Raw genomic sequence first — 55181 nt, forward strand, 5'->3', positions numbered from 1 at the left:
GGGGGGGGGGGGGGGGGGGGGGGGGGGGGGTCTTTCCCTTTTTCTTGGGGGGGGGGGGGGGGGGGGGGGGGCGGGGGGGGGGCGCCCCCCGCCACCGCTTCAAGGGGTCAGGACGCCTTCTGCAGCGTCCAGTTCTGGTAACCGGAGCCGTCGGGGCTCTGCAGTTCCAGCAGCCATGCCCCGTAGTACGGGCGCTTGCCGACGCCCAGGACGTAGGAGCTGTCACCGGCGGTCAGCCGCAGGCCGTCGCCGGCCTTCGTCAGGCGCCACTGCTGCGCGGCGCTACCGGAGCAGGGCCGCTGCGCGACCCACTGGCCCGGGCCCGGGGCCCCGCCGAGCTGCACGCACTTGCCGGTGGCGGCCGAGCGCAGCCGCACCTTGCCGCCGCCGGTGTCGTCGGCGTACCACTGCTGGGAGGCGAAGCCGGTGGCCTGCGAGCCGACCATGACGGTGCCGTCCGCGGACTTCCCGCCCCAGATCTCGGCCGCGAGGCCGGTGTGACCGTTGGTCAGGGTGTACCGCGCGCCCGGCTTGGTGGCCGTGGCCCCGACCGCCGGCGTGTGGAAGGACACCGCGCGGCCCGCTCCGGAGTCGTGCCCGGCACCGTCGCGGACGGAGACGGCCACCGTGTAGTCGGTGTCCGGCCGCAGGTTGTAGATGCGGGCCGAGTTCTGCCCGATCCAGGCCAGGTGGCTGCCGTTGAGCAGCAGCTGGTACCAGGAGGCGGAGGGCACGGCCGGCCAGCTGACCACCGCCGAGTCGTTCGTCAGCTGTCCGACGACGGGCACGGGGCCCTTCGACGGGCCGGTGCTGCCGGTCGGCCTCGGGGTCGGGGTGGGGCTGGGGTCCGGGTTCGGGCGGGTGGTGCCGCCCGAGGTCATCAGGAACTGGTTGTTCGCGACGTTCCAGTGCGTGGCCAGGTAACTACCCGGTTGTGGACTGGTGTTGTAGTAGTCGTCGTGGTTGCAGTCCAGGCGCTCGTCGTGACCGCGTTCGGGGCAGACGGTGCGCATGGCCGGGTAGTACGGCGCGTCCGAGTAGCACATGACGTCCCACTCGTCGGTGCAGTGCGCGGCCCGGCTGGTGTTGGGGGCGCTGTTGTTGACCGCTCCCAGGTTGTGCCCGAGCTCGTGGGCGGCGGTGGAGCCGCTCCAGCACCCGGCGTCCGTCCGGCCGTAGGAGGGGCCGAAGTTGCTCAGGTTGCTCGCGCCCGGGCGCTCGTCACCGTTGAAGGTGCCGATGCCGCAGTAGACCTTGGCGTCCGCGAAGATCATGTACTTGCGGTCGCGCCGGTCGAAGCCCTGCGCGGCGAGCGCGGAGTTCAGCGCGCCGAACTCGGCGAGCGCGGAGGAGGACACCTCGACGTTGAGCACGCTCGGCACGCAGTCGGCGCCGGTGACGAAGCGGATGTGCCGCACGCCTCCGGTCTCCTGCGCGCTGGCGAAGTAGATGGCGTCCGCGTCGGCGGCCCACTTGCGGAACGACCCCAGGTACTCGGCGTACCGGTCGTTGCCGGGGGCGTGGGCGTAGACGACCTGCACGCGGTTGCCGGTGCTGCCGTCGCCGTCGCACTGCACCTGCTGGCCCGACGGCGCCGCGGGAGTGCTCGCCGTGCCGCCCCGGTCGGGGCGGGCGGGCGGCGTCTTCGCGGCGGCGGTGCCGGCCTGGCGGGCGTCGACGGAGGCGGGGGTGCCCGCCGAGGGCTTGGTCGTGCTCTTGGCGTCGCCCTTGGCGCCGTCGCCGCTGTCGCCGTCGTTCGTACCGGGCTTGTCCGGCGTCTCGGCGACGTCTCGTGTCGTGACGGCGGGCGGGGTGTCCTTGCCGATGTCGACACCCTTGGGGGGCTTGTCGGGGCCGTGCGTGCACCGGCCGTCGGCCGTGCGCAGGACGCCCGCGCAGCGGTCGCCCTTCGGGGCGGGCGACAGTCCCTTGTAGACCATGCCGTGGGCGTGGTCGTCGGAGGGTATTCGCACGACCGGGTCCGGCGTGCGGTCGTGTGCGGGCGCCGACGCCGGGGCGGGGCCGCCGTCCGCGGCCTGCGCGGCGGTGACGCCGGGCCGGTCCGGGCCCTGCTGGAAGACGCCGCCGAACACCGCGGCGCCCGCGAGCGCTCCTGCCGTGACGGCGACGGCCGCGACCACCATGCCGCGTTTTCGTCGCCGTTGCTGCTGCACCTGTCTTCTGCGACCAGGCAAAGCCACACCTCATTTCCGTGGGGGAGTTGTGGGTGGCCGGAAGCATGCCAGAGCGAACGGAGTGTCAGAAGTGATGTTTGGTGCGGAAGTTTTCGGTGCAGGATTCAGGGGAATGGCGCGCGGCATCCGCGGTGATCCTCAACTTGAGGAAGAAAACCGGAAGTTACCGATCGGTTTTGATTAGGTCTATTCCAATGCCGAGGTCGTCGCCGAGCCTCCGCTTAATAAGATCGTTACCATGGAATAGATCGTTCCGCTTGTGTGCAATTGCACAACGTGGCAACGCTGTCACCCTTGATCACCTGTCGGGGAATTCTCTTCCTGCCCGCAGTAACGTGCATGTGACGTTTCCCACTTCGTGATCTCCGGATCCGCGCCCGGCCGCCTCGCGCCGCCGTCCGCCCAGGTCGCGTCGTTCCCGCGGCGTGCCGGACGCCGAATGCCGCGATCACTCCCCGTCTCCCCGCATGATCGCTTCGTAATATTTTCGGGTCGGCGATGAGTGTCCCGTCCGGAAAATCGGCAGGGTGGGTTCCAAGAGGCCAATCGTGCCTCTGCGCAGGCATGTTGCCTGCTGCCCGGAATCGCGGGCCTGCGACGACGAGGCCCTGTGACGACGAGAAGCCGGAGGCCCGTGTGAACGATGGCGACGTCAGTGCCGACGCATCGCCCGAAGGCGAGGCGAGCGGCCGGCCGGCGGGAGACGTGCAGGCCCTGCCCCTGGACTACGAGGCGTTCTACCTCGGCCACCAGGAGTTCTTCCACGCATTCGCCGAAATCCACCTCGGCAGCCGGCACGCGGCCGAGGAGGTGGTCCACCGGGCCTTCCTGGAGATCCTCGGCGGCTGGAGCCAGTTGCTGCAGGAGGGGGACGTCGAGCAGCGCACGCTCGCCGTACTGCACCGCTGCGTGCGCAGCCAACTCGACGCCGAGGACCGTACACCGGCGTTCGTCATCAACGGGCCGATCGCCCGCGCCCTGCGGGAGGCCAAGGACAAGCTGGCGCTGATGGAGAGCAGCACCGGTCTGTACGAGGCGATCATCGAGCTGCCGACCCGGCAGTTCACCGTCATCGTCCTGCGCCACCTGCTCGGCTACGAGACCTCCCGCATCGCACGGTTCATGGGGCTGCACGAGAGGACCGTCGACTACCACGGCCGCAAGGCCAAGGAGCGGCTGCGCGCCCAGCTCGGGCTGCCCGCTGCCGGGGGCCGGACCAAGAAGAAAGGGGGAGGGCAGTGACCCACACCATCGACGAGCTCCTGGCGGGCGCGGCCGTGCCGGTCACGCCGCCGGGCGCGTTCGACGTCTCCGCCGCACTGCGCCGGCTGGCCGCCGACGCCGCCCAGGCGGCGCCGCCGCCGGACCTGGCGCGCACCGCCCAGGCGGCCCGGCACCTGGCCGTGGTCTCGCGCTGGGTCCTCAACAAGCCCGACGCGGCCGTCCACGTGGACCGGCTCGCCGAGGACACCGACGGCGCCGGGCGCGGGGAGGAGCACCTCGACGTCGACGGCGCCCTGGTCTTCGCGTGCCTGCTGTACCTGACCGGGCACCCGGAGAGCGCCCAGTTCTGGTGGCAGCTGGCGGCCGGAGCGGGCCACTGGGCCGCCGCGTACTGCCTGCATCTGCACCACCTCGCCCTCGGCGAGAACCGCGAGGCCAAGCACTGGCTGCACCAGGTGATGACCGGCGTCGTCGGCTCCGAGGCGCCCGACGAGGCCTTCCTCGACCGCCTGGAGGCGGTGGCGCGCTACGTCGGCAAGAACGGCTCCTTCGCCAGCGCGCCCACCGGTGGCCTGGAGATGGAGGTCGACCGCCTGGCGACGCAGCACCAGGGCTCCTGCATCATCGTCCGCGGCCCCGACCGCCGCCTGGCCGACCGCCTCCACGACTTCGCCGGACGCTGACCTCTCCGCCCCGTCCGACACCGCACGCACGAAGGCGAGGAGCCCCGCCCCCGCCCTCGGCCCTCGGCCACCGGACCACCGGGCCGGACGAGGACTCCCCGCCCCGCGAAACGCCCCCCTGGAGAAGAGGACATCCGCCATGCACGACGACCCCGCCCCCCTCCCGGTGCCCGGCGACGGCCGCCTCGCCCGTACGCTCCGCTGGGTGCGCCGGCGCCGGCGCACCGCCCTCGGCCTGCTCCTGCGCGGCGTGTGCTACGGCACCGGTACCGGCCTGGTGAGCATGCTCGTCTTCTGGCTCCAGCACCGCAACTGATGCCGCACCCGGCCGCGGGGCCCGCGCCCCGCGGCCGCTTCGGGACGTTCCCGCGCGGGCATCCCGAACACGAGCCGCACCTCGCGCGGCCGTCGCCGGCGGCACCCCGCTTGGCGGCGTGTCCCCCCACCCGCCCGCGGGTACCTGTGCCAGACCCGCACGAGGCGCCGAGGCACCGAAGCACGAGGGCCGAAGCGCCGGTGCACCAGGCGCCGAAGCACGACGCACCGAAGAGAGAGGACACCCCGCCGATGTCACCGATGTCGGGCCACCACGACGGACACCACGCCGAGCGCGTCAGCCGGGACATCGAGGTGAACCCCGTCTACAGCCGGGAGCCGCTCACCGTCCCCCGCTACCGGATGCCCGAGGGGGAGATGGCACCCGACACCGCCTACCAGATCGTCCACGACGAGCTGCTCCTGGACGGCAACGCCCGCCTGAACCTGGCGACGTTCGTCTCGACCTGGGCCGAGCCCCAGGCCCTGCGCCTGCTGCACGAGTGCGCCGAGAAGAACATGATCGACAAGGACGAGTACCCGCAGACCGCCGAACTGGAGACGCGCTGCGTGCACATGCTCGCCCGGCTCTGGCACGCCCCCGACCCCCGCCACGCCGTCGGCTGCTCGACCACCGGCTCCAGCGAGGCGTGCATGCTCGGCGGCCTCGCCCTCAAGCGCCGCTGGCAGCACCGCCGGCGCGCCGAGGGCAGGCCCACCGACCGCCCCAACCTGGTGATGGGCATCAACGTCCAGATCTGCTGGGAGAAGTTCGCCGACTACTTCGAGGTCGAGCCCCGCTACGTCCCCATGGAGGGCGACCGCTACCACCTCGACGCCCGGCACGCCGCCGAACTGTGCGACGAGAACACCATCGGCGTCGTCGCCGTCCTCGGCTCCACCTTCGACGGCTCCTACGAACCCGTCGCCGAGATCTGCGCGGCCCTCGACGAGCTGCAGCAGCGCACCGGCCTCGACGTCCCCGTCCACGTCGACGGCGCCTCCGGGGCCATGGTCGCCCCCTTCCTCGACCCCGACCTCACCTGGGACTTCCGCCTCCCCAGGGTCGCCTCCATCAACACCTCCGGGCACAAGTACGGCCTGGTGATGCCCGGAGTCGGCTGGGCCCTGTGGCGCGACGCCGACGCCCTCCCGCAGGACCTCGTCTTCCACGTGAACTACCTCGGCGGCGACATGCCCACCTTCGCGCTGAACTTCTCCCGCCCCGGCGCCCAGATCGTCGCCCAGTACTACAACTTCCTGCGCCTGGGCTTCGACGGCTACCGCCGCGTCCAGCAGACCTGCCGCGACGTCGCCACCCGCCTGGCCCGCCGGATCGCCGCCCTCGGCCCGTTCGAGCTCCTCACCGACGGCGGCGACATCCCCGTCTTCGCCTTCACGCTGCGCGAGGACATCCGCAACTACACCGTCTTCGACGTCTCGGCCGCCCTGCGCGAACGCGGCTGGCTCGTCCCCGCCTACACCTTCCCCCGCAACCGCACCGACCTCGCCGCCCTGCGCGTCGTCGTGCGCAACGGATTCAGCCACGACCTCGCCGACATGCTCCTGGCCGACCTGCGCCGCGTCCTGCCCCGCCTGGAGAAGCAGGGCGAGCCGCACCGCAGCGAGGACGACGCCGGCGGCTTCGCCCACGGCGCCGAGACCAAGAACCCCCGCCGCCCCGGCCGCCACTGACCCCGAACGACCCACCACCCCGTCAGGAGACCCCGATGTGCCGTCTGTTCGGCCTCACCAGCGCCCCCGAGCGCACCCGCGCCACCTTCTGGCTCCTCGACGCCCCCGACAGCCTCAGCACCCAGAGCCACCACGACCCCGACGGCACCGGCCTGGGCTCCTTCGCCCCCGACGGCACCCCCCACGTGAGCAAGGCCCCGCTCGCCGCGTACGCGGACCGCGCCTTCGCCGAGGAGGCCAAGCAGACCGAGTCGGCCACCTTCGTCGCCCACATCCGCTACGCCTCCACCGGCAGCCTGGAGATCCGCAACACCCACCCCTTCGAGCAGGACGGCCGCCTCTTCGCCCACAACGGCGTCATCGAAGGGCTCGACGCCCTCGACGCCCACCTCGGCCCCGACCGCGCGGCCGTCGCCGGCGAGACCGACTCCGAGCGCTTCTTCGCCCTGATCACCCGCGAGACCCGGGCCCACGGCGGCGACGTCGCCGCCGGCATCGCCGCGGCCGCCGGATGGATCGCCGCCCACCTGCCCGTCTACGCCCTCAACTTCGTCCTCGTCACCCCCGCCGACCTGTGGGCGCTGAGATACCCCGACACCCACGACCTGTACGTCCTGCACCGCCCGGCCGGCGGCCACCACGGCGACCGCCACCTCGACCACAGCGGCACCGCCGGCCGCATGCGCGTCCACTCCCGCGACCTGACCGGCACCGACGCCGTCGTCGTCGCCAGCGAGCGCATGGACGACAACCCCCACTGGCGCCTGATGGAGCCCGGCGTCCTCCTGCACGCCGGCCCCGACGGCGTCACCACGACCACCGTCGTGCTGCCCGACCCGCCCGCGCACCGCCTGACCCTCGACGACCTGCACCCGGTGGCCGCCGCCTCCCAGAAGGCCGCCTGAAAACCCCTACGCTCGGTCGGGTGACCCCCGCCCACCCCCGGCGCAGCCGCCGCAACCGACCGGCCGCGGCCCTCCTCTTCACCGTCGAACGCCTCTCGCCGCTGCCGGCGCAGGAGGCGTGGCGTCGGCTGACGGACTGGGAGCGGCACACGGCGTACGTCCCCCTGACCACGGTCACGGTGACGACACCGCCTCCCACTGGGGCCGGCACCCGGATCCTGGCCCGCACCGGCCGCGGCCCGGTCGCCTTCACCGACCCCATGGAGGTCGTGCACTGGGAGCCCCCGGCACCGGCCGCCCCGGGCCGCTGCCGGCTCGTCAAGCACGGCCGTGTCGTGGGCGGCCGGACGGACCTCGAGGTGCACCCCGGTGCGGCGGGCTCGCGCGTCGTGTGGACCGCCGCCCTCCACGTGCGCGCCCTGCCCGCCGCCCTCACCCCCGCGGCCGCGTTCGCGGCCCGGCGCCTGTACGGCCGCCTGGTCGACGGACTCCTCGGCGGGTGACCCACGGACCGTGCGGCGCTCAGCGCCCCGCGCCCCCGCGGGACGCCGTGACCCAGGGCCTGTCCGGCGGATCTTCGTCACGCGCCACCACGGTGCCCCGTAGGGGCGCGGGGCGTTGTCGATCTGCGGCTGCCGCCGCGCGGGCGCGACAAGCCACGACGCGCCCGCAGTTCGCCCGGGCCCCGGGGTGGTGTGTCAGCTGCGGGCCGTCGCCGGCCGGTCGCGCCCACGCGACGGCAGCCGAAGCCGCGGCCGGCCCGGCCATGTGGCCCAGCGCAGCCCGGCCGCCTCCTGCGGCGGCAGCAGGCCCGCGGCGATCAGCGCGGCCCGGCCCGCCTGCCGGCCGGCGAGGAGGTAGCCGAGCTCGCTGGAGTCGACCTCGTGGAAGGTGCCATCCGTGATGAGCACCGCTGCCGCGACCCCGTCGAGCCCCTCCTCGATCCCCTCGCGCAGGGCGGGCAGGTACGCGTGGGGCAGCCGTTGCGGAGGCACCACGGACAGCAGTTCCAGCCCCTCGCCACCGGCGGCGGGCGGTTCGAAGTCCGCCACGATGTGCGCGTACGGACCGCAGGCTCCCACGTTCTTCTTCACGCGGACGCACACATCGGGGACCGCCACGGGCAGCCGGCGCCTGCCGGCGGGCCGGGTCACCGGGTGCCGGCCCGGTGCGCGCGCCACTGCGGAGCCAGGACGGACCAGACCTCCATGTCGTGGCGCACGCCCCGGTGGGGATAGGACTCCCGCAGCACGCCGTCGAGGGTCATGCCCAGGCGCCGCGCGACGTTGATGCTCGCGGTGTTGGCCGAGGAGACGTGCCACTCCATGCGGTGCATGCCGCGCACCTCGACCGCCCAGTCGATGAGCAGCGTGCACGCCCGGGTGACGAGCCCGCGGCCGACGGCGGACTCCTCCAGCCAGCTGCCCAGTTCGCAGGTCTGCCGTTCGGTGTCGAAGGTGCGGAAGAGGACGCCGCCGACGAGGGTGCCCTGCAGCCAGATGCCGTACATGCGGCCGCTGTCGGCGAGCGCCTTGTCCGCGTACTGCTGCAGGAAGGCGCGGGCGGAGGCGAGGTCGGTGGCGTGGTCCGTCAGGGCGATGTAGCGGCCTATGGACTCCCGCGACCGGTCGATGTGGGCGAGGTACTCCTCGGCGTTCCAGGGTTCGAGCGTGCGCAGTTCGGCACCGTCGCCCAGCGGCATCGCCAGCATGTCATCCCCTCCAAAAGATCTTTCCTGCCGGGCACCCTACTGCCGCACGGGTTCCGGCAGGCCCGCCGGGCGCCGCAACCGCTGCCGCACCAGGCGGTGCTGCACCAGGCAGGTGCCGGCGATCGCCGTGCCGAAGACGGTCCAGCCGAGCGGGCCGGCGGCGATGGCGGCCGTGACGGCCAGCGGGCCCACCGTGCGCTGCGTGGCCTGGGCCAGCCCGTGCACGCCCAGGTAGGCGCCCTGGGCGGCCTCCGGCGCGAGGGCGACGGACAGCTCCCAGGAGACGACGGCGTGGAGCATCTCGGCCACGGTGAAGGCGGTGGCGGCCAGCAGCAGCGACACCGACGCGAGCCCGGGACCGCCCGTGGCGGAGGCGGCCATCGCCAGACCGGCGACGGCGAAGGCGCCGCACAGCGGCAGCAGCAGGCGGCGGGCCGCGGCGGTGGTGGCCCCGAAGCGGGCGAGGGGCACCTGCAGGGCGACGACCAGCACGCTGTTGAGCACCAGCAGGACGGGAACGAGGCCGTGCGGCGCCTTCGTGGCGTGGACCGCCCACAGGGACAGGCCCACCTTGAAGACGGCGTCGTCGAGGAAGAGCACGCAGTCGGTGACCATGTACGCGAGGTAGGTGCGGTCGCGCCACGGGCTCGGCGCCTGCGCCGGTGCCGGCGCGGGGCCGGACGTGGGCGGCACGGGCCCGGCGGCCACGACGCGCGACGGCGCGGCGGCGTCGGCGCACCGCAGGGTGATCAGGGCGGCGGCCACGAAGGAGACGGCGTCGCCCAGGAGCAGGCAGCGATAGACGGTGGCGGACCCGGCGCCGAGCGCCACGGCCGCGCCGAGGCCGCCGAGGGCCCAGCCGGCGTTGGCGACGGTCCGGTTGACGGCCTGGTAGCGGACCCGTTGGTCGCCGGCGATCCGGGTGCCGTACAGCTTGGTCAGGACGTTGGCCGCGCGGTCGCCGAACCCGCCGGCCGCCGAGCAGACCAGCAGCAGGGCGTAGTCGCCGGAGACGAGGAGGCCGGCGGCGGCGAGGGCGCGCAGGACCTGGAAGGCGGCCAGCACGCGGGTCAGCGGCAGGCGGTCGGCGAGCCGGCCGCCGAGAGGCGCCCCCGCGATGCCGGTGACGCCGGCGGTCGCCACGAGGGTGCCCACCTCGCCCAGTCCGAGGTGGGCGACGTAGGTGAAGTACAGCACGGAGGCGGCGGCCCACAGGCCGCTGCCGACCCGGTCCACCAGGGCCACCGCCAGCATCAGGCGCCCGTCGCGCCCTCCCGGTATGCGTGCGAGGACGCGTCCCACGTTGTCGTTCCCCCGTTCACCGGCGGCCGGGTGCCCTTGCCAACCGGTTATGTATCAATACATAATTGACTGTGTGGCAGCACAATATGGGATCACCGGTACGACGGCCAAGGCCCTTTCCGCATCCATCGAACGCGCCGTGACCGACGGCACCCTCGCCCCCGGGGCCGCCCTGCCCCCGGTGCGCCGGCTCGCCGAGGACCTCGGCATCAGCCCCGGCACCGTGGCGACCGCCTACAAGGAGCTGCGCCGCCGCGGCATCGTGCTCACCCGCGGCCGCGGCGGTACGGTCGTCGCCCCCGCGCCCGCCGTCGCCACCCGGCGCCCGCCCCGCGTGCCCGAGGGCCTGTGCGACCTGGCCGGCGGCCACCCCGACCCGGCCTTCCTGCCCGACCTCGTCCCGCCCGCACCGCCCACGCCCGGCGCCCGCTCCCACCGCGCGGCACCGCGGCTGCCGCTCCTGGAGGAGGAGGTCCGCGCATGGCTGGGGCACCAGGGCGTGCCGACCGAACACGTCACCTTCGCCCACGGCGCGCTGGACCTGATCGGCCGGCTCCTCTCCGTCGAACTGCGGCCCGGCGACGCCGTCGCCATGGAGGACCCCGGCTACCACCACCTCCTCGACCTCGTCACCGCCCTCGGCCTGCGCACGGTCGCCGTCGAGGTCGACGCCGAGGGCATGCGCCCCGAGTCCCTGCGCGCCGCCCTGCGGGCGGGAGTGCGGGCGGTGGTGTGCAGCCCGCGCGCCCAGAACCCCTACGGCGGCTGCCTGTCCGCCGCCCGCCGCGACGCCCTCGTCGGCGTGCTCGGCGAGGCCCCCGACGTCCTGGTCATCGAGAACGACCACGCCGGCGCCATCGCCGCCGCCCCCCTGCACACCCTCACCGCGGGCGGCGCCCTGACCCGCTGGGCCCACGTGGCCACGGTGACCAAATACCTGGGCACCGACCTGCGCTGGGCGGCGGCCGCCTGCGACCCGGCGACCCTGGCCCGCCACGACGGCCGGCTGCTGCTGACCTCGGGATGGGTCAGCCACCTGCTGCAGCGGACCGTGCTCGCCCTGATGACCGACGACGCGACACGCGCCCTGGTCGGGCGCGCACGGCAGACCTACGCCGAGCGCCGCCGCGCCCTCACCGCGGAGCTCGGCCGGCACGGCATCCCCGCCCACGGTGCGAGCGGCATGAACGTCTGGGTGCCCGTACGGGACGAATCCGCCGTGGTCAACGGACTGCGCACCTACGGATGGTGGGTGGCCGCCGGCACCCGCTTCCGCATCCACAGCGCACCCGGCGTCCGCATCACCACCGCGGCCCTGCCGCCGGCCGACGCCGCCCGCCTGGCCCGGGACTTCGCGGCCGTCCTGGGAGAGTCCCAACCCACATACGGCGGCTAGCGGCTGCCACCACGTGGGCGCGACACGGCACCCCGTCTGCGGGTGCGTCGTGGCTTGTCGCGCAGTTCCCCGCGCCCCTACGGGGCGCCCCGTAGGGGCGCGGGGAACTGCGCGATCGGCCACCGACGGCCCGCAGTCGACGCACCGCCCCGCGCCCCTTCGGGGCGCCTCTAGTCGGACACTCCTTCGAGCGCAGCGAGCACCGTGGTGCAGGATGTCTGACGCACCGTGACCTCCGGGTCCGGCGCATCGGTGATCCCTGGCTACAGGCAGGTACATGTGACGAACAACTCCTCCGGGACCGCGCCGCACGGCGCCCCCGCCCCCCTCCGCCCGGAACGGGGGCGACGCCGGTGACCCGGGACCTGACCCTGCACGACGCCGTCGTCGCAGGCATCGCCGTGGCCGCCGGCCTGCTGGCGGCCCTCGTCCTGAAGGTGGTGCTGCGCTGGCTCGCCGAGCGGGCCCTGCGCACCAAGTGGATCGGCGACGACATCATCGTCGACGTGCTGCGCACGGTGGCGCCCTTCTCCGCGGTGGCCGCCGGCGTGGCGTCGGGAGCCGCGGCCCTGCCGCTGAACCACTCCGTCGGGCACACGCTCAACGAGGTGCTGGAGACCCTGGTCATCCTGGTCGCCTCGATCGCCGTCGCCCGCGTGACGGGCGACCTGGTGCAGACCGTGGCGCAGTCCCGGTCAGGCGTCGCCGGATCGGCCACCATATTCGTCAACATCACGCGCATCGTGGTGTTCGCGATGGGTTTCCTCATCGTCCTGCAGACCCTGGGCATATCCATCGCCCCTCTGCTCACCGCCCTCGGCGTCGGTGGTCTGGCCATCGCCCTGGCCCTGAAGGACACCCTCGCCAACCTCTTCGCCGGCGTCCACATCCTGGTCTCCAAGACGGTTCAGCCTGGCGACTACATCCGCCTGACCACCGGTGAGGAGGGCTACGTCGTCGACATCAACTGGCGCAACACCGTCGTCAAGCAGATCTCGAACAACCTCGTCATCATCCCCAACGGCAAACTCGCCGGCACGAACATGACCAACTTCAGCCGCCCCGAGCAGAAGCTGTCGGTCAGTGTGCAGGTCGGCGTCGCCTACGACAGCGACCTGGACGAGGTCGAGCGCATCACCATCGAGGTCGCCGACGGCGTGATGAAGGACATCGCCGGCGCGGTGCCCGACCACGAACCGGCCGTCCGCTTCCACACCTTCGGCGACAACCGGATCGGCTTCTCGGTGATCCTGGGCGTCGGCGAGTTCAGCGACAAGTGGCGCATCAAGCACGAGTTCATCAAGCGCCTGCACCAGCGCTACCGCGCCGAGGGCATCCGCATCCCCGTCCCCGAGCGCACCGTCTCCCTGCACCGGGGCGACCTGCACCAGGGCGACCTGCGCCAGGGCGACCGCGCCGGCCTCGTCCCGCACCCCCGCGCGTGTCCCGACCCGGCCGCGGACGTCCCCTTCGACGACCGTCGAAGCCCCTCGAATCCCTCACGCAGCGTGTGAAGAATCTCGCTGTGCGTGGCCACGGCATCGCCTTCCGGCCACGCACGGCGACTTCCTCCACCGCGAGAAGGGACATCCCATGACCAGCAACCGCCCCGCCCGTACCCGCTCCTGGGCCCTGATGGCCGCGCTCTCCCTGGCCGCCCTGGTGCTGCCGGCGTCCAACGCCTCGGCCGCGCCCGACCTGGCGCCCTCCTGTCCGGGCGGCTCCGTGTGCTTCTTCTCCGGCACCGACTACCACGGCACCAGCTGGGAGTGGACGGCCGCGAGCGGCTACCGCGACATGCCGCCGGCGCTGCACGACAACGTCGGCTCCTTCGTGGCGAGCACCGAGGCGTGCTTCATCAACTGGGACCCCAAGGAGACCCGCCAGGTCAACAACGGCGACTGGCGCCGCGCCTACGGCGGCGACTTCGGCGGCCGGATCGACGGCGTCAACGCGGGCCGCTGCTGAGCGGCACATGACGGCGCGGGCCGTCCGCGGGGTCAGGGCCGGATGAGCACCTTCAGCGCCTCGCGGGCGGCCATCGCACGGTAGCCGTCGGGCACCTCCTCCAGGCCGATCGTCCGGTCGAAGACCCGGCCCGGCTCCAGCCGGCCCTCCAGCACCTCCGGCAGCAGCTCCTCGATGTACGCCCGGGCCGGGGCCACCCCGCCGGTCAGCGTGACGTTCCGCAGGAAGACCGAGGGGCCCACCGGCGCCTGTTCGTACTGCGGCACGCCGACCCGGCTGACCGTACCGCCGTCCCGGACCACGCCGAAGGCGGTCTCCAGGGACTGCGCCGTGCCGACGCATTCGAGCACCGCGTGGGTGCCGTCGCCGCCGGTCAGCTCCCGCACCCGCGCGATGCCCTCCTCGCCGCGCTCGGGGACCACGTCCGTGGCCCCGAAGTCCCGGCCCAGGTCCGTACGGGTGCGGTGCCGGCCCATCAGGACGATCCGCGGGGCGCCCAGCCGCCGGGAGGCCAGTACCGCCGACAGCCCGACCGCGCCGTCCCCGATCACGGTCACCGTCGTGTGCGGCCCGACACCGGCCCGCACGGCGCAGTGATGACCCGTGGGAAAGACGTCCGAGAGCGTCAGCAGCGACGGCAGCAGCGCGGAGTCCTCCCCGACGGGCACCTTCACCAGCGTGCCCTCGGCCTGCGGTACCCGCACCGCCTCGCCCTGGCAGCCGTCCACGCCGTCCGCCCCCCAGAATCCGCCATGGCGGCAGGAGGTGTGCAGGCCCTCGGCGCAGAAGTCGCAGGTGTTGTCCGACCACACGAACGGCGCCACCACCACGTCGCCCCGCTTCAGCCCGGTCACCCGCCGCCCGGTCTCCTCCACCACGCCGAGGAACTCGTGCCCGATCCGGTCGCCCTTCTCGGTGCGCGGCCGGGATCCGTACGGCCACAGATCACTGCCGCAGATGCACGAGCGCAGCACGCGCACCAGCGCGTCCGTGTCGTCCCTGAGCACCGGATCGGGCACGTCCTCCACCCGTACGTCCCCCGCACCGTAGATGACAGTCGCTCGCATGACGGGGCCTTTCGTGGACCGATGTGCTCCCGCCATCGTCACCCGCCCGCCCGCGCCCGGCCTGCCGCCGTTCCCCCGGTCGGCCCAACGCCGCCTCGCGCACCCGGGCCCGTCCGGGCACCCTCGAAAGCGGGTACGCCGAAGGAGGACCGGCCGGGATGAAGCTCGTCGTCGACCTGAACCGCTGCCAGGCCTTCGCCCAGTGCGTCTTCCTGGCCCCCCAGGTCTTCACGCTGCAGGGCGAGGAGACGCTGCTGTACGAGCCGCGCTTCGACGCCGCTCACCGCGACGACGTCCTGCGGGCCGCCGCCGCCTGCCCCGTCCAGGCGATCCTCGTCGACCGCCTCGACGACCCCGGGCCCGACGACCCCGGGGCGGGAGGCACCGATGGCCGCTGAGGACGCCGCAGGGAAACCGGTGAAGAACGGCCGCATCGTGATCGTCGGCGCCTCGCTCGCCGGCCTGCGCGCCGCCGAACACCTGCGCGAGGAGGGCTTCACCGGCTCCCTCACCCTCATCGGCGACGAACCCCACGAGCCCTACGACCGGCCGCCGCTGTCCAAACAGGTGCTCCTCGGCCGGGCGGCACCCGAGGACACCGGCCTGCCCCGGCGTCGCGCCGTCGACGCCGTATGGCGCCTGGGCACCGCCGCCACCGGCCTCGACCGCGACGGCCGGCGGGTCCTGCTGGCGGACGGCAACGCCGTCCCCTACGACCGCCTGCTCATCGCCACCGGCGTCCGCGCCCGGCCCTGGCCGCAGGAGAACGAGGCCGCCCTGGACGGGGTGTGCCTGCTGCGCACCCGCGACGACACCGCCCGGCTCGCCCGGCGACTGGCCGCCCGCCCGCGCCGCGTCCTGGTCGTCGGCGCCGGCTTCACCGGCTCGGAGATCGCCTCCGCCTGCCGGCACCGCGGCATCGAGGTCACCGTCGCCGAACGCGGACCCGCCCCCCTGGTCGGCGCCCTCGGCGGAGTCGTCGGAGCCGTCGCGGCGGACCTGCAGCGCGCCCACGGCGTCGACCTGCGCTGCTCGGTCACCGTCACCGCCCTGGAGGGCGACCCCGCCGGCCGGCTGCGCCGCGCCCACCTCTCCGACGGCACGGTCCTCGACGTCGACGTCGCCGTGATCGCCCTGGGCTCGATCCGCAACACCGCCTGGCTGGAGGGCTCCGGCCTGGCCGCCGGCCCCCGCGGCATCGCCTGCGACGCGGGATGCCGGGCCTTCGACGTCCACGGCATCGTCACCGACGACGTCTTCGCCGCGGGCGACGTGGCCCGCACCCCGCACCCGTTGTTCGGCTACCAGTTCCTGTCGCTGGAGCACTGGGGCAACGCGGTGGCACAGGCGGAGACCGCCGCACACAACATGATCAGCACCGGCCCGGCCCGCCGCCCGCACCTGTGGATGCCCGCCTTCTGGTCGGCCCAGTTCGGAGTGAACATCAAGTCGGTGGGCGTCCCCTCCATGGCCGACGAGGTGATCGTCACCCAGGGCTCCCTGGCCGAACGCCGCTTCGTGGCCGCCTACGGCCACCAGGGGCGCATCATCGCCGCGGCCGCCTTCGACCAGGCGAAGTGGATGGGCTTCTACGCGGACCTCATCGAGCGGGCCGCGCCCTTCCCGCCGGCATTCCCCACCGTCGACCGCCGCCCCGAGGGACTGCACCCCGTGCCCGCCGCCTTCCCCGACCCCGCCCTGCCCAGCCACGGCCCCACGGTCACCCTCACCGGCCACTCGCCCAGCGAACGCCGCGTGCACTTCACCCCCGCCCGGGCCTGACCGGCCGGCCCTGCCCGCCCCGAGGAGATACGACCCGTGCCGTCCAGCAGCCCGGTCCAGCGGATCACCGATCCCGCCCACCGCGCCGACCCCTACCCCCTCTACGCCGAACTGCGCCGCACCCCCGTCGTCCGCGACGACAGCGGCATCCACCTGGTCACCACCTACTGGGAGATCCGGCAACTGCTCGGCGACCCGCGCATCAGCTCCGACGCCCGCAACCTCGCGCCCGGAGCGAAGAGTCTGCTCGCCTCCGACGAGGACAACCCCGCCCTGCCACCGTCCTTCATCCGCCTCGACCCGCCCGAGCACGACCGGCTGCGCCGCCTGGCCACCCGCCCCTTCGGCCCGCCCCACAGCCCCCGCCGCATCCACGACATGCGCGGCGAACTGGCCCGCACCGTCACCGGCCTGATCGACAGCCTCGACGGGCGCGACGACTTCGACGTCGTCGACGACGTCGCCTACCCCTTCCCGGTCGCCGTGATCTGCCGGCTGCTCGGCGTCCCCAGACAGGACGAGCCGCACTTCCGGCGCATGGTCGACGTCGTCGTCGCCGGCATCGACCCCGGCGAGGACGACCCCGAGCGGCGCCGCACGATCCAGCAGGGCCGTCTCGAACTGGGCCAGTACATGGCCGAGCTGATCGACAAACACCGCCGGGCCCCCGGCGACGACATGCTCTCCGCCCTCGCCACCGACGAGGGACCCGAGGGCAGCCTGTCCACGATCGAACAGATCAGCACCTCCGTACTCCTGCTCATCGCCGGCCACGAGACCACCGTCAACCTCATCACCAACGGAATGCTCACCCTCCTGCGCCACCCCGAGGCACTGGCCCGCCTGCGCGAGGCCCCGCAGACGGCGCCCGCCGTCGTCGAGGAACTCCTGCGCTACGAGCCTCCCGTGCAGCTCCTGCCCCAACGCACCACCCTCGACGACATCGACATCGCCGGCACCGTCATCCCCAAGGGCGCCCCCGTCTGGCTGCTGCTCGCCTCCGGCAACCGCGACCCGCACCGCTTCACGGATCCCGACCGCTTCGACCCCGCCCGCCCCGACCTCCAGCACCTGGGCTTCGGCTTCGGTGTGCACCACTGCTTCGGGGCACCGCTGGCCCGGCTGGAGGCCCAGCTGGCCCTGACCGAATTCGCCCGCCGCCTGCGCGCTCCGCGCCTGATCGCCGACCCGCCCCCGTACCGCCCCAGCCCCGTCCTGCGCGGCCCCCGCCACCTGCGGGTGGCCTTCGACGGCCTGAACCACGGCGCCCCGTAGGGGGCGCGGGGCGGTGTCGCGTGACGACGGTCCGCAGACGGGGTATCGCGGTGCCGCGCATGGAGTGCCCCGTCAGGGGCGCGGGGCGGCGTCGATCTGCGGCTGCCGCCGCGTGGGCGCGATCAGCCACCGACGGCCCGCAGTCGAACGCGCTGCCCCGAGACCCGGGCGAAGGACGGCACCCTGTCTGCGGGCACGTCGTGGCTTGTCGCGCCCACGCGGCGCAGCCGCAAACCGGGGGGCGCCGGGCACGGCCTACGCCCCGCGGACCCCTTGGGCGGCGCGGACGACCAGGGCGTAGTCGCCCAGCCCGGTCACGCGCTCCCCGGGCACCGCACCGAGCGTCGTGTAGAGCGTGTGGATCCGCCCGGTGGCGGGGTCGAAGGCGATGTCCTCGACCGTGCCGTGCTCGTTGCCCAGGTCCGTCAGGACCCGGGCGCCCAGGGCCTCGTGCTGCTGCGGGGCCCCGTCCTCGCCGTCGTCCGCCACCTCGGCGGCCCGTACGAGGACGGCGTCCGGCCCCGCGGCGTGCACCGCGCTCCACGGCACCAGGCGCGGATGCCGGCCGGTACCGCTCACCCGGAGGTGGGCGACGGCCGCCCCGGCCGGTGCCAGGCCGACGGCCTCGACCCGGCCGAGGTCCTCGGCCTCCTCGATGCCGACCACGGGACAGTGCCGCAGCGCGGAGAACAGCATCACCACGAGCTCGCCTCCCGGGTGAGGAACACCTCGGCCTGCGAGGTGAAACTGGGCAGTTCCTCGGCCACCAGGCGCCGGGCGTCGGCCGGGACGACCAGGGCGTGGCCGGAGAGCGAGAGCACCTGGTCGTGCGGGACGAAGACGTCCCGGCGCCGGCCGTCGGCGGAGTCGGCCGCGGTGATCCGCAGCCCGGCCACCCGGCCGCTGGTGCCGCCCTCGACCACCACGTCCTTCACCGACCCGACCTCCATGCCGGCGTCGGTCAGCACCTTCACGCCCAGCACGGCCCCGCGGGCCGCGTCGCCGGGCGTCACCACGGCCTTCGGCCCGGCCAGGGCTTCCTTGCCGGTGACCATCACCGCGTGCCGGCCCAGCGCGTGGACGCCCGGCCACGGCAGGCTCTCCTTGAGCGGGCCGGCCAGCACCCCGCGGCCGCTGAGGGTGAAGCCGACGATCCGCCCCGCGGGCACGTCGAAGACGGTGTCCTTGACCTGCGCCAGGACGTCCCCGCCCAGGGTCACCACCGGGCGCCCGGACAGCTCGGACGCCAGCATCAACGGGGCCCTCATCGCGCCCCCCTCCGACCCGTCGCGTGCCGCCGGCGCACGGCCAGCACCGTCCCCGACCGCCTGCGGGCCTGCACGCCCGCCACCGCAACGGCCGCCACCAGCACGCATGCGACGGCCACGACCAGCCACGACCACCACACCATCGCGTCACCTCCCGTCCCCCACAGGGCAGTTGTCGCCTGACCGCACCGGGCGCCCGCCGCCGGCCGGCGCCCGCACTGCGCGTATGCCCTGCGTGGCCCCTCCGATGCACTGCGTTGCCTACGAGGGCGCCCGTAAGGGGCGCGGGGCGTTGTCGATGCGCGGCTGCCGCCGCGTGGGGCACAGGCGCTGGCGCGTCGACTGCGGGCCGCCGGTGCCCGATCGCGCAGTTCCCCGCGCCCTACGGGGCGCCCCCGTCAGGGGCGCGGGGCGGTGCCGATCTGCGGCTGCCGCCGCGTGGGCGCGACAAGCCACGACGCACCCGCAGACGGGGCGCCGGGCCGCACCCACGCGGCGGGCGGTCAGCGCTCCTCGTGGTGGCTCTCCGGCTCGCAGATCCACTCGGACCAGTCCACGCCGAGCGCGTCGGCGAGCCGCAGCAGCGCCTGTTCGCTGCGGCCGTAGGCGACGAACCCGAAGTCGCCGAATCCGGTGTTGTGGGCCACGATCACGTCCCGGCCGCCGAAGTACTCGGTACGGGCGCCCAGTTCGCGCCAGGGCGGCAGGCCGAGGGGGCACAGGTGCTGCGTCAGCCGCGCCAGGACCTCCTCGTCCACGTCGCCCTCCTCGACGGTCCAGCCGAAGTGGGCGGGCAGTCGGGTCAGGGCCAGCTGCAGGAAGAACTCGGACACCGAGTGGCTCTGCAGGTGCCACCCCGCCTCCCCGTCGTCGCCGAGCCCGGAGACCAGTACCGGCGGATCGGCGAGGGCACTGCGGGCGGCGGGATAGCCCCACTCGTTGCAGTACTGGTTCTCGGCCATGAAGACGCACACCCGCTGGTCCTCGTCCGGCCCGGCGAAGGGATTGCCGGGCGGCAGACCGTCGGCGACGCCGTAGCCGGTGGGGTCCGGGCGGACGGTGGGCGGCCACACGGGGTTGGTCTCGTACAGCTCGCAGCGGTCCGCGAAGGAGTTGAAGGGCAGCTCCCACCACTCCGTGAGGGCCTCGGGTATCGCGAGTGCGGGATCGACGTCCTGCGGCCCGTCCTGCGCCGCACCGTCGCCGGCGGCTTCCCGCAGCCCGGCCACGTACTCCCGGTGCGCGTCCGGCTCCTCCTGCCCCCGGCGCGGCCCGCCGGCGGGCTCGTACCCCCACTCCTGCTGGAAGCGGCGCAGCAGCTCCCAGCGGGCGGCGCCGCCGCCGGCCGCGGTGCGCGCCCGGCGCAGGTCCTCGTGCAAACGTCCGTAGTCGATCTCGGTCACCCGCCGGATCCTACGGCGGTGGGTCCGTACCCCACACGGCGCAAGCCCCTTGTGTGGCCCGGCACCATAGGAGCCGGGCCCGCAGCCCCCTAAGGTCTGCCGCCATGACGAGCGAACTCCCCACCCCGCCGCCGCACCCGGCGAGCCCCGACCTGCGCGGCCGGACGGCACTGGTGACCGGGGCGGGCAGCGGCATCGGCCGGGCCTGCGCCCTCCACCTGGCCCGGGCCGGCGCCACCGTGCACGTCGTCGACGTGGACGCCGGCTCCGCAACGGCGGTCGCGGAGTCGATCGGCGGCCTGCCCCACGTCGCCGACCTCGCCGACCCGGCCGCCCCCGACGCCCTGCCCTCGGCCGTCGACATCCTGGTGAACAACGCCGGCCTGCAGCACGTGGCACCCCTCACCGAGTTCCCCCCGGAGCGCTTCGCCCTGATCCAGCAGGTCATGGTCACCGCGCCGTTCCTGCTGCTGCGCCGGGTGCTGCCGCACATGTACGCCGCAGGCTGGGGCCGCGTCGTGAACGTCTCCAGCGTCCACGGACACCGCGCGAGCGCCTTCAAGTCCGCCTACGTCGCGGCCAAGCACGCCCTGGAGGGCCTGAGCAAGGTGGCCGCCGTCGAAGGCGCCCCCCACGGTGTCACCAGCAACTGCGTCAGCCCCGGCTATGTCCGTACCCCGCTGGTCGAGGCGCAGATCCGCACCCAGGCGGCCGCCCACGGCATCACGGAGGACGCCGTGCTCGGCGACGTCCTGCTGGCCCGCTCGCCCCTGGGGCGCCTGCTCGAACCCGACGAGGTCGCGGCGGCCGTCGTCTGGCTGTGCGGCCCGTCCGCCGGTGGCATCAACGGCGCCTCGATCGCCCTCGACGGCGGCTGGACCGCGACCTGACCCCCTTCCCCGAAGGCTGGTGACCCACCCCATGACCCGTCCCCCGACCGGCGGCATCGCCCGCGTCGTCGCCGCGAGCCTGATCGGCACCACCGTCGAGTGGTACGACTTCTTCCTCTACGGCTCGGCCGCCGCGCTGGTGTTCAACACCCTTTTCTTCCCCGCCGACGACCCCCTCGTGGGCACGCTGATCGCCTTCGTCACGTACGCGATCGGCTTCGCCGCCAGGCCGCTCGGCGGCATCGTCTTCGGGCACTTCGGCGACCGGACGGGCCGCAAGAAGCTCCTCGTCCTGAGCCTGCTGATGATGGGCGGCGCGACCTTCGCCATGGGTCTGCTGCCCACGTACGACACCATCGGCGTCGCCGCGCCGGTCCTGCTGACGGTGCTGCGGCTCGTCCAGGGCTTCGCGCTCGGCGGCGAGTGGGGCGGGGCGGTGCTGCTGGTCTCGGAGCACGGCGGCGCCGACCGGCGAGGTTTCTGGGCGTCGTGGCCGCAGTGCGGTGCCCCCGGCGGCAACCTGCTGGCCACCGGCGTCCTGGCCCTGCTGGCGGCCGTCCAGTCCGAGGCGGAGTTCCGGGCCTGGGGCTGGCGCGTGCCCTTCCTGCTGTCCGGCGTGCTGGTCCTGATCGGCCTGTGGGTACGCGTCCGCGTCACCGAGTCCCCCCTCTTCCTGCAGGCCCGGGCCGCGGCCGAGGCCGCGCCGGGCGGCGCGCCGCGCGCCCCCGTCGCCGAAGTGCTGCGCAGGAACCGGCGCGAGGTGCTCACCGCCATGGGCACGCGCTTCGGCGAGAACGTCTCCTACTACGTCCTCACGTCCTTCCTCCTGGTCTACGTCACCACCCAGCTGCACCTTCCCAAGGGCACCGCCCTCAACGCCGTCCTCATCGGCTCCGCCGTGCACTTCGTCACCATCCCGCTGTGGGGCGCGCTGTCCGATCGGGCCGGCCGCAGACCGGTCACCCTCGTCGGCTCGGTCGGCATGGCCCTGTGGGCCTTCGCCTTCTTCGCGCTGCTGGACACCCGCTCCTTCGCCGCGATCACCGCGTCCGTGACCGTGGGACTGGTGCTGCACGGCGCCATGTACGGGCCCCAGGCCGCCTTCGTCTCCGAGATGTTCGACACCCGCGTCCGTTACTCCGGCGCCTCCCTGGGCTCCCAGCTCGCCTCCATCGCCGCCGGCGCCCTGGCCCCCGTCATCGCCGTCGAACTCCTCACGACCTACCGCTCGTCCACGCCGATCGCCCTGTACCTGTGCCTGGCCGCCGTGATCACCTCCGTCACGGTCGCCGTCGCCCGCGAGACCCGCGGACGCGACCTCGCCCGCCCCGCACCCCGGGCGGCCACCGGCGCCGACCAGGCCCCGCTCACCGGCGCCGAACCCACGTGACACAAGGGACCGGACCCTCGCACCGGCACGAAGGACACCATGGTGACCATGAACGAGGACCGCGCCGTGCACCCCACCCGGCCCGCCACGGCCGCACTGCTGAACCTGCTCCGCCACCTCGCCGCCGGAGCCCCCGCCGAGATGCTCGCCCCCGCGGCCGCCGCCGACCGCGCCGCACTCGACGACCCGGCCGAACGGGCCGCCCTCGACGCGGCCCTGGACGCCGCCCTCGACATCCGGCACGCCCTCGACCAGCACCGGCGCCGCGAAGCCGAACTCGCCGCGCTCTTCGACACCGCGAGCGACCTGGCCGCCCTGCGCGACACGGACGCCGTCCTGCGCGCCATCGTCCACCGCGCCCGTACCCTCCTCGGCACCGACGTCGCCTACCTGACCCTGCACGATGCGGCCGCCGGCGACACCTTCATGCGCGTCACCGACGGCTCGGCGTCCGCCGGCTTCCAGCAACTGCGCCTGGGCATGGGCGAGGGCCTCGGCGGCCTGGTGGCCCAGACCGCCCGCCCGTACACCAGCACCGACTACCGCACCGACGGCCGCTTCCAGCACACCGACGCCATCGACACCGCGGTCGCCGACGAGGGACTGCGCGGCATCCTCGGCGTCCCGCTGCGCGTGGGCGCCCGCGTCATCGGCGTCCTGTTCGCCGCCGACCGCCGCCCGCGCACCTTCGCCCCCGACGCCGTCGCCCTGCTCGCCTCCCTCGCCGACCACGCCGCCGTCGCCCTCGACAACGCCCGGCTGCTGGAGGAGACGCGCACCGCCCTGGTCGGCCTCGATGCCGCCAACCGGACCGCCCGCGCCCACGGCGAGGCCCTGCGCCGCGCCGCGGACGCGCACGACCGCCTCACCGCCCTCGTCCTGCGCGGCGCCACCGTCGGCGAGGTCGCCGCCCAGATCGCCGCCCTGCTCGGCGGCGGCCTGAGCGTCCACGACGCCGACGGCACCGCGCTGGCCCGCGTCGGCACTGGCCCCGCCGCCCCACCGGCCGACGCCGTCGTCGCCTCCGGCGGCCGGGCGGTGCCCGCGGACGGCACCTGGGTGTGCGCGGTCCCGGCCGGCTCCGAACTCCTCGGCAGCCTCGTGCTCACCGGCCGCACCGACCTGACCGACGCCGACCGGCGCCTGTTCGAGCGCGCCGCCCTCGTCACCGCCCTGCTGCTGCTCCTGCGCCGCTCCGTCGCCGAAGCGGAGGACCGCATACGCGGCGAACTCCTCGACGACCTGCTGACCCCCCGGACCCCCGGCACGCACCACGACACGGGCCGGCTCGCCCGGCGGGCCGGCCGCCTCGGCATCGACCTCGCCCGCCCGCACGCCGTCCTCGCCCTCGACTGCGACGCCGAGACGCGCCCGCGCCTGGTGGCCGAGGCCGCCCGGCACGCCCGCCGGCACGGCGGCCTCGCCGGCACCCGCGACGGCCACGTGCTCCTCCTGCTCCCCGCTGGCGACTGCGCCCGGCTCGCCCGCGAGCTGGCCGAGGCCCTCGGCCGGCGCCTCGGCACCCCCGTCACCGCGGGCGCCGCCGGGCCGGCCGGCGGCCCCGAGCACCTGCCCGCCGCCCACGCCGAGGCGCTGCGCTGCCTGGCCGCCCTGCACGCCCTCGGCCGCACCGGCGACGGCGCCGACCTCGCCGGGCTCGGCTTCCTCGGCGTCCTGCTCGCCGACCGCGGCGACGTACCGGGCTTCGTCCGCCGTGTGCTGGGCCCCGTCCTGGACTACGACGAGCGGCGCGGCACCGACCTCATCCGCACCCTGGACGCGTACTTCGCCTGCGGCGCGAGCCTCGCCCGGGCCAAGGACGACCTCCACGTCCACGTCAACACCGTCGTCCAGCGCCTGGACCGCGTCGGCCGCCTCCTGGGCCCCGACTGGAACACCCCCGCCCGCGCCCTCGAACTCCAGCTGGCCCTGCGGCTGCACCGGCTCGCCCGCCGCCCCTGACCCCACCGCCCCCGACCCCGACCCCGCCGAGCGGCCGGCGCGTCGGGCATTCAGGCCCCACCCCGCCCCACGTGCCGCAGGTACGCCGCACGGTCGAGGGGGTCGCCGTCCGTGCGCTCGCGCACGGGCGGGCGGCCCGGCAGCGGGCGGTCCTCGGCCGGGGCCGTCCACCACAGGGCCTCACCCCGGGTCAGACCCGGCAACCGCCGTTCCACCGCGGCGGCGTGCCGGGCCGGTACCAGGCCCCTGAGGACCCACCCGTCCCGGCCCGGTGCCGCCTCGCGCACGGGAGCGTCGTGCCCGGCCAGCAGGCCCGTCACCGCGCTCAGGGCGTCGTGCGGCAGCTCCAGCTCGTAGGCGTGGCACGGCTCGTACACCCGCGTGCCCGCCTCGGCCAGGGCCCGCATCAGCACCAGCGGGGTCAGCCGGCGGAAGTCGGTGCCGGTGCTCACGGGGCTGGCGTAGCCCGAGTGGGTGAGGGTGACCACGACGTCGGTGACCGGCCAGCCGTACAGGCCCTGGGCGAGCGTGCGGCGGGCCGTCTCCTCGATGGCGCGGTCGAAGCCCAGGGGGATCGCCCCCAGCTCCGTCTCCCGTCGGAAGACCGTGCCCGAGCCGTGCGCCCCGGGCTCCACGCGCAGCCCGATCGTGGCCCAGAAGGCCGGAGTGTCATGGCGGTCGATGCCCTCGTAGGCGGCGCCCGTCCCGCCGGGCCGCTCACGGAAGACCGGGCGGCTCTCCTCGAAGACCGCGCCGACGCCGAACTCCTCCTGAAGCCGCGCCGCGAGGACTTCCTTGTGCACCTCGCCGTAGAGCAGGACCGCCGTCCCCCTCCCGTCCGGCAGCGGGCGGATGCCGATGAGGGGGTCCTGGTCGGCGAGCGCGCCGAGCGCGGCGTGCAGCCGCACGGGGTCCTCGCCGCGCACCGGGCGCACGACCGCCTCCAGGCTCGGCGGGGCGAAGTGCCGCACCGCCTCCTCCTCCCCGCCCGGGCCCAGCCGGTCCCCGACCCGGACCGCCGGCAGCCCCCCGATCCGCGCGATGCCGCCCGCGCCGAGCCGCCCGCCGGCGCCGCAGGGACCGGTGCCGAGCACCTCCAGCGAGGTGAGGCGCCCCGCGTGCGCGACCACGCTGCCGTCCGCCTCGCGCCGGCGCAGCGTGACCCGCTCGCGCCGCGCCAGGCTGCCGGAGAACAGGCGCAGGTACGCGATCTTCTCGCCCGACGGCCCGCGGTCGACGGCGAAGACGGTGCCCACGGCCTCGCCCTCGTCCGCCCGCCGGGCGGGCGGCAGCCACCGGGCGATGCCCTCGGCGAGTGCGCCGACGCCGTCCCCCGACAGGGCGGAGCCGAAGTACAGCGGGTGCAGCAGCCCCCGCGCGGTGTGCGCGGCGAGCCCCGCCGCCAGCCGCCCGGCCGGGGGCACCCGGCCGTCCTCGACGAGGGCGGCCAGGACCTCCTCGTCGTCCTCGGCCAGCGCCTCGGCGACGCGTTCGCGAAAGCCGGGATCGTCGAAGGAGGCGGGAACGACCCGGGCGGCGGGGGAGCCCATGCCGCGCACCGTGCCCATCGGCACCACGCGCGGCGTCAGCCGGGCACGGATGCCGGCCAGGACGCGCGCCTCGTCGGCGCCCGCCCGGTCGGTCTTGTTGACGAAGACCAGCGTCGGCAGCGCCAGCCGGCGCAGGCTCTTCATCAGCACGCGCGTGCGCGCCTGCACGCCCTCGACGGCGGAGACGACCAGCACCGCCCCGTCGAGCACGCCGAGCGCCCGCTCGACCTCGGCGACGAAATCCCCGTGGCCGGGCGTGTCGACGAGGTTGACCTGCAGGTCGCCCACCGAGAAGGGGGCGACAGCGGTACGGATGGTGATGCCGCGCCGGCGCTCGATCTCCCCGCTGTCGGTGCGGGTGGTGCCGGCGTCGACGCTGCCGAGCCGCGGCAGCGCCCCGGCCTCGAACAGCAGCCGCTCGGTCAGGCTGGTCTTACCGGCGTCGACGTGCGCCAGGATGCCGACGTTGACGATGCCCCGGGCTGCCGGGGCGTGGGGAAGTGGCATGGGTGGAGAAGTCCTCGGAAACGTGGTCGCGGCAGGGACGCAGGGGTGCTTCGAAGACCTGCCGCATGATTCCCGCTTCCTCCTGAGGACGGCGTCGGTGACGGTGATCAGCCTGCCGGTGCCACCCACCGCCCCGCCACCGGTTTTCCGCCCCGGCCGGGCCGGGCCCGCACATCCCTTCCCGACATCCCTTGTTCGTCAGGGACTTGATCGCCGAGCACCCACAGGGGGTCAATGCCGACGCCGCGGTCGCGGAGGAGGATGAACATACTCTCCGCTCGTAGGGCAGACGGTTTTTCGTACGCAAGACTCTTTCTTGCCAGAGCCTTTGCCTGGCGCTTCCCCCCAACCCATTGGAGAGCCATGAGCATCCGCAACGCCGCCGCCGTGACCGCCCTCGCCGCCGCGGCCGTCGGAGCCGGCGCCGCCGGCGCGAGCGCCGCCCCGCAGGCCGCCGCGGAGACGGCGAAGTCCCCGGGCGTGGCCGCCGCCAACATCGTCCAGGTCGCCCCGCGCGTCTCCCCGAACGTCGGCGGCAACACCGTTTCCGTGCTCGGCGTCGGCAACATGAGCCACGGCAACACCCTGATCAACAAGTAAGCCCCGGGTTCCAGCCGCCGAGGGGCCGTAAGGGGCCGCGCACCCCGTGACCTTCCCGGGGCGCGCGGCCCCGACGCGTGTCCGGCGGATCTTCGCCATACGGCACCGGGGCGCCCCGAAGGGGCGCGGGGAACTGCGCGATCGGCCACCGACGGCCCGCAGCCGAACGCGCCACCCCGAAGCCCGGGCGCAGCACCCTGCCTGCGGGCACGTCGTGGCTTGTCGCGCCCACGCGGCGGCAGCCGCAGGTCGGGCACTGCCCCGCGCCCCTATCGGGGCGCCGCGGTGCCCCGCGCCGAAGATCCGCCGGAAACGGCCTAGGCGCGTGCTCCCCGGACGTACAGCGGGTGGCCCACGTACGCGTCGGGGTGCTCCGAGACGTCCGTGAACCGGCCGTCGCCCCGCAGCAGCGCCGGCACCGTCTCGCCGTGCTGGTGCCCGTGCTCCAGGACCAGCGTGCCGCCCGGCCGCAGCAGCCGGGCCGCCGCCTCGACGACGTGCCGGGTCACGCGCAGGCCGTCGGGGCCGCCGAAGACCGCCTCCCGCGGCTGGTGCACGCCGAACTCGTCCGGAACCGCCACCTCCTCCGGCTGGTACGGCGGCGAGGACAGCACCAGGTCGACCGTGCCGTTCAGCTCGGCCAGCGTTTTCGGCAGCGTGACGTCACCCTGGTGCAGCTCGACGGGCCGGTCGCCGAGCGCGGCCCGCCGCGCACGGTTGCGGCGGGCGTAGGCGAGGGCGTCCGGATCGTGCTCCACGGCATGCACCCTCGCCCCGGGTACGTGGTGCGCCACCGCGAGCGCGAACGCCCCCGATCCGGCGCACAGGTCCACCACGAGCGGGGCGGGCAGCGGTGCGATCGCGTCCAGCCCGGCCGCGACGACGGCCTCGCTGACGATCAGGGGCACGAACACCCCGGGCCCCACCTCCACCTCGACGCCCGCCAGCGACGCCGACCCGGTCAGGTAGCCCAGCGGCACCCCCTCGCTCCTGCGGCGCACGAGAGCGCGGTAGCGGGCGAGGGACTCCTCGTCGGGCTCGCCGTCCAGCGCAAGTTCCGCGACCGCCACCCCGAGCACGTGCGCCGCCAGCACCTCCGCCTCGCCCCGGGGCACCATCACCGCGCCCGTGCGCTGCATGACCTCCACCGCGTCCTCGATGTGCTCCTTGAGCGTTCCCGCCACCACGGCCACCGCCTCTTTGGGGTCCTGTTCGAGCGGAAGCAATCATGCACCGGGGGCGACCGTTCAATCCGCCGAATCGGTAAGGCGGTTACTGCTGCCGGCCGGCCGGGTTCAGGTGGGCGAACACCCCTCGGACGCACGTGCCGTCGGCGGCCTCCCACGAACCCCCGACGTGCCCGGCGGCCCCCTCGGGAAGCGGGGTCTCGGGGCCCGGGCGCAGCACACGGTGCAGCCGCAGGGACGCGCCGTACGACGTGGACACCGACGTGCCGTCCTCATCGTCGGCGGCCGTGGTGGTGAAGCCCGCCGGAGCCGGGCCGTGACCGGTGAAGGAACGGGTGACGTCGTCGTCGAGGGTGTCGCTGACGCTCTGTGCCTGCGCCTGCACGCGGCCCTCGACCAGGGCCACCAGCTGGGCCGTCAGCACCGGGTCGTGGCAGCCGTCGTACACCCAGCGCTGTCCGAGCACCCCGTGGTGCAGCGTCCCCACGAGGGCGTGCTCGGCCCCCCGGAGCGGGGCGCCGCGGTAGGTGAGCGGCACGAGGTAGCCGGCCGGACCCTCCGGCGCCGAGGCGTCGGTGACCACCATGAACTCGATCCCCACCTCGCCCTCGGGATCGTCGAGCCGGAACCCGCCCGCCTTGACCGGCTCCGGCGCGCCCGTACCGCCGCGGTACCAGGGCCGGGAGGGCAGCCAGTCGGTGAGCAGTTCGAGCTTGGTCGGCTTGAGCTCCGTGCGATGGATGATGGACATGCCGGCACCGTTTCCTTCCTTGAGGCCGATCACGAACGGTGTCACCTTGCCACCGATCCCCGGCGGCACCGCCCTCGGCTGCCTGTTGCCTGCGTCACCCATGACCGGGGGAGGGTGCGGGGCCGCCCTCCCCCGAAGGGGGGAAGTCGCCCGAAAGCCCCCTCCCGCCCACCCGCCCCGCACTAGGGTTCGGGAGCCCTACGGATTCACGGGAGGGAAAGCGACGTGTCCAGCTATCGGTACCGGTGCGCGGCGTGCGGCATCACGTGGGACGAGGTGACCTCCAAGCGCCAGGCCGAGCAGGAGCGCGAGCGGCACCGCAGCGAGGTCCACGGCGGCGGCGCGCCCGACGGCGACGGCATCCAGGCGCGGGATTCCCAACCCTGGCCCGGCGGGGGAGCACTCCTCGCCGGGCTCGTCCTCGTCCTGCTCCTGCTCTACGGCAGCCGGCACGGCCAGTAGCCGCCCCGCCGCCTCACCCGTTCGCCCCGCGCACGACGACCGCCACCGGGCGGGGCCCGACGATGGAGAGAAGTGTCGGCGGCAGGAGAGGGGCTCCATGGTGAGCGGGCCGGACGGCGCGGCGTCATCGCAGGAGCGCTTCTCCTGGACCATGTTCGATCCCGTGCCGGTGCCCGTGGCGATCACCCGGGGGCCGCGGCACGAGCTCGTCTACGTCAACCCCGTCCACCGCGACACCTTCGGCGACCGGCCCCTCGGTCTGCCCCTGGCGCAGGCGTTCGCCGAGCAGCGGCAGCAGAGCTATTTCGGGCTCGTCGACGAGGTCTACCGCACCGGGGAGCCCGTCCGCCTGGCCGCGGCGCCCAGCGAGTTCCACGGGCCGCACGGTGCCCTCACCAAGCGCTACTTCACCTTCAGCCTCTCCCGCGTCCCCGTCTCCGGCGACGGGCACGGCGTACTCGTGGTGGCCGTCGACGTCACCGAACAGGTCGACGCCGCCGAGCGCAGCCGCCGGGTCTCCGAGGAACGGCTGCGTGCCCTGCGCAGGTTCGAGAACCTCGTCGCCGCCGGCACCCAGATCGTCTGGGTCTCGGCCGCCAGGGGCGGCGCGATCGAACCCAGCCCCGGCTGGGAGCGCGTGACCGGGCAGACGTGGGAGGAGTTCCGCGGCGCGGGCTGGCTGGACGCCGTGCACCCCCAGGACCGGGAACCGGTGCGCATCGCCTGGCACCGCGCCCTGGAGGAGGTACCCGACGAGTTCACCGACGTCTACCGGCTGCGCACCACCGACGGCACCTACCACCACTTCGACGCCCGCGCCGTGCCCGTCCGCGACGACGACGGCAGGGTCGTGGAGTGGGTGGGCACCTGCACCGACATCGAGCAGCAGTGGCAGGAACGGCGCCGCGTGGAGGTGCTGGCCCGGGCGGCGGCCGTCCTCGCCGAGTCCACCCAGCCCCGCAGCGCCTTCGCCGCCCTCGGCGACGTCATCGTGCCCACGCTGGCCGACAAGTGCGGCATCTACCTCTTCCCCGATCCGGCCGAGCAGCTGACCGGCGACGGCCCGTTCACCGTCGAACGCATCGCGGCCCGCACCCGCGAGGGACTGCCCGCCGACCCGCCGCGCCTGGGCGTCGAGCACGTCCCGGCGCACAGCGCCTTCGCCCGGGCCGTGCGCGAGCGCCGGCCCGTCCACACCGCGTTCGACCCGCACACCGTCACGGAGGAGATCGCCCCGCCCGACACCGTCTCCTGGCTCAGGCGCGCCGGCGCCCACGGCATGGTTCTGGTGCCCGTGCTCATCGACGGGACGCTCGCCGCCGTCGTGGACGCCTTCGTCTGCGGCGACCGCGACCCCATCGGCCCCGCCGACATGGCCCTGATGCGCGAACTGCTCGAACAGGCCCACGACCCGCTGCGCAACATCATCGAGTTCCAGCGCACCCAGCGCGTCGCCCTCGCCCTGCAGCACAGCCTGCTCACCACGCCCCCGCCCTACGACGACCTGCGGATCGTCTCCCGCTACCTGCCCAGCCCCGCCGCGGCCGAGGTGGGCGGCGACTGGTACGACTCCTTCGTCCTCGCCGACGGCGCGCTGGTGCTGGCCATCGGCGACGTGGCCGGCCACGACATCGCGGCCGCGGTGAACATGAGCAAGATGCGCAACATGCTGCGCGGCCTGGCGGCCGACCGCGAGGAGCCGCCCGGCGAGATCATCCGCCGCCTGGACCACGCCAGCCAGCTGCTCGACCCCGACGGCGGCACCACGACCTGCGCCGTGGTGCGCATCGAGAAGAGCCCGGCGGGAGGCCGGCAGGCGTACTACAGCGTCGCCGGCCACCCACCGCCGCTGCTGGTGACCGAGGACGGCCGGGTCGCCTTCCTGGAGGCGGCGACCTCGCCCCTGCTCGGGCTGCCCGTCCCGGACGACTGGCGCGTCAGCGCCATCGAGGAACTTCCCCCCGGCAGCACCCTGCTGCTGTACACCGACGGTCTGGTGGAACACCCCGACGAGGACATCGACGACAGCCTCGCCCGGCTGGCCCGCACGGCCCGGGAGCTCGCCGGCGCGCCGCTCGACGTCTTCTGCGACACCCTCGTCTCCGGCATCTCCGCCACGGGCAACGACGACATCTGCCTCATCGCCGCCCGTCTCCCGCACTGACCGCGCGCCGCAGTGACCGCGCGCCGTGCGGGCCCGCGCCGCGTCAGCCGAAGCTGCGCCGGTAGGCGTGGGGACTGACACCGGTGGTCCTCTTGAAACGGTCACGGAAGGCGGTGGGGGAGCCGAAGCCGACCTGGGCGCCGATGCGCTCGACGGAGTGCGCCGTGGCCTCCAGCAGGTGCTGGGCCCGGCGGACGCGGGCCCGCTGCAGCCACTGCAGCGGCGTGGTACCGGTGTGCTCCCGGAAGCGGCGGATCAGCGTCCGCGTGCTCATCCCCGCCTGCGCGGCGATGTCGTCGAGCGTCAGACTGCGCGCCAGGTTCTCCTGCAGCCAGCCCAGCAGCGGCTCCAGGGCGGAGCCCTGCGGGGCGGGCGGCCGGTCGTGGACGATGAACTGGGCCTGCCCGCCCTCGCGTTCCAGCGGCATGACGGACAGCCGTGCCGCGTCGGCGGCCACGGCCGAGCCGTAGTCGCGGCGCACCATGTGCAGGCACAGATCCAGCCCGGCCGCCGCGCCCGCCGAGGTGAGGAACTGCCCGTTGTCCACGTACAGCACCCCCGGGTCGACGGTGAGGGCCGGATAGGCGGCGGCCAGCAGGTCGGCGGCCTGCCAGTGCGTGGTCACCCGCAGCCCGTCGAGCAGCCCGGTGGCGGCCAGCGGGAAGGTGCCGGTGCAGATGGAGGCGATACGGGTGCCCGCCGCGGCCGCGGCCCGCAGCGCCTCGCGGACCTCCGCCGGCAGCGGCGCCGCCGGGGTGGCGGTGCCGGGCACGACGACGGTGTCCGCACCGTCGAGCCCGTCCAGTCCCCAGGGAGCGCGCAGAACGAACGTGCCGGCATCGGTCTGCGGCTGCCCGGCGCACACCCGCACCCGGTAGCCGGGACGCCCGTCCGGCAGCCGGGTACGGGCGAAGGTCTCGATCGGCGTGGCCAGATCGAACGGGATCACCTGGTCCAGCGCGAGAACGGCGACGGTGTGCATGGCGGGAACCTACGGGAACCTACCGGACCGCCACACCGCCGGCCCCCGGACCGGCAGGCCGTTTCCCCAGGCCATCACCCCTGCACCAGCCGTGGCACTTTTCCGTTGAAAGGTGTCACTCACGCCACTGGGGCGCCGCCCGGCGCCTGCCTATCGTCGGGTGCGGGCCGGAGCGAACCGGCCGTACGCGTACAAGAGGGGCATCGCCATGCATGCACAGATCGTCCTGTTCGACGGCTTCGACCCGCTCGACGTCATCGCCCCCTACGAGGTGCTGTACGCCGGAGGACTCCTCTCCGGCGGAGCGGTCGGCGTCGAACTCGTCTCCGCCGAGGGACCCCGCGACGTACCGAGCGGCACCCCGGCCGTCTCCCTGCGCGCCACCGCCGACCTGACCCCCGGCCGGGCGGACCTCGTCCTCGTACCCGGCGCCCTGGGCCGCGTCACGCCGGGCGACGGCGACGCCGCGGAACACCCGGAACACGTCTCCGTCGTCCTGGGCCGGGCCCTGGCCACCCCGCTGCCCGGGCTGCTGCGGCAGGCCATGGACCGCCCGCAGGTCACCGTCGCCACGGTCTGCGGCGGATCCCTCCTCCTGGCCATGGCCGGCCTGCTCCGTGGCCGCCACGCCACCACCCATCACGCGGCCGCCGAGGCCCTCGGCGCCGCCGGCGCCCACGCCGTGCCCGCCCGCGTCGTCGACGACGGCGACCTGGTCACCGGCGCAGGAGTCACCTCCGGACTCGACCTCGGCCTGTACCTGCTCGAACGCGAGGCCGGCCCGCGCATCGCCCACGCCGTCGAGGAACTCTTCGCCCACGAGCGCCGCGGCACCGTCTGGCGCCCCCAGGGCCCGGCACCCCTCCCCCTCTGACCCCTCCTCAAACCCCCGCCGGCTCCCCGGACGCCCCTCGGCCCGGACGACGTACGGCGCCAGGACCTGTCCGGCGGATCTTCGTCGCGGGGGCACCACGGCGCCCCGTAAGGGGCGCGGGGCGGTGCACGATCTGCGGCTGCCGCCGCGTGGGCGCGACAAGCAACGACGCGCCCGCAGGCAGGGAGCCGTGCTGCGCCCGGGCCTCGGGCTGGCGCGTCGCCTGCGGGCGCGTCGTGGCCGATCGCGCAGTTCCCCGCGCCCCTGACGGGGCCATCGTGTCGCGCCCACGCGGCACCAGCCGCACGGGACTACCTGATCCGCCGGACAGGCCCTAGCATCCGCCCATGGATGCGAGTGCCGGCTTCGACCCGTGGTCCCCCCGCTTCGCCGCCGACCCCTACCCCGGCCTCGCCCGGTTGCGCGAGGCCGGCCGCGTCCACTGGTTCGCCCCCAGCCGGCAGTGGCTCGTACCCCACCACGCCGACGTCCGCGCCCTGTTGCGCGACCGGCGTCTGGGACGCACCTACCTGCACCGCTTCACCCACGAGGAGTTCGGCCGGACGCCGCCCCCGGCGCACCACGCGCCCTTCCACACGCTCAACGACAACGGCCTGCTCGACCTGGAACCGCCCGACCACACCCGCATCCGGCGCCTGGTCTCCCAGGCCTTCACCCCGCGCACCGTGCAGGACCTCGCCCCCGTCGTCGAGCGCCTGGCCCGCGACCTGGTCGCGGACCTCGTCGCCGACGGCGGCGGCGACCTGATCGCCCGGGTCGCCGAGCCGCTGCCCGTCACCGTCATCGCGGAAATGCTCGGCATCCCCGCCTCCGACCGCCCTCTCCTGCGCCCCTGGTCCGCCGACATCTGCGGCATGTACGAGCTCAACCCCGGCGAGGAGACCGCCCGTCGCGCCGTGCGCGCCAGCGAGGAGTTCTCCGCCTATCTGCGCGAGCTGATCGCCGCCCGGCGCGCCCGCCCCGGCACCGACCTCGTCAGCGCCCTGATCGCCGCGCACGACCAGGGCGAACGCCTCACCGAGCAGGAGATGGTCTCCACCTGCGCCCTGCTGCTCAACGCCGGCCACGAGGCCACCGTGGGCAGCATCGGCAACGCCTGGTGGGCCCTGCTGCGCAACCCCGGCCAGCTCGCGGCCCTGCGCGCCGACCCCGCGCTGCTGCCCCGCGCCGTCGAGGAACTCCTGCGCTACGACACCCCGCTGCACCTCTTCGAACGCTGGGTGCTGGAGGACATCGAGATCGCCGGCACCCGCATCCCGCGCGGCCACGAAGTCGCTCTGCTCCTCGGGTCGGCCAACCACGACCCCGCCCGCTTCACCGACCCCGCCCGCCTGGATCTCACCCGCAGCGACAACCCCCACCTCGCCTTCGGCGCCGGCATCCACTACTGCCTGGGCGCCCCCCTCGCCCGCGCCGAACTCCTCGCCGTCCACGGCGAACTGCTGCGCCAGGCCCCCGCGCTGCGCCTCCTGCGCGAACCGCTGCGCAAACCGGGCTTCGTCATCCGCGGCCTGCGGGAACTGCTCGTCGCCTGCTGACACCGGGGCCGTTTCCGAGGCTCGAGAGGGGGAAGACGCCTGCCGGCCCACCAGAGGCGGAGGTCGGTGGCTATGGGACGGTGGACCGGAGGCGGACGCACCGCGCGGACCGCCCGCGATCGGACGACACGGGCCGCGGCCCGTGCCGGTCTCGCGGCGCGCGGAGTGCTGTACCTGCTGGTGGGCGTCATGGCGGCACGCATCGCGCTGACCGGCACCCAGGACCAGGCGGACCGCGGGGGCGCCGTCCAGGAACTGGCCCGGCAGCCCTTCGGCCGGGCCCTGGTCTGGGCCGTGGGCCTCGGCCTGGTCGGCATGGCCCTGTGGCGGCTGTCGCAGGTGTTCCTGCCGCCGTCCGGCAGCGCTCCCGGCACCCGTCACCGCACCCGCCGGCGGCTGGGCAAGCGTGCGGCGGCCGCCGCACGCTTCCTCTTCTACACGGTGACCGCCGTGTCCGTCCTGGCCTTCGCCGCCGGCCGGCGCGACAGCGGCGCGGGCTCGACGGACGAGCGCTCCCGCGACGTCACGGCCCGTGCACTGGGTTGGCCGGCCGGCCGGGAGCTGGTCGCCGCCGCCGGGCTCGCCCTGGTGGCGGCCGGGCTGTGGATCGCCGTACGGGCCGCACAGCGCCGCTACCGCCGGTACCTGGACACCTCGGCCATGCCCGCGGGCCTGCGCAGGAGCGTGGACGTGCTGGGCGTCGGCGGCGGCGTCGGCCGGGGCGTGATGTTCGCCGCGGCCGGCGTGTTCACCGTCCGCGCCGCGGTCGCGTTCGACCCCGGCCAGGCCAAGGGGCTCGACGACACCCTGCGTGCCTTCGTCGCCCTGTCGGCCGGCCCGTGGCTGCTGACGGCCCTCGCGGTCGGCCTGGTCCTGTTCGGGCTGTTCTCCCTGGTGCTGGCGCGCCGGCGCATCCTGTGACGGGGCCGGCAACGGTCAGTGCAGCGGCGGTTCGTAGAGCCGGTTGCCGTCGCTGAGCAGCCCCGCCCGCTTGACGTGCCGCAGCACGGGCAGCACCTCCAGCCGGTGCACGGAGTGCAGGCCGCCGATGCCCTCGGTCATGACCCGGTACAGGTCGCGCTCGTCACGGCACAGCACCGTCGCGGCGAGGTTGGCGGCACCGGTGGTCGCGGCCGCGAAGGGCACCTGGGGATGCTCGGCGAGCGCGCGCCCGGCCGCGGCGAGGTCCCCGGGGGCGACGGTGGCGTACAGCCCGGCCTCGGTCTGGTAGCCCAGGTGGCGGGGGAGCACCTCGACGTCGAACTCCAGGGCCCCGGTGCGGCGTAGCTGCTCCAGACGGCGCCGCACGGTGGACTCCGAGCGGCCGGTGGCGCGGGCCAGCTCCGGGTAGCCGGTGCGCCCGTCCCGGGCGAGGACGGCCAGCAGCGCGTGGTCCTGCGCGTCGAGGCGTACGACGCCGTCGCCGTCGCCGCCGTCGCCGCCCGGCTCACCCGCCTCGGGCGGGGGCGGGGTCAGGGCCGCGATCTGCTCCTCGTCCAGGCCGTCGGTGCCCAGCCAGCGCACGGGCTCCGCCGAGAAGCGGTGCAGCATGCTCTGGGCGGAGACGCCGGTGACCCGGTGGGTGCGCGGAAGCTTGCGCAGCAGCAGCGCCTCGTGGTCCTCACGGGTGCGCGAGGCCACCAGGCACCCCACCTCCGTCCCCCCGGAGAAGATCTTCACCCACCCCGTGTCGGGCCGGCGGGCGAGCGACTCGGCGATCCCGAGGGCGGCACCGGGCGCGCACTGGATGCGCAACCGCGACTCCAGCAGCCCGACCCGCTCGGCCACCGGCAGCCCGAGCACCCGCAGCAGCCCGGCCCCGCGCAGCCGGCGGTAGCGGCGGATCACCGTCTGGTCGGTGGTCCCGAGGACGGCCGCGATCCGGCTGAACGCGGCGCGCCCGTCGATCATCAGCGCATGCGCCAGCCGCCGGTCGAGAGGGTCGAACACGTCGTTGTCCATGGTTTCCATCATGACAGACCCGCATTGCCGTCGGATTCCGTCACAGTGCCCGGGTTGATTTCCGGAAACCGTCCCCGCGGTGCGACCTTCGAGGGCGCCGGCCCCCGGTTCTGGTGGGGCGGGTGAGTCAACAGAAATCAACGGAGGAATCCCATGCGCAAGTGGCTGCCGCTGACCGCGGTGTGCCTGGGGACGTTCATGCTGCTGGTGGACGTCACGATCGTGGTCGTGGCACTGCCCGACATGGCGGCGAGCCTGCACACGTCCTTCGCCGACCTGCAGTGGGTCATGGACGGCTACGCGCTCGCGCTCGCCGCCCTGCTGCTGGGCATCGGCGCGCTCGCCGACCGGGCCGGCCACCGGCGCGTGTACGTCGCGGGTTTGGGCTTCTTCGCCCTGGCCTCGCTGGCCTGCGGGCTGGCGTCCGGCCCGCAGGCCCTCATCGCCTTCCGCTGCGTCCAGGGCGTCGGCGGCGCCGCGATGCTCGCCACCACCACCGCCCTGATCGGCCGGATCTACCACGGCCGGGACCGGGGCGTGGCCTTCGGCGTGTGGGGCGCGGTCAGCGGCGCCGCCTCGGCGGCCGGCCCCGTCCTCGGCGGGCTGCTGACCGAGCACCTCGACTGGCGGTGGATCTTCTTCGTCAACCTGCCCCTGAGCGTGCTTGCCATCGCCATGACCCTGCGCTACGTCGCCGACCTGCCCGGTGCCCGCTCGCGCGGCGTGGACCTGCCCGGCACCGCGACCTTCACGCTCGCCGCGGGCAGCGTCACGTACGCCCTGATCAAGGGCGGCGACAACGGCTGGACCTCGGCCACCACCCTGGGGCTGTTCGCCCTCGCCGCGGTGGCCCTGGCGGCCTTCGTGGCCGTCGAACGGCGCCGGGAACAACCGCTGCTGGACCTCTCCCTCTTCCGCGGCGGCTCCTTCACCGGCCTGATGATCGTCGGCGTCCTGCTGTCCGTGGCCGCCTTCTCCTACCTCGCCTACATCTCGCTGTGGCTGCAGTCGGTCAAGGGCATGGGCCCGGTCGCCGCCGGCCTGGCCTGCGTGCCCATGAGCGCGGCCGCGTTCGTCGTCGCCTCCCTCTCCGGACGCCTCCTGCAGGGCGTCGCCCCCCGCTGGACCATCGGGGCGGGCATGCTGCTCATCGGCGCCGGTGCACTCCTGCAGGCCACCGTCGACGCCGACTCGGACTGGACCACCCTGGCGGCCGGCCTGGCCGTCACGGGCGTCGGCGTGGGCCTCGCCACCCCCGTCCTCGCCTCCACCGCCATGGCCTCCGTCGCGCCCGAACGGGCCGGCATGGCCAGCGGCGCCGTCAACACCGCCCGCCAGCTCGGCAACGCCCTCGGCATCGCCGTGCTCGGCGTCGTCTTCCACGCCGGCCTGACCGGGGCGCTGAAGGACCACGGCCCCGCCGTGCCCGACCCCTCCGGCACGGCCGACGCCCTCGCCGGAGGCCAGGCCGCGGCCGTCATCGCGCACGCGGGCCCGGCCGGCCGCGCGCTGGCGCACGAGGCGTTCGCCTCCGGCCTGCGCGAGACGTTCCTGGTCTCGGGAACGCTCGGCATCCTCGGCGGCCTCGCGGCCCTGCTCCTGGTCCGCCGCACCACGGCCCCCCTCACCACGGTCCGCCCCGCCGACCGCGAGACGCCGGTGGCGGCCCCGAGCCACTGACGGACCGCCGGCCGCCGTCTTCCCTCAGGGGCGGGCGGCGGCCAGCAGGCAGTCGGCGACGGACGTCCGCGCGTACAGCACCGAGCGCCCCACCCGGTGGGCGCCGACCAGGCCCGCCCCGCGCAACGCGGTCAGGTTCTGCGACACCCCGGCGGGGGACAGGCCCGTGCGGCCGGCCAGTTCGGTGGTGGACGCCGGGCCGTCCAGCTCCGCCAGCAGCATCGCCCGTGACCGGCCGAGCACCGCGGCCAGGGCCGCCGTGGCGGCCGCGGGCCGCGGCGCCCACAGTGACCCGTAGCCGCGGGCGGGGTAGGCCAGTTGCGGCGGATCGACCGGGGTGATGCGCGTGAACGGGCCCGGGCCCGTGAAGACGGACGGGATCAGCAACAGCCCCCGGCCCGCCCGCCGGGAGAGTGCCGCAGGCCGGCGCGGCACCCGCAAGATGCCGTCGTCCCAGCGCACCGACGCGTGCAGGTCGTTCAGGACGCGGGCCGCGCCCTGCCCGGCGGCCTGCCGGGCCCGGTGCGTGACATCGGCGTCCAACACCGCCCGGATCCGCGCCCAGTACGGCGCGAGCGCCACCTGCCAGTAGCGCCCGATCTCCTCGGCGACCTCCGCCAGGTGCTCCCGCGGCCGGGCGTACAGGGCCCGGGCGCGCGGCCCCAGCCCGCCCTGCTCCCGCCCCAGGCGGTCCAGATCGCCGCGCACGTCCTCGGCCCGGGCGGCCGCGATGCCCGCGAGCTCCTCCGCAAGCCCGGGCGCGGGCCGGCGGGGCGTCGGGTTCAAAAAGTCCGGCACATAACCCGAGGACGGGACCAGCTCCGCGAGCCACCCCCGCTCCAGCCCGGCCGCGACCAGTCGCGGCCGCACCTGCCCGACCCACGTCCCGTGCACCGCATGCACGCCCCCTGCGGCCAGCAGCCGGAAGCTCGGGCCGACCTCCCACATGGGCGAGACGGCGAACCGCATCTGCGCCAGATCGCCCGCCGAGAACACCAGCTCCGCCACGCCACCCCCGTGAACATTCACCCATGCGTGAATCAGTGGCCCGAACTCTACGGGTTCGCCGATCATCCCGGCATGACCCCACCGACGACACCGACACCGACACCGGCAGCGGCAGCAGGCACCTGGACGCTCGGCGACCTCCCCGTCCACCGCATCGGCTTCGGCGCCATGCGCCTGCCGCAGACCGGCGGCGCACTCGTCCCGCACGCCGTCCCGCGCGACCGCGACCAGGCCGTCGCCGTCCTGCGCCGCGCCCTCGAACTCGGCGTGAACCACATCGACACCGCGGCCTTCTACTTCTCCCCCCTGCGGTCCGCCAACGAACTGATCAACCGGGCCCTCGCCCCCTACCCCGACGACCTCGTCATCACCACCAAGGTCGGGCCCGGCCGCGACCTCTCGGGACGCTGGCAACCGCATGCCACCGCCCGGCAGCTGCGCGGCCAGGTCGAGGAGAACCTCCGTCAGCTCGGCCGCGACCACCTGGACGTGGTCAACCTGCGCATCGTCGGCGACGATTCCCTCGCCGAGCGGTTCGGCGCCCTGGCCGAGCTGCGCGAGGCCGGGCTCGTCCGCCACCTCGGCCTGTCCAACGTCACGCCCGCCCACCTCGCCGAAGCCCGGGCCATCGCACCCGTGGTGTGCGTCCAGAACATGTACGGCCTCGCCGTGCGGCCCGAGCAGGACGCCTTCGTCGACGCCTGCGGCCGGCAGGGCATCGCCTTCGTGCCGTTCTACGCGATCGCCGGCACCGGCCGCGAAGGCGGTGCGCAAGGCGGCGACGACCCGCGGATCGAGGCCGTCGCCCGGGCCCACGGGGCGAGCCCGGCCCAGGTCCGCATCGCCTGGACCCTGCACCGCGGTGCGCACCTGCTGGCCATCCCCGGCACCGGCGACCTCGACCACCTCGCCGACAACGTGGCGGCCGGCGCCCTGCGCCTGACCGACGACGACCTGGCCACCTTGGACCGCGTGCACCGAGGCCGGGCGGCACACCCTGCCGAGGGAGCCGGACACCGCACCGCATAGGCTCCGCCCCATGCGACTTCCGGCCGATGCCCTGCTGTTCGACTGCGACGAAACCCTGGTCTCCTCCTTGGGATCGGTCGTCCACGTGTGGCAACAGTGGCTCGAGTCGTACGGGATGACGCTCGAAGAGGCCATGACCCGCGTCGAGGTGCACGGGCGCCCGGCCGCCGCCGTCGTCGCCGACCTCCTGCCGGCCGGCCAGGTGGCCGAGGGCGTCCGCCGCCTGCAGGAGGCGGAGCGGGCGGACGCCCTGGCCGGCAACGTCACCCCCGTCGCCGGCGCCGTCGAACTCCTGGCCGCCCTGCCCGCGGACCGGTGGGCGGTGGTGACCTCCAGCGCGCACCGGGTGGCCGAGGCCCGGCTCGCCGGTGCGGGCATCCACCCGAAGGTCCTGGTCACCTCCGACGACCTCACCCACCACAAGCCCCACCCGCAGCCGTTCCTGCTGGCCGCCGAGCGCCTCGGCGTGCCACCCGAGCGCTGCATTGTGGTCGAGGATGCCCCCGCGGGCCTGACCGCCGCCCGCGCGGCCGGCATGCCGGCCATCGCCCTGAGCACCACGCACGCCGCCGCGGACCTCCGGGCGGACGCGGTCGTCGCCGATCTGACCGCCGTCCACGTCCGGGTGGCCCCGACCGGACGCCTGACCGTGGAGGTCGCGTCATGAGTGGCGGTCCGTACGACTACTTCGTCGAACTCCGCAACGAGGACACGGCCCGGCGCCCCCGCGCCCTGTGGCGAGCCGGGGCCCGGGCCGGGCGTCCTGGTCGACGACCGCATGGGCCTGGCGGCCGGCCGGCGGACGACGCACGCTGACTGGACCGACCGCGCCGGCGCCGCCCGACTCCTGGCGGACGTCCACGACCTGACGGGCGTCCTGGAGGACTGACGCCCGCCCGTCACCGCCCGCCGTCACTGACCGGGCGGCAGCGACCGGGCCGGGCCGGGGGCGGCGTCCAGGGCCACCGCTCCCGCGCCGTCGTGCGCTTCCTCCGCCCGCAGCCGGGCCGCCACCACGTCCGTGCGGGCGCGCAGCGCGTGCACGCGCTCGGCCGCGGACGTCCCGTGCGTGGGAAGCCCGGCCGGCAGGACGGGGACCCCCCGGGCCTGCGCCGTGCATACGAGACTGTGCATGACCTGCGGCTGCTGGGCGAGCAGAGCGGTACTGAACAGGTTGGCCCGCAACGTCTTCTTGAGGCCGAGCGCGCCCCGGTAGGTGATCTCGCAGGCGACGCCCACGGTGTCGAGCCGCTGCTCCGCCGCCTGCTCCAGCGCGGCGAGCATGACGGCCGCAAGGCCCTCCACCACCTGGGTGACCGCCCACTTGCGCCCCGGCAGGGGCGGCAGCAGATCCCGTATCCGGTCGATCTCGGCGTCCAGCGCCTCGGTGGTCATCGCGCTGAACGCGTCGTGCACGTGCAGGTGGACGACCTTGGACCAGGGGATGTCCTCGCCGTCGAAGCCGATGGACTCGGGCCCGAAGCGCACGGCACCGAGCCCGTCGAGGCAGCGCAGGGCCTTGGCGGTGACGGCGGGCACGCGGGGGTGCCGGCAGATGAGCGCCCCGAGGGAGAACTCCCATTCCTCGTGCGCGGGGGCGGCGGGCGCCGGCAGGGCCCGCAGGGCCGAGACCACCCAGTCCCCGGAGGCGGTGGTGGTGGCCCGCCCGGTGTCGACACCTCGCTGCACCGTCTCCGCGATGCCCTTGCCGAGCGCGGTGGCCGCCGCGCCGACCGTTCCGCCCAGGCTCCTGACCTTGCCGAGCGCTCCCATGTCCCGGTCCCCGTTTCTTGCTGTGGTGCTTGTGTGGCCGGGACACTCTAATGGGACGTCGGGATCACCGGCTGACCGGAGGCTCCGGCATCTGCGGCATGCCGGTCGGCCAACCGCCCGGCGGCGTGGGGAAGTCGTCGGGCGGGCCGGTGGGCAGAGGCGGCAGGGCGGGTTGCGACGGAGCGGCGGGCGGGGACACCGGTGCGGCGGGGGAGGAGGGGAAGCCGGGGGACGAGGGCAGGCCGGGGGAGTCGCCGGCGTCCGCCAACAGGCTCCCGACCATGGAGAAGACGGCTGTTACCGCCACACACAGCAGCGTGGCGAAGGTGAGGAAGGCCAAATGCCGGCGGAAGGCGGCCTTCGTCGCGCGGTCACCGGGCGGCCGGGCCGTGGCCAGGTCCGGGCGGCCCGGCGGGTAGCGGACGGCGACGACGTCACCCTCGAAAATGGTGGAGGGGCCGTTCTCCTCGAACCGGAGGGTGCGCCCTTCCGGGGTGGTGAACTCGTACGCGTGGCTGATCGTGCGGTTCGTGCTCCGCTGCGTGCCGCGCTGCCAGGTGGTCGTCGTCAGGAATGTCCGCAGGCACCGTCCCTCGACGGTGACCCCTCTGTACCAGGCGGCGTTCAGGCGCCGGCGCCGGACGACCAGTCCGGCAGCGGCGGCCAGGGCTCCGACGGTCATGCAGGCGGGCACGGCCGGGAGGATGTACTCGATCAATGAAGTCCTCGATGAGGTCACGGGGGGATGCACTGGCCCGTACCGGGCGAGGAATGATCTTTCCGCCTCAAACCTCCCCGAGCAACGCACGATTTCCGTGTCCTCCACCACACGCGCACGGCCCGGCGCACCGCATGAGGCCGCGCTGTACGAGCTATATGAGCGCGAAAGGTGTCGGCGGCCGGCCCTCCCAGATCCGCCAGGACGCCTGCTGCGGATAGCGCGTCGTCCGGGACCGCGCATCGAGCACGCGCGTCAGCTGCTCGCCGGGCCGGTAGGCGGCCCACCCCGGGTCCCCGGTGGTGACGAAGCCGATCCACGCCTTGTGCAGCTCCCGCGACACCGCCACCGCCTCGGCGGCGGGCGGGGCGCCCAGCAGTGCGGCCCCCGTGGGGCTGCCGGTCGTGCCGAAGGCCAGGGGAACGTCCAGGCTGTGGCACGCCCCCAGGGCGCCGCCGTGCACCGGCGAGGCCAGCTGCAGCTCGAACATGTACGAGGTGCCGCCGGCCGCGGCGTTGGCGTGGGCCAGGTGCAGCGACGGCATCCGGAACAGCGCGTCGGAGTACACCGTCTCCACCAGCTCCCCGGCCCCCGCCCGCGGATAGGCGGAGCGGTAGGCGCTGGCACCGCCCGGCACCGGGGCGAACAGGTCGAGGGCCACGGCGGCCTCCTCGTCCGTGAACGTGCCCGCTCGCCCGCTCATCACGCTGAACAACCGGAACTCGTCGCGGGTGTGACCGGCCAGCAGCTCGATGCCGCCCCCGTGGCCGGCGGCCAGGGCCTGCCAGGGCGACGCCGCCAGGACCTCTCCGTCGACGACCGGGCACACGGCGACGCCCGTGCGGGCCAGCCGCCCCCACCGCTGCTCATGGCGCGGAAGCTCCGCACCGAGGGAGGTGAGCTCGGCGGCCAGCCGCCCCGGGGACACGCAGGCGAGCGCCGCGGCGGTGGGGTCCGTGCCGAGCCGGTCGGCGAGCACGGTGGCGACCTGCTCGGCCAGCGCACGGGTGCAGTGGGTGCCCGGCACGGAGTGCGTGACGGCCCGGTGGAAGAGCCCGCGCGCGGACGGCATCGTCAGCATGGCCGCGATGGCCCCCGCCCCGGCGGACTGACCGGCCACGGTGACCCGGCCGGGATCCCCGCCGAATCCGGCGATGTTCCGCCGCACCCAGTGCAGCGCCTCGATCTGGTCGAGGAGGCCGCGGTTGGCCGGTGCGCCTTCCGGGAGCGCGAACCCCTCGGCACCCACCCGGTAGTTGACGGCGACCACGACGATGCCCGCCCCGGTCAGCGCGGCCGGGTCGTACATCGGGTCGCTCGTGGCGCCCGAGACGTACCCACCGCCGTGGATCCACACCAGCACCGGCAGCCCCGCGGCGCCCGGGTCCGGCGTGCTGACGTCGACCGTCAGCCAGTCGGTGCCCTCCTGCCCGCCCGGCGGAGCCGGCGCCGGACCCGACTGCGGTGCCGGGGGCCCGAACTCCACCGCCGGCCTGACCCCGTCCCACGGCTGTGGCGGTGCGGGCGCGGCGAAACGCAGCGCGCCCACCGGCGGCCGGGCGTAGGGGATTCCGCGGAAGAGCGCATGCCCGCCCGTCCAACGTCCCTGCACCACGCCCTGCGTGGTGCGCACCTGGGGGTGTTCCGTCATGACGCCCTCCCTGTTCCGTCCGACCCTCCCCAGCTTCTTGGGTCAGTTGTATTATGTCAATCGTATTGAAAAGACGGCCGATGTGACGGAGAATCGGACCATGCCGAAGCAGGTGGACCACCGAGAACGTCGCGAGGCGATCGCCCGCGCCCTGTGGCGCGTGGTGGAGGAGCGCGGCATCGTGCACCTGACCATGCGTGAGGTCGCCCAGGAGGCGGGCATGTCACTGGGGCAGCTGCAGCACTACTTCGCCTCGCGGCAGGCGATGCTCTCCTTCGCCATGGACTTCGCCTCCGAGCAGACGACCGTGCGCGTCGACAGCGGCCTGAAGCACCTCGGCGACCAGCCGCACCCGCGCGACGTGCTCCGCCTGATGATCACGGAGATGCTTCCCCTGCACGCGGACGCCCGGGCGACCAGCCGCATGAGCGCCGCCTACGTCCTGGAGGCCCTGCACGACGAGGCCGTGCGCGCCCGCGCCCGCGACGGGCTGCTCCAAGGCCGCAGCCTCGTCGAGCAGCTGCTCCGCCAGGCGATCGCCGACGGCCTTATCGCCGCCGACCGCGACCCGGTGACCGAGACCGACCTGCTCCTCGCCCTCACCGGCTTCACCACCCTCCTGGAACTGGACGTCGTCGCCCCGCAGGACGCGCTCGCCGCGGTCGACGCCCACCTGGACAGGCTGTTCACCGAGGACGCGGGGAGCGCGCGCGGCCGGTGACGCCCCGCGCAGACGGCTCACCCGCCGGCCAGGGCCTCCCGCATCGCCTGCGCGGTCACGGCGGGGTCGTAGCCCTCGGGCACGCCGTCGACGAGGACGATGTCCCCGGCCACGTGCCGCGAGCGCAGGGGCACGATCTCCCGGTAGGCGGGGGAGTCCCACCAGGCGCGGGCCTCGGCGATGCCGGGGAAGCCGATGACGACGACGTGCCCGGGCCAGGAGCCCTCCTTCACCTCGTGCTGCGCGGCGTGGACGAGGAAGCGGCCGCCGAACGGCTCGAAGGTGGCGGTGATGCGCTCGATGTACTCGGCGATCTCCGGGTGCGGGGCGGCTGCCCGGAGGTGGGCTATGGCATAGGCGGTCATGGCGGTGTCCTTCCGGTTTCCGGCCGAGGGGCGGGGTTTGGCCCCGGGCGTCCCCCCGATGATGGCCGCCGGCCCGCACCAGGGTCGATGACCTGACAGGTAAGTGCCGCCTCAGCCCTCCGCCAGCACCTCCCGGATCACGTGCCGGGCGTTGCGCGCCATCGCCGGGTTCGTCCGCCGGTAGTACGGCAAGGCGATCAGCGCCTGGGACAGCGCGCGCCCCCGGCCCCGGACCCAGGCCGCCTCGTCCTCACCGAGCGCCGCGCGGAAGACCTCCCGTGCGCCGGCCGGCAGCAGATTCCACGCGGGGAACAGGTCGCACGCGGGATCGCCCGCGCCCGTGCACCCGAAGTCGATGACCGCCGTCAGCCTGCCACCCGCCACCAGCACATTGCCCGGCATCAGGTCGGCGTGCAGCCACACCGGCGGACCGTCCGGGCCCGGTGCCCGAAGCGCCTGCTCCCACACGGCGGTCGCGGCATCGCAGTCGACGCCCTCCTCCGGCATGCCGCGCAGCTGCTCGATCGCCGCCCTCGTCCCCGTGTCCAGCGCGGCGAGCGGCCCACCGCGATGGGCGCGTGGCGCGCCCGGCAGCGCGATACCGCGCATCGCCGTCACGAACCGGGCCAGATCCTCGGCCAGCAGCACCGGCTCGCTCAGCGCCCCGGGCTCCGGTGGCTCCCCGGGCAGCCACCGGTACACCGACCACGGCCACGGATATCCCTCGGCCGGCTCCCCGGCCCCGAGCACCTCGGGGACGGCGGCGGGCAGGTGCGGTGCGAGGCGTGGCAGCCACTCCCGCTCCAGGACCACGTCCCCGGCGCCGCCCTCCACCAGCGGCAGCCGTACGACCATGTCCTCGCCCAGCCGGTACATGGCGTTGACGGTGCCCCCCGACGGGAACCGCTCCACATTCAGCCCCGCCCACTGCGGGAACCGGCCACCGACCAACCGCCGTACGAGATCGCCGTCGACGGGGTGCATGCCGGGGTGCATCTGCCCAGTGCTCATGGACTGCCATCCGACCCCGGACACCGCCGGAGGTCAAACGTATTTAGGGTACGGGGATGATTGCGACGCCGAAGGAATTCGCCCGCAGCACCATCGCCCGGGAGGGGGAGCCCGGGGCCGCCTGGATCGCCGCTCTGCCCGGCATCGTGGAGGCGCTGCTGGCGCGCTGGGAGTGCGCACCGGACGGCCGGGTCGTCCACGGCGGCGTGGGCGTCATCGTCCCGGTCCGCCGGCGGACCGGGGAGGCCGCCGTGATGAAGGTGTCCTTCCCCCATCCCGGCAATGTCCACGAACCCGACGCCTTCGCCGTGTGGCAAGGGCGCGGGGCCGTCCTGCTGCACGAGCGCGACGACGCACGGTACGCGATGCTGCTGGAGCGCGCGCGGAGCTCGACGCTCGCGGAGGTCGAGGACGGCGACGAGGTGGCGGCGGTCGCCGGCCGGCTCGGCCGCCGCCTCGCCGTGCCCGCGCCGCCCGGCCTGCCGCGGCTGCGCGAGCAGGCCGGCGCCTGGGTGGAGGAGCTGCACAAGGACGCCCGGGAACTGGCGCACGCACTGCCGCGCCCCGTCGTGGACGCCGCCGTGGCCACCGCCGCCGAGCTGGGCGGCGCCCAGCCCGACACCGTGATCCACGGCGACCTCCATGCCCGGAACATCCTGCGCGCCGACCGCGAGCCGTGGCTGGCCGTCGACCCCAAGGGGTACGCGGGGGACCCGGCGTACGACGGGGGGACGTTGCTGAAGTCGCGCGCCCTCGCGCTCGTGGGCGCGGACGACCTGCGCCGGGCCGTCCACCGCACGATCGACGTCTTCGCCGAGGCCGCGGAACTCGACCGCGAACGCGTCCGGCGCTGGGCCCAGCTCCATGCCGTCCAGGCCGCCTTCTGGGCCCGCCGTCACGGATTCCGGGCGGCCCGCGGCGGCCCCCACCTGGACCGGCTCACCGCATTCGCCGACGCCCTGTCGGCCCTTCTGCTGGCGAGGAGCGCCTGAAACGGCCGGCCGGTGGGACGGCGGGTGATTACGCGTCGACGGTGCCGGAGGCGGCGACCACGATCTTGGCCGCGGTGTTGCCCGAACGGGAACCGAGCGACTCGATCTTCTTGACGACCTCGGTGCCCTCGACGACCTCGCCGAAGACGACGTGCTTGCCGTCGAGCCACGGGGTCACGACGGTGGTGACGAAGAACTGCGAGCCGTTGGTGTTGCGGCCGGCGTTCGCCATCGACAGCAGGAACGGACGGTCGTGCTTGAGCTGGAAGTTCTCGTCCGCGAACTCCCCGCCCCATATGCTCTTGCCACCGGTGCCGTTGCCGTTGGTGAAGTCGCCGCCCTGGAGCATGAACTCGGGGATGACACGGTGGAAGGGCGAACCGGCGTAGCCGTAACCGTGCTGCCCGGTGGCGAGCTCACGGAAGTTCTGCGCGGTCTTGGGAACGATGTCGTCGAAAAGACGGAAAACGATGCGGCCGGCGGCCTCGCCGTTGATGGTGATGTCGAAGTAGACGTTGCTCATGCCCCTATCCTGTCACCTCTCCCGCCCCACCCGTGCCGCCCCCCACACGCCGTGCCCACGGGGAAGCGCTGGTGAACGCAGGAGCAACGACCCTCACGGCGCTTCTTCGGCTCCCGCCGCCGCCCGGTAGGCGGTGGCCTGGAGGGTGAACAGCTGGGCGTACTCCCCGGGTTCACCGCTGCCGTTCCGGCGGGACATCAAGGTGCGGTGGTCGCCGGACTCGACGATGCGCCCGTCGCGGAAGACGTAGATCATGTCGCATGCGGTCACGCTGGCCAGCCGGTGCGAGATCAGGACGGTGATGCGGTCCGGGCGGCGCCGGCCGTGCAGGACGGCCTCGTAGACCGCGTGCTCGGCGCGGGCGTCCATGCTGGCCGTCGGCTCGTCCAGCACCAGCATCGCGGCGTCCTGGTACAGGCCCCGGGCCACGGCCACCTTCGCCCAGTTGCCGCCGGACAACTCCTGGCCGCCCTTGAAGCGCTTGGACAGCGGAGTGGCCCACTGCTGCGGCAGACCGGCGATGACACGATCCGCGCCCGACTCCCGCACCGCCGCAAGAGCCCGCTGCGGATCGGCCTCGGTGATGCTCCCCGCGCCGATCGTGACGTTGGCCAGCGCCGACAGCGGCCAGGCGACCGGATCCTGCAGCACCATGGCGACCTGCGCCTGGATGCTCTCGGCGTCGACCTCCCGCACCTCCACGTCGTCCCAGCAGATTCTGCCCTTGGTCGGCGTGTACAGCCCGGCCAGCAGCTTGGCCATCGTCGACTTGCCCGACCCGTTCGCCCCGACGAAGGCCACCGTGGAACCCGCCGTCAGCGTCATCGACACCCCGCGCAGCGCGTCCCGGCCCGCCTCGGGGTAGGTGTAGTGGACGTCGCTGACGGTGATGGTCTTCACACGGTCCGCCAGGCGCCTGCCCGTCCGGTGCGGCTGCAGGGCGCGGCAGCGCTCCAGATGCCGCTCCAGGTCGTCGATCCACAGGGCGTGCTCGTAGATCTGGTGCATGGCCAGCACGACGCTCACCAGCGTGCCCCGGCTGGAGCGGATCGCCAGGAACGCCCCGCCGCCCGCCGCCAGCGGCAGCCACCCCGTCGCCGTCATCCACCCCAGCACCGCATACGTGGCACCGACCGCCAGGCCGCCCACCGCCCGGCCGCCCAGGGAGACGTTCGCCTCCTGCCGGCCCAGCCGGGCGTCCTCCGCCTCGATCCGCCGCGCGAAACGCTCGTGCTCCTCCAGCAGCGCCTGCTGCGCCGTGGAGGCGCGCACCTCCGGCGCGGAGTCGCGGTCGAGGAGCAGCCAGGTGAACATGCGGATACGGCGCTGAAGGGTGCTGTAGCGGCTGTGGGAGAGGAACTGCGCCCGCGCCGAGCGCACCGCCGCATACCCCTGAGGAACCACGGACAGCACCAGAAGGGGCAGCAGCAAGGGATGCAGCACGGCCAGGACGCCGGCGGACCCGATCAGCCCCAGTACGGCGTGCGCGAGCGAGACCAGCTGCGGAACCGCCTGCCGCATGTAGTACAGACCACGGTCGTTGGCCTTGTTCGCCTCGTCCGCGAAGGCGGCATCGTCCACCGCCTCCAGGCGCACGTGGCAGTTCAGCCGCAAGAACTCCTCCTCCACCGCGCGCCGGACCTTCGGCGTGAGCACCGCCTGCCCCCGCGCGACACCGAAGTCGAGCAGGCCCTGCGCCGCCAGCAGCCCGGCGACCAGTACGAGGGACGGCAGGGCGTGGTGGATGCGCTCGGAGGTCGCGCCCTGCGCGAAGAGCGCCGAGAGCACCTGCACGGAGGCCAGCAGCCCGAAGGCGCTCATCAGCGACGAGGCGAGCTGCAGCACCACGACCGCGACCGTGGCCCGCGCATCGGCCCGGTAGGCCAGAGCGAGCACCCGGCGGCAGATCGCCGGCAGCCGGACGAGGATCCGCCCCACGCTGGTGCGGGCGGCCTCACCGTCCCACTGCATCCAGTACGCACTCTTCAGCTCGTCGCCGACCTCCTCGCCCTCCGGCGCCGCCGCGGCCCTGGCCGGAGGCGGCGGCAACGACACGTCCCGGCTCAGACGAGGACCGGGGACTTCTGCCCCATGATGGTTCTGCGACCTGTCGCTGTCCGTGTCACTCAACCGCGCTCTCCCTCACCCTCGTAGATGGCCCCAGCACGCGTGGGCAGCTCCCACGCGAGCATGCCCGTGCCTGCGGCGGTGATGTACTGCCGGCCATCGGCAGCGCACTCCAGCCGGTACGTCTCCGGTCGCCCGGCGCGCGTACACCGCGGGCATGTGCGCCGTCCATGCAAGCGACTCAGGACCGCATCGAGGTCTGCCTGGCCGCCGACGAGGTCGACCCCGGCATCGCCTTCGCGGGGCCCACCCGCACCGTCACCCTGCTCAGCCGCGAAGGCGCCTACCGGGTCCGCCGCGGCCCGCGCCTTCACCCACCTCGTCCACGACCACGTCACAGCCCGCGCCTGCACCCCCGCCTGAACCACACCCCACAACGTGCCGGCCCCGCCTGCATTTGAGGCAGGCGGGGCCGGCACGTTGCGGGCGGACCACCGGTTCCACGGCGAAGCCGGCCCGGCACACCCCGGCTGGGGCGATGCGCCGTGGTGTCGTCCGCTACCGGTCAAGGTGCCGTCGGCCGCGACGTGGTGGCGTGGGCGAAGCGGAAGCCGGTGAGGGTCTGCGGATGGATGCGCAGCAAGGTGTCGTGCGGGCCGTGGGCCCAGGCGGGGAGAGTGCGGCGGTAGTGGGCGGCTTCGTCGGGGTCGGCGACGACTTCGGCCGGTCCGCAGGCCGTCACGGCCCAGCCGGTTCCGGTCGTGGGGTGGAGGTGGTCGCTGTGGTAGGTGAGGGTGACGCGGCCGGCGAGTGCGGTGCCGGGGAGGGGAGCGCGCACGACGAGGCGCCCGTACTCCAGGACGTGCGAGGCCGGCCGCACGGCGATCGCGTCCCGCTGCTGGTGCACCAGGCGCCCCTGGGAGGCGCCGCCGAGCAGGTACCAGCTCTCCTCGGCGGAGACCTCGATCACGCGGCGGAGCGGCGGTGGGGTGGTCATCGGGGTGGCTCCTCGGTGGTCACGGTCGCGGTGGCCGGGGCGGTGAGGACCCCGGCGCCGTGCAGGTGGGCCCGGGCGGCGGCGATGGCCTCGGGTGTGGTGGCATGGTCGCCGCCGTCCTTGCGGAGCAGGGCCAGGGCGCCGACGGAGTCGAGGACCTGGCGCTGGCCGGGGCGGATGCCGGAGGCCAGGACGGTGATGCCGCGCCGGTGGAGCTTGGTGACCGCGTCCTTGAGCACGAGGGCGCCGGTGGCGTCCATGGTGGTCACGCGGGACATGCGCAGGATCACCACCCGCACGTCGGCGACCTCGGACAGCTCCAGCAGGAAGCGGTGGGCGGCGGCGAAGAACAGCGGTCCGTCGATGCGGTACGCCACGATGTGCTCGGCGAGCAGCGCGTACTCCTCGGCCCTGTGATCGTCGGACGCGTCCGCTTTGAGCGGCACCTGGTCCAGGCGGGCCTGCCGGGCCACGGCCCGCAGGGCGAGCGCGCCGGCCACGAGCAGGCCGATGACGACCGCGTACACCAGGTCGAGGGCCAGGGTGGCCGCGGCGGTCAGGGTCAGGACCAGGGCGTCGGAGCGGGTGGCGCGGGCCATCGCCCGCAGGCTGCCGACCTCGACCATCCGGATCGCGGTCGCGATCAGCACGCCGGCCAGGGCGGCGAGGGGGATGCGGGAGACCAGCGGTGCGGCGGCGAAGACGATGACCGCGAGGACGGCCGCGTGCGTGAGGGAGGCGAGGCGCGAACCGGCGCCGGTACGGACGTTGACGGCGGTTCGGGCTATGGCGCCGGTGGCCGGCACGCCGCCGAACAAGGGGGCGGCCAGGTTGGCGATGCCCTGCCCGAACAGCTCCCGGTCCGGGTCGTGCTTCTGTCCCACCGTCATGCCGTCCGCCACGGACGCCGAGAGCAGCGACTCCAGCGCGGCCAGGGACGCCACCGCCACCGCGGGTACCAGGAGCGAGCCGAGCGCGCTCATGTCGAGGAAGCCGAGGGAGGGGGCGGGCAGCCCCGCCGGCAGGTCCCCGATCGGCCGGGCCCCGTCCAGGCCGAGGACCTGCGCCGCGATCGTCGCTGCGGTCACCGCGAGGATCGAGAAGGGGATCGTCGGCCGCCGGCGCGCGCCGGCCAGCATGACGGCGGCCACCGCGGCCGCCAGGGCGACGGCGGTCCAGTTCGGGGCCTTCACGAACGCCTCGACCGCGCGCCAGGTCACCACCAGGACCTTGTCGCCGTCGGGCTTGGCCACCCCCAGCGCGTTGGGCACCTGCTGGAGGCCGATCACGCAGGCGATGCCGAGCGTGAAGCCCTCGACCACGGGAGCCGGCACGTACTGCATGTAGCGTCCGGCGCGGGCGAGGGCCAGGGCGATCAGCAGCAGTCCGGCGAGCAGGCCGACGGTGAGGACGCCGCCGGGCCCGTACCGGGCGACGATCGGGACCAGGACGACGGTCATGGCCCCCGTGGGGCCGGACACCTGGAGGTTCGACCCGCCGAACAGTGCGGCCAGCGCGCCGGCGACCACCGCCGTGGCCAGCCCGGACTCCGCGCCGAGACCGGAGGAGACCCCGAAGCCCAGGGCGAGCGGCAGGGCGACGATCGCCACGGTCAGGCCGGCCAGGAGATCGCGCCGCGGCGCACGGCCCATGGCCGTCATGTCGGCACGGCCCGGCAGGAGGGTACGCATCCGGGACCACTGCCGGACGGCAAAGGAGCTCACTCTGTGCCGACCTCGGCTTCCCGCAGCTCTTCGAGCAGTTCGTTCTGCCCCGCGAGCATCTCGGTGAGGATGCGGCGGGCCGCGCGCATCAGCTCGGCGACGTCCCCGCCGGCCAGTTCGTAGACGACCGTGGAGCCGGTACGGGTGGAGGTGACGATGCCGGACCGGCGCAGCACCGCGAGCTGCTGCGACAGGGCCGCCGGTTCGATCTCGAGCGCGCCCAGCAGGTCCCGCACCGGCCGCGGCCCGTCCTGCAGCAGTTCGAGCACCCGGATGCGCACCGGGTGCCCCAGCATCCGGAAGAACTCGGCCTTCGCCTGATACAGCGGAACCGGCACGGAACCCCAGCCTTTCGTCTCATGGCTCCCGCGGCTGCCCGCGGACATCGCCGACAACATCATGTAGTGAATTGCAGAATTCTGCAATTCACTACATGATCCATGCCGGATCCGGGTCGGCCGGGGGCGGTCGCCTCAGGAGTGCGGCCCTCGGCCGGGGCGTGCGCGAGCAGCCGCGGTCGCCAAGGCCGCTCCCGTGACGGTCAGGGCGGTCGCCACCGCGGTCGTGGCGTCGGCGAGCAGCAAAAGGGCCGCTCCGGCGGCCGAGGCGAGAGCCGCCCCGCACAGGATCCACACGAGGAAGGCCCGCGGGGACGCCCCGGTGCCGGCCCCGGGCGGAGTGTGGCCCAGGGCCGCCCAGCAGGCACGCGTCTCCCGTCGTTCCGCGCGGTGGTGCGCGCCGGCCCGCAGTCGCAGGAGCACCGTGGCCGCGGCGCCGACGCCGGCCACGGCGAAGAGCGCCTGACGGGGCCCGGGCACGCACATGAGCACGGTGACCAGCAGGCACGTCGTCCATCCGGTCAGGCAGGCCCGGGCGGCGAGCCGCCGGGAGGACGGCCGGTCGTCGCCGGCCCGCAGATCGGCGACGGCCGGCAGGTACCAGGTGCAGCCGGAGGCGCACAGCACCGCCCCTGCGAGTGCCAGGACGACGTCGGACATGCGCAGTCTCCTCGGAGGATCGATCTCAGGGGCGGGCGGGCTCGAGTTCGGCGACCTCGGGATGGTGCAGGTCGAACGCCGGGGACTCGGAGCGGATGCGCGGCAGGGAGGCGAAGTTGTGCCGGGGCGGTGGGCAGGAGGTGGCCCACTCCAGCGAGCGGCCGTAGCCCCAGGGGTCGTCGACCTCGACCTTCCTGCCGTACTTGGCGGTCTTCCAGACGTTGTAGAAGAACGGCAGGAAGGACAGACCGAGCAGGAACGAGCCGATCGTCGACACCGTGTTCAGTGCGGTGAAGCCGTCGGAGGCGAGGTAGTCGGCGTAGCGGCGCGGCATGCCCTCGGCGCCCAGCCAGTGCTGGACGAGGAAGGTGCAGTGGAAGCCCACCGTGAGCGTCCAGAACGTGACCTTGCCCAGTCGCTCGTCGAGCATCTTCCCCGTGAACTTCGGCCACCAGAAGTGGAAGCCGGCGAACATCGCGTAGACGACGGTGCCGAAGAGCGTGTAGTGGAAGTGCGCGACGACGAAGTACGAGTCGGAGACGTGGAAGTCCAGTGGGGGCGCGGCCAGGATGACGCCGGTCAGACCGCCGAAGACGAAGGTGAGCAGGAATCCGGTGGTCCACAGCATCGGGGTCTCGAAGGACAGCGAGCCCTTCCACAGGGTGCCGATCCAGTTGAAGAACTTCACGCCGGTCGGCACGGCGATGAGGAAGGTCATGAAGGCGAAGAACGGCAGCAGGACGCCGCCGGTGACGTACATGTGGTGGGCCCATACCGTCACCGACAGGCCGGCGATGGAGATGGTGGCCGCGATCAGGCCCCAGTAGCCGAACATCGGCTTGCGGGAGAAGACCGGGATGATCTCGGAGACGATGCCGAAGAACGGCAGCGCCAG

Annotated in this window: 54 protein-coding genes (1 of these 54 running past the window's edge); 28 read left to right on the forward strand and 26 right to left on the reverse strand. The window is 74.3% G+C overall.

Annotation, left to right across the window (positions count from 1 at the left end; translation table 11 throughout):
* Window positions 1-107: 107 nt before the first annotated feature.
* The gene (locus AC27L3_RS23520; protein WP_487236036.1) at window positions 108-2144 is read right to left on the reverse strand and encodes an RICIN domain-containing protein; all 2037 of its coding nucleotides are present in this window, start codon (window positions 2142-2144) and stop codon (window positions 108-110) included.
* A 687-nt stretch (window positions 2145-2831) separates the two neighbouring features.
* Here AC27L3_RS23520 and AC27L3_RS23525 point away from each other — a divergent pair.
* From AC27L3_RS23525 to AC27L3_RS23550, 6 genes are all read left to right on the forward strand, one after another.
* Window positions 2832-3437, forward strand: coding sequence for an RNA polymerase sigma factor (locus tag AC27L3_RS23525; RefSeq protein WP_487236037.1), 606 nt, complete (start codon window positions 2832-2834; stop codon window positions 3435-3437).
* A complete protein-coding gene (locus tag AC27L3_RS23530) occupies window positions 3434-4102 on the forward strand; it encodes a hypothetical protein (RefSeq protein WP_487236038.1) in 669 nt (222 codons plus the stop codon). The genes AC27L3_RS23525 and AC27L3_RS23530 overlap by 4 nt, the downstream gene beginning before the upstream one ends.
* Window positions 4103-4241: 139 nt before the next feature.
* Window positions 4242-4418 carry a hypothetical protein gene (locus AC27L3_RS23535; protein ID WP_487236039.1) on the forward strand — a complete coding sequence of 59 codons (177 nt, stop codon included), beginning with the start codon at window positions 4242-4244 and terminating at the stop codon, window positions 4416-4418.
* Between the two features lie 251 nt (window positions 4419-4669).
* Window positions 4670-6112, forward strand: coding sequence for a glutamate decarboxylase (gad, locus tag AC27L3_RS23540; protein WP_487236040.1), 1443 nt, complete (start codon window positions 4670-4672; stop codon window positions 6110-6112).
* 35 nt (window positions 6113-6147) lie between these two features.
* The gene (locus tag AC27L3_RS23545) at window positions 6148-7017 is read left to right on the forward strand and encodes a class II glutamine amidotransferase (RefSeq protein ID WP_487236041.1); all 870 of its coding nucleotides are present in this window, start codon (window positions 6148-6150) and stop codon (window positions 7015-7017) included.
* A gap of 20 nt (window positions 7018-7037) precedes the next feature.
* Window positions 7038-7520: an SRPBCC family protein gene (locus AC27L3_RS23550; RefSeq protein WP_487236042.1), complete on the forward strand. Its 483-nt coding sequence runs from the start codon at window positions 7038-7040 to the stop codon at window positions 7518-7520.
* A 195-nt stretch (window positions 7521-7715) separates the two neighbouring features.
* Here the strand turns inward: AC27L3_RS23550 and AC27L3_RS23555 are convergent, their stop codons facing one another.
* Genes AC27L3_RS23555 through AC27L3_RS23565 form a run of 3 tightly spaced genes read right to left on the reverse strand, consistent with a single transcriptional unit; the run spans window position 7716 to window position 10030 of the window.
* On the reverse strand, window positions 7716-8138 hold the full coding sequence (locus AC27L3_RS23555; RefSeq protein ID WP_487236043.1) for a hypothetical protein: 423 nt from the start codon (window positions 8136-8138) through the stop codon (window positions 7716-7718).
* A gap of 29 nt (window positions 8139-8167) precedes the next feature.
* Window positions 8168-8728: a GNAT family N-acetyltransferase gene (locus AC27L3_RS23560; RefSeq protein WP_487236044.1), complete on the reverse strand. Its 561-nt coding sequence runs from the start codon at window positions 8726-8728 to the stop codon at window positions 8168-8170.
* A 36-nt stretch (window positions 8729-8764) separates the two neighbouring features.
* The gene (locus AC27L3_RS23565) at window positions 8765-10030 is read right to left on the reverse strand and encodes an MFS transporter (RefSeq protein WP_487236045.1); all 1266 of its coding nucleotides are present in this window, start codon (window positions 10028-10030) and stop codon (window positions 8765-8767) included.
* A 73-nt stretch (window positions 10031-10103) separates the two neighbouring features.
* On the opposite strand from AC27L3_RS23565, the gene AC27L3_RS23570 reads away from it, so the two are divergent.
* From AC27L3_RS23570 to AC27L3_RS23580, 3 genes are all read left to right on the forward strand, one after another.
* Complete coding sequence (locus AC27L3_RS23570) at window positions 10104-11426, forward strand: aminotransferase class I/II-fold pyridoxal phosphate-dependent enzyme (protein WP_487236046.1); 1323 nt, start codon at window positions 10104-10106, stop codon at window positions 11424-11426.
* A gap of 353 nt (window positions 11427-11779) precedes the next feature.
* On the forward strand, window positions 11780-12940 hold the full coding sequence (locus AC27L3_RS23575) for a mechanosensitive ion channel family protein (RefSeq protein WP_487236047.1): 1161 nt from the start codon (window positions 11780-11782) through the stop codon (window positions 12938-12940).
* Between the two features lie 79 nt (window positions 12941-13019).
* Entirely contained in the window at window positions 13020-13394 is a 375-nt protein-coding gene (locus AC27L3_RS23580) for a peptidase inhibitor family I36 protein (RefSeq protein ID WP_487236048.1), read from the forward strand.
* Window positions 13395-13426: 32 nt separating this feature from the next.
* Here the strand turns inward: AC27L3_RS23580 and AC27L3_RS23585 are convergent, their stop codons facing one another.
* Complete coding sequence (locus tag AC27L3_RS23585) at window positions 13427-14461, reverse strand: zinc-dependent alcohol dehydrogenase family protein (RefSeq protein WP_487236049.1); 1035 nt, start codon at window positions 14459-14461, stop codon at window positions 13427-13429.
* Window positions 14462-14619: 158 nt separating this feature from the next.
* Between AC27L3_RS23585 and AC27L3_RS23590 the strand changes: the two genes are divergently transcribed.
* From AC27L3_RS23590 to AC27L3_RS23600, 3 genes are read left to right on the forward strand one after another with little or no spacing between them, the layout of a single operon-like run.
* Window positions 14620-14859, forward strand: coding sequence for a ferredoxin (locus AC27L3_RS23590; protein WP_487236050.1), 240 nt, complete (start codon window positions 14620-14622; stop codon window positions 14857-14859).
* Window positions 14849-16243, forward strand: coding sequence for an NAD(P)/FAD-dependent oxidoreductase (locus tag AC27L3_RS23595; protein ID WP_487236051.1), 1395 nt, complete (start codon window positions 14849-14851; stop codon window positions 16241-16243). Before AC27L3_RS23590 ends, AC27L3_RS23595 begins: the two co-directional genes overlap by 11 nt.
* A 36-nt stretch (window positions 16244-16279) precedes the next feature.
* Entirely contained in the window at window positions 16280-17518 is a 1239-nt protein-coding gene (locus tag AC27L3_RS23600; protein WP_487236052.1) for a cytochrome P450, read from the forward strand.
* A gap of 255 nt (window positions 17519-17773) precedes the next feature.
* Here AC27L3_RS23600 and AC27L3_RS23605 read toward each other — a convergent pair whose 3' ends face one another.
* The 3 genes from AC27L3_RS23605 to AC27L3_RS23615 all read right to left on the reverse strand — a co-directional run bounded on the left by AC27L3_RS23605 (window position 17774) and on the right by AC27L3_RS23615 (window position 20189).
* On the reverse strand, window positions 17774-18214 hold the full coding sequence (locus AC27L3_RS23605; RefSeq protein ID WP_487236136.1) for a PRC-barrel domain-containing protein: 441 nt from the start codon (window positions 18212-18214) through the stop codon (window positions 17774-17776).
* Entirely contained in the window at window positions 18214-18786 is a 573-nt protein-coding gene (locus tag AC27L3_RS23610; RefSeq protein WP_487236053.1) for a PRC-barrel domain-containing protein, read from the reverse strand. The genes AC27L3_RS23605 and AC27L3_RS23610 overlap by 1 nt, the downstream gene beginning before the upstream one ends.
* A gap of 503 nt (window positions 18787-19289) precedes the next feature.
* Entirely contained in the window at window positions 19290-20189 is a 900-nt protein-coding gene (locus AC27L3_RS23615) for a hypothetical protein (RefSeq protein WP_487236054.1), read from the reverse strand.
* A 104-nt stretch (window positions 20190-20293) separates the two neighbouring features.
* Here AC27L3_RS23615 and AC27L3_RS23620 point away from each other — a divergent pair, with 104 nt between their 5' ends.
* Genes AC27L3_RS23620 through AC27L3_RS23630 form a run of 3 tightly spaced genes read left to right on the forward strand, consistent with a single transcriptional unit; the run spans window position 20294 to window position 24431 of the window.
* Window positions 20294-21079: a 3-hydroxybutyrate dehydrogenase gene (locus AC27L3_RS23620; RefSeq protein ID WP_487236055.1), complete on the forward strand. Its 786-nt coding sequence runs from the start codon at window positions 20294-20296 to the stop codon at window positions 21077-21079.
* 31 nt (window positions 21080-21110) lie between these two features.
* On the forward strand, window positions 21111-22469 hold the full coding sequence (locus tag AC27L3_RS23625; protein WP_487236056.1) for an MFS transporter: 1359 nt from the start codon (window positions 21111-21113) through the stop codon (window positions 22467-22469).
* A gap of 39 nt (window positions 22470-22508) precedes the next feature.
* On the forward strand, window positions 22509-24431 hold the full coding sequence (locus AC27L3_RS23630) for a helix-turn-helix domain-containing protein (RefSeq protein ID WP_487236057.1): 1923 nt from the start codon (window positions 22509-22511) through the stop codon (window positions 24429-24431).
* A gap of 50 nt (window positions 24432-24481) precedes the next feature.
* On the opposite strand, the gene AC27L3_RS23635 is transcribed toward AC27L3_RS23630, so the two are convergent.
* Window positions 24482-26488 carry a GTP-binding protein gene (locus AC27L3_RS23635; protein WP_487236058.1) on the reverse strand — a complete coding sequence of 669 codons (2007 nt, stop codon included), beginning with the start codon at window positions 26486-26488 and terminating at the stop codon, window positions 24482-24484.
* Between the two features lie 363 nt (window positions 26489-26851).
* Here AC27L3_RS23635 and AC27L3_RS23640 point away from each other — a divergent pair, with 363 nt between their 5' ends.
* A complete protein-coding gene (locus AC27L3_RS23640; RefSeq protein ID WP_487236059.1) occupies window positions 26852-27088 on the forward strand; it encodes a chaplin family protein in 237 nt (78 codons plus the stop codon).
* Window positions 27089-27405: 317 nt separating this feature from the next.
* Here AC27L3_RS23640 and AC27L3_RS23645 read toward each other — a convergent pair whose 3' ends face one another.
* Together AC27L3_RS23645 and AC27L3_RS23650 are read right to left on the reverse strand one after the other, a co-directional pair.
* Complete coding sequence (locus AC27L3_RS23645; protein WP_487236060.1) at window positions 27406-28314, reverse strand: N5-glutamine methyltransferase family protein; 909 nt, start codon at window positions 28312-28314, stop codon at window positions 27406-27408.
* Between the two features lie 46 nt (window positions 28315-28360).
* Window positions 28361-29026: a maltokinase N-terminal cap-like domain-containing protein gene (locus AC27L3_RS23650; protein ID WP_487236061.1), complete on the reverse strand. Its 666-nt coding sequence runs from the start codon at window positions 29024-29026 to the stop codon at window positions 28361-28363.
* A 225-nt stretch (window positions 29027-29251) separates the two neighbouring features.
* On the opposite strand from AC27L3_RS23650, the gene AC27L3_RS23655 reads away from it, so the two are divergent.
* Both AC27L3_RS23655 and AC27L3_RS23660 read left to right on the forward strand, forming a co-directional pair.
* Window positions 29252-29488 (forward strand): hypothetical protein, encoded by a 237-nt coding sequence (locus AC27L3_RS23655; RefSeq protein WP_487236062.1) that lies wholly within the window; start codon window positions 29252-29254, stop codon window positions 29486-29488.
* Window positions 29489-29585: 97 nt separating this feature from the next.
* The gene (locus tag AC27L3_RS23660; protein ID WP_487236063.1) at window positions 29586-31652 is read left to right on the forward strand and encodes a SpoIIE family protein phosphatase; all 2067 of its coding nucleotides are present in this window, start codon (window positions 29586-29588) and stop codon (window positions 31650-31652) included.
* Window positions 31653-31695: 43 nt separating this feature from the next.
* On the opposite strand, the gene AC27L3_RS23665 is transcribed toward AC27L3_RS23660, so the two are convergent.
* Window positions 31696-32634 (reverse strand): GlxA family transcriptional regulator, encoded by a 939-nt coding sequence (locus AC27L3_RS23665; protein ID WP_487236064.1) that lies wholly within the window; start codon window positions 32632-32634, stop codon window positions 31696-31698.
* A gap of 208 nt (window positions 32635-32842) precedes the next feature.
* On the opposite strand from AC27L3_RS23665, the gene AC27L3_RS23670 reads away from it, so the two are divergent.
* From AC27L3_RS23670 to AC27L3_RS23680, 3 genes are all read left to right on the forward strand, one after another.
* Complete coding sequence (locus AC27L3_RS23670) at window positions 32843-33508, forward strand: DJ-1/PfpI family protein (protein WP_487236065.1); 666 nt, start codon at window positions 32843-32845, stop codon at window positions 33506-33508.
* A 347-nt stretch (window positions 33509-33855) separates the two neighbouring features.
* Window positions 33856-35067, forward strand: a complete 1212-nt coding sequence (locus tag AC27L3_RS23675) for a cytochrome P450 (RefSeq protein WP_487236066.1) — start codon at window positions 33856-33858, stop codon at window positions 35065-35067.
* Window positions 35068-35139: 72 nt separating this feature from the next.
* Window positions 35140-35988, forward strand: coding sequence for a DUF1206 domain-containing protein (locus tag AC27L3_RS23680; RefSeq protein WP_487236067.1), 849 nt, complete (start codon window positions 35140-35142; stop codon window positions 35986-35988).
* Window positions 35989-36003: 15 nt separating this feature from the next.
* On the opposite strand, the gene AC27L3_RS23685 is transcribed toward AC27L3_RS23680, so the two are convergent.
* Window positions 36004-37029 carry an Lrp/AsnC family transcriptional regulator gene (locus AC27L3_RS23685; protein WP_487236068.1) on the reverse strand — a complete coding sequence of 342 codons (1026 nt, stop codon included), beginning with the start codon at window positions 37027-37029 and terminating at the stop codon, window positions 36004-36006.
* Between the two features lie 153 nt (window positions 37030-37182).
* Between AC27L3_RS23685 and AC27L3_RS23690 the strand changes: the two genes are divergently transcribed.
* Entirely contained in the window at window positions 37183-38709 is a 1527-nt protein-coding gene (locus AC27L3_RS23690; RefSeq protein ID WP_487236069.1) for an MFS transporter, read from the forward strand.
* Between the two features lie 24 nt (window positions 38710-38733).
* Here AC27L3_RS23690 and AC27L3_RS23695 read toward each other — a convergent pair whose 3' ends face one another.
* Window positions 38734-39708: an ArsR/SmtB family transcription factor gene (locus AC27L3_RS23695; RefSeq protein ID WP_487236137.1), complete on the reverse strand. Its 975-nt coding sequence runs from the start codon at window positions 39706-39708 to the stop codon at window positions 38734-38736.
* 81 nt (window positions 39709-39789) lie between these two features.
* Between AC27L3_RS23695 and AC27L3_RS23700 the strand changes: the two genes are divergently transcribed.
* The 3 genes from AC27L3_RS23700 to AC27L3_RS23710 are packed head-to-tail and all read left to right on the forward strand — an operon-like array spanning window position 39790 to window position 41635.
* Entirely contained in the window at window positions 39790-40746 is a 957-nt protein-coding gene (locus AC27L3_RS23700) for an oxidoreductase (protein ID WP_487236070.1), read from the forward strand.
* A gap of 10 nt (window positions 40747-40756) precedes the next feature.
* Window positions 40757-41413 (forward strand): HAD-IA family hydrolase, encoded by a 657-nt coding sequence (locus AC27L3_RS23705; RefSeq protein ID WP_487236071.1) that lies wholly within the window; start codon window positions 40757-40759, stop codon window positions 41411-41413.
* Complete coding sequence (locus AC27L3_RS23710) at window positions 41414-41635, forward strand: hypothetical protein (RefSeq protein WP_487236072.1); 222 nt, start codon at window positions 41414-41416, stop codon at window positions 41633-41635. It abuts the gene before it with no gap.
* Window positions 41636-41658: 23 nt separating this feature from the next.
* Here AC27L3_RS23710 and AC27L3_RS23715 read toward each other — a convergent pair whose 3' ends face one another.
* The 3 genes from AC27L3_RS23715 to AC27L3_RS23725 form a co-directional block, all read right to left on the reverse strand.
* A complete protein-coding gene (locus AC27L3_RS23715; protein ID WP_487236073.1) occupies window positions 41659-42519 on the reverse strand; it encodes a hypothetical protein in 861 nt (286 codons plus the stop codon).
* 64 nt (window positions 42520-42583) lie between these two features.
* On the reverse strand, window positions 42584-43237 hold the full coding sequence (locus tag AC27L3_RS23720; RefSeq protein ID WP_487236074.1) for a hypothetical protein: 654 nt from the start codon (window positions 43235-43237) through the stop codon (window positions 42584-42586).
* Between the two features lie 154 nt (window positions 43238-43391).
* Window positions 43392-44888, reverse strand: coding sequence for a carboxylesterase/lipase family protein (locus AC27L3_RS23725; RefSeq protein ID WP_487236075.1), 1497 nt, complete (start codon window positions 44886-44888; stop codon window positions 43392-43394).
* A 100-nt stretch (window positions 44889-44988) separates the two neighbouring features.
* Between AC27L3_RS23725 and AC27L3_RS23730 the strand changes: the two genes are divergently transcribed.
* Complete coding sequence (locus AC27L3_RS23730) at window positions 44989-45609, forward strand: TetR/AcrR family transcriptional regulator (protein ID WP_487236076.1); 621 nt, start codon at window positions 44989-44991, stop codon at window positions 45607-45609.
* Window positions 45610-45626: 17 nt separating this feature from the next.
* Here AC27L3_RS23730 and AC27L3_RS23735 read toward each other — a convergent pair whose 3' ends face one another.
* Together AC27L3_RS23735 and AC27L3_RS23740 are read right to left on the reverse strand one after the other, a co-directional pair.
* Complete coding sequence (locus AC27L3_RS23735; protein ID WP_487236077.1) at window positions 45627-45974, reverse strand: DUF1330 domain-containing protein; 348 nt, start codon at window positions 45972-45974, stop codon at window positions 45627-45629.
* A gap of 111 nt (window positions 45975-46085) precedes the next feature.
* Window positions 46086-46985 (reverse strand): aminoglycoside phosphotransferase family protein, encoded by a 900-nt coding sequence (locus tag AC27L3_RS23740; RefSeq protein WP_487236078.1) that lies wholly within the window; start codon window positions 46983-46985, stop codon window positions 46086-46088.
* A 56-nt stretch (window positions 46986-47041) separates the two neighbouring features.
* Between AC27L3_RS23740 and AC27L3_RS23745 the strand changes: the two genes are divergently transcribed.
* Window positions 47042-47977, forward strand: coding sequence for an aminoglycoside phosphotransferase family protein (locus tag AC27L3_RS23745; RefSeq protein ID WP_487236079.1), 936 nt, complete (start codon window positions 47042-47044; stop codon window positions 47975-47977).
* A 28-nt stretch (window positions 47978-48005) separates the two neighbouring features.
* Here AC27L3_RS23745 and AC27L3_RS23750 read toward each other — a convergent pair whose 3' ends face one another.
* Window positions 48006-48500, reverse strand: coding sequence for a peptidylprolyl isomerase (locus AC27L3_RS23750; RefSeq protein WP_487236080.1), 495 nt, complete (start codon window positions 48498-48500; stop codon window positions 48006-48008).
* 93 nt (window positions 48501-48593) lie between these two features.
* Entirely contained in the window at window positions 48594-50555 is a 1962-nt protein-coding gene (locus tag AC27L3_RS23755; RefSeq protein WP_487236081.1) for an ATP-binding cassette domain-containing protein, read from the reverse strand.
* Between the two features lie 242 nt (window positions 50556-50797).
* Between AC27L3_RS23755 and AC27L3_RS23760 the strand changes: the two genes are divergently transcribed.
* Window positions 50798-51028 carry a hypothetical protein gene (locus AC27L3_RS23760; protein WP_487236082.1) on the forward strand — a complete coding sequence of 77 codons (231 nt, stop codon included), beginning with the start codon at window positions 50798-50800 and terminating at the stop codon, window positions 51026-51028.
* 104 nt (window positions 51029-51132) lie between these two features.
* Here AC27L3_RS23760 and AC27L3_RS23765 read toward each other — a convergent pair whose 3' ends face one another.
* The 5 genes from AC27L3_RS23765 to ctaD form a co-directional block, all read right to left on the reverse strand.
* Window positions 51133-51564: a pyridoxamine 5'-phosphate oxidase family protein gene (locus AC27L3_RS23765; RefSeq protein WP_487236083.1), complete on the reverse strand. Its 432-nt coding sequence runs from the start codon at window positions 51562-51564 to the stop codon at window positions 51133-51135.
* Window positions 51561-53255 carry a SulP family inorganic anion transporter gene (locus tag AC27L3_RS23770; RefSeq protein ID WP_487236084.1) on the reverse strand — a complete coding sequence of 565 codons (1695 nt, stop codon included), beginning with the start codon at window positions 53253-53255 and terminating at the stop codon, window positions 51561-51563. The genes AC27L3_RS23765 and AC27L3_RS23770 overlap by 4 nt, the downstream gene beginning before the upstream one ends.
* A 29-nt stretch (window positions 53256-53284) precedes the next feature.
* Complete coding sequence (locus AC27L3_RS23775) at window positions 53285-53626, reverse strand: ArsR/SmtB family transcription factor (protein WP_487236085.1); 342 nt, start codon at window positions 53624-53626, stop codon at window positions 53285-53287.
* Window positions 53627-53761: 135 nt separating this feature from the next.
* Window positions 53762-54286: a hypothetical protein gene (locus tag AC27L3_RS23780; RefSeq protein ID WP_487236086.1), complete on the reverse strand. Its 525-nt coding sequence runs from the start codon at window positions 54284-54286 to the stop codon at window positions 53762-53764.
* Between the two features lie 25 nt (window positions 54287-54311).
* A protein-coding gene (gene ctaD / locus AC27L3_RS23785; RefSeq protein ID WP_487236087.1) for an aa3-type cytochrome oxidase subunit I crosses the window boundary here: on the reverse strand, window positions 54312-55181 show its 3' portion. The gene runs 813 nt beyond the window's last position; only the last 870 of its 1683 coding nucleotides appear in the window; the start codon falls outside the window, past its right edge; its stop codon occupies window positions 54312-54314.

The sequence above is a fragment of the Streptomyces sp. PKA51 genome (assembly GCF_057552455.1).

What these genes read in the sequence shown, in the direction of transcription:
- AC27L3_RS23520 (WP_487236036.1), bottom strand. Translation starts at nt 2,144, where the DNA reads ATGGTGGTCGCGGCCGTCGCCGTCACGGCAGGAGCGCTCGCGGGCGCC.
- AC27L3_RS23535 (WP_487236039.1), top strand. Translation starts at nt 4,242, where the DNA reads ATGCACGACGACCCCGCCCCCCTCCCGGTGCCCGGCGACGGCCGCCTC.
- gad (WP_487236040.1), top strand. Translation starts at nt 4,670, where the DNA reads ATGTCACCGATGTCGGGCCACCACGACGGACACCACGCCGAGCGCGTC.
- AC27L3_RS23545 (WP_487236041.1), top strand. Translation starts at nt 6,148, where the DNA reads ATGTGCCGTCTGTTCGGCCTCACCAGCGCCCCCGAGCGCACCCGCGCC.
- AC27L3_RS23560 (WP_487236044.1), bottom strand. Translation starts at nt 8,728, where the DNA reads ATGCTGGCGATGCCGCTGGGCGACGGTGCCGAACTGCGCACGCTCGAA.
- AC27L3_RS23580 (WP_487236048.1), top strand. Translation starts at nt 13,020, where the DNA reads ATGACCAGCAACCGCCCCGCCCGTACCCGCTCCTGGGCCCTGATGGCC.
- AC27L3_RS23585 (WP_487236049.1), bottom strand. Translation starts at nt 14,461, where the DNA reads ATGCGAGCGACTGTCATCTACGGTGCGGGGGACGTACGGGTGGAGGAC.
- AC27L3_RS23590 (WP_487236050.1), top strand. Translation starts at nt 14,620, where the DNA reads ATGAAGCTCGTCGTCGACCTGAACCGCTGCCAGGCCTTCGCCCAGTGC.
- AC27L3_RS23595 (WP_487236051.1), top strand. Translation starts at nt 14,849, where the DNA reads ATGGCCGCTGAGGACGCCGCAGGGAAACCGGTGAAGAACGGCCGCATC.
- AC27L3_RS23605 (WP_487236136.1), bottom strand. Translation starts at nt 18,214, where the DNA reads ATGCTGTTCTCCGCGCTGCGGCACTGTCCCGTGGTCGGCATCGAGGAG.
- AC27L3_RS23610 (WP_487236053.1), bottom strand. Translation starts at nt 18,786, where the DNA reads ATGAGGGCCCCGTTGATGCTGGCGTCCGAGCTGTCCGGGCGCCCGGTG.
- AC27L3_RS23620 (WP_487236055.1), top strand. Translation starts at nt 20,294, where the DNA reads ATGACGAGCGAACTCCCCACCCCGCCGCCGCACCCGGCGAGCCCCGAC.
- AC27L3_RS23625 (WP_487236056.1), top strand. Translation starts at nt 21,111, where the DNA reads ATGACCCGTCCCCCGACCGGCGGCATCGCCCGCGTCGTCGCCGCGAGC.
- AC27L3_RS23630 (WP_487236057.1), top strand. Translation starts at nt 22,509, where the DNA reads ATGGTGACCATGAACGAGGACCGCGCCGTGCACCCCACCCGGCCCGCC.
- AC27L3_RS23635 (WP_487236058.1), bottom strand. Translation starts at nt 26,488, where the DNA reads ATGCCACTTCCCCACGCCCCGGCAGCCCGGGGCATCGTCAACGTCGGC.
- AC27L3_RS23640 (WP_487236059.1), top strand. Translation starts at nt 26,852, where the DNA reads ATGAGCATCCGCAACGCCGCCGCCGTGACCGCCCTCGCCGCCGCGGCC.
- AC27L3_RS23650 (WP_487236061.1), bottom strand. Translation starts at nt 29,026, where the DNA reads ATGTCCATCATCCATCGCACGGAGCTCAAGCCGACCAAGCTCGAACTG.
- AC27L3_RS23660 (WP_487236063.1), top strand. Translation starts at nt 29,586, where the DNA reads ATGGTGAGCGGGCCGGACGGCGCGGCGTCATCGCAGGAGCGCTTCTCC.
- AC27L3_RS23665 (WP_487236064.1), bottom strand. Translation starts at nt 32,634, where the DNA reads ATGCACACCGTCGCCGTTCTCGCGCTGGACCAGGTGATCCCGTTCGAT.
- AC27L3_RS23670 (WP_487236065.1), top strand. Translation starts at nt 32,843, where the DNA reads ATGCATGCACAGATCGTCCTGTTCGACGGCTTCGACCCGCTCGACGTC.
- AC27L3_RS23675 (WP_487236066.1), top strand. Translation starts at nt 33,856, where the DNA reads ATGGATGCGAGTGCCGGCTTCGACCCGTGGTCCCCCCGCTTCGCCGCC.
- AC27L3_RS23680 (WP_487236067.1), top strand. Translation starts at nt 35,140, where the DNA reads ATGGGACGGTGGACCGGAGGCGGACGCACCGCGCGGACCGCCCGCGAT.
- AC27L3_RS23685 (WP_487236068.1), bottom strand. Translation starts at nt 37,029, where the DNA reads ATGGACAACGACGTGTTCGACCCTCTCGACCGGCGGCTGGCGCATGCG.
- AC27L3_RS23690 (WP_487236069.1), top strand. Translation starts at nt 37,183, where the DNA reads ATGCGCAAGTGGCTGCCGCTGACCGCGGTGTGCCTGGGGACGTTCATG.
- AC27L3_RS23700 (WP_487236070.1), top strand. Translation starts at nt 39,790, where the DNA reads ATGACCCCACCGACGACACCGACACCGACACCGGCAGCGGCAGCAGGC.
- AC27L3_RS23705 (WP_487236071.1), top strand. Translation starts at nt 40,757, where the DNA reads ATGCGACTTCCGGCCGATGCCCTGCTGTTCGACTGCGACGAAACCCTG.
- AC27L3_RS23715 (WP_487236073.1), bottom strand. Translation starts at nt 42,519, where the DNA reads ATGGGAGCGCTCGGCAAGGTCAGGAGCCTGGGCGGAACGGTCGGCGCG.
- AC27L3_RS23725 (WP_487236075.1), bottom strand. Translation starts at nt 44,888, where the DNA reads ATGACGGAACACCCCCAGGTGCGCACCACGCAGGGCGTGGTGCAGGGA.
- AC27L3_RS23730 (WP_487236076.1), top strand. Translation starts at nt 44,989, where the DNA reads ATGCCGAAGCAGGTGGACCACCGAGAACGTCGCGAGGCGATCGCCCGC.
- AC27L3_RS23735 (WP_487236077.1), bottom strand. Translation starts at nt 45,974, where the DNA reads ATGACCGCCTATGCCATAGCCCACCTCCGGGCAGCCGCCCCGCACCCG.
- AC27L3_RS23740 (WP_487236078.1), bottom strand. Translation starts at nt 46,985, where the DNA reads ATGAGCACTGGGCAGATGCACCCCGGCATGCACCCCGTCGACGGCGAT.
- AC27L3_RS23745 (WP_487236079.1), top strand. Translation starts at nt 47,042, where the DNA reads ATGATTGCGACGCCGAAGGAATTCGCCCGCAGCACCATCGCCCGGGAG.
- AC27L3_RS23750 (WP_487236080.1), bottom strand. Translation starts at nt 48,500, where the DNA reads ATGAGCAACGTCTACTTCGACATCACCATCAACGGCGAGGCCGCCGGC.
- AC27L3_RS23760 (WP_487236082.1), top strand. Translation starts at nt 50,798, where the DNA reads ATGCAAGCGACTCAGGACCGCATCGAGGTCTGCCTGGCCGCCGACGAG.
- AC27L3_RS23765 (WP_487236083.1), bottom strand. Translation starts at nt 51,564, where the DNA reads ATGACCACCCCACCGCCGCTCCGCCGCGTGATCGAGGTCTCCGCCGAG.
- AC27L3_RS23770 (WP_487236084.1), bottom strand. Translation starts at nt 53,255, where the DNA reads ATGCGTACCCTCCTGCCGGGCCGTGCCGACATGACGGCCATGGGCCGT.
- AC27L3_RS23780 (WP_487236086.1), bottom strand. Translation starts at nt 54,286, where the DNA reads ATGTCCGACGTCGTCCTGGCACTCGCAGGGGCGGTGCTGTGCGCCTCC.